The sequence below is a fragment of the Pseudarthrobacter sp. PvP090 genome, from assembly GCF_040547365.1.
Classification (GTDB): domain Bacteria; phylum Actinomycetota; class Actinomycetes; order Actinomycetales; family Micrococcaceae; genus Arthrobacter.
Genome location: NZ_JBEPPO010000013.1, coordinates 55,515 through 112,665, shown reverse-complemented (window position 1 = coordinate 112,665; position 57,151 = coordinate 55,515). Strand labels below are relative to the sequence as shown.

General features: G+C 67.8%; 50 protein-coding genes, 3 tRNA genes and 1 riboswitch (1 of these 54 running past the window's edge). Of the genes, 36 read left to right on the top strand and 17 right to left on the bottom strand.

The genetic code is table 11. The features are described 5' to 3' along the window. Positions 1–7 precede the first annotated feature (7 nt). The 3 genes from ABIC21_RS15800 to ABIC21_RS15790 all read left to right on the top strand — a co-directional run bounded on the left by ABIC21_RS15800 (position 8) and on the right by ABIC21_RS15790 (position 4,492). A complete protein-coding gene (locus ABIC21_RS15800) occupies positions 8–1,324 on the top strand; it encodes a bifunctional o-acetylhomoserine/o-acetylserine sulfhydrylase (RefSeq protein ID WP_354351324.1) in 1,317 nt (438 codons plus the stop codon). Positions 1,325–1,458: 134 nt separating this feature from the next. Next, a riboswitch (SAM riboswitch) is annotated at positions 1,459–1,574 on the top strand. A gap of 11 nt (positions 1,575–1,585) precedes the next feature. Next, complete coding sequence (gene metX, locus ABIC21_RS15795) at positions 1,586–2,806, top strand: homoserine O-acetyltransferase MetX (protein ID WP_354351323.1); 1,221 nt, start codon at positions 1,586–1,588, stop codon at positions 2,804–2,806. Between the two features lie 303 nt (positions 2,807–3,109). After that, on the top strand, positions 3,110–4,492 hold the full coding sequence (locus tag ABIC21_RS15790) for an MFS transporter (protein ID WP_354351322.1): 1,383 nt from the start codon (positions 3,110–3,112) through the stop codon (positions 4,490–4,492). 145 nt (positions 4,493–4,637) lie between these two features. Here ABIC21_RS15790 and ABIC21_RS15785 read toward each other — a convergent pair whose 3' ends face one another. Further along, positions 4,638–5,537 carry a LysR family transcriptional regulator gene (locus ABIC21_RS15785; protein ID WP_354351361.1) on the bottom strand — a complete coding sequence of 300 codons (900 nt, stop codon included), beginning with the start codon at positions 5,535–5,537 and terminating at the stop codon, positions 4,638–4,640. A 159-nt stretch (positions 5,538–5,696) separates the two neighbouring features. On the opposite strand from ABIC21_RS15785, the gene mmsB reads away from it, so the two are divergent. Further along, positions 5,697–6,599 (top strand): 3-hydroxyisobutyrate dehydrogenase, encoded by a 903-nt coding sequence (gene mmsB / locus ABIC21_RS15780; RefSeq protein WP_354351321.1) that lies wholly within the window; start codon positions 5,697–5,699, stop codon positions 6,597–6,599. A gap of 61 nt (positions 6,600–6,660) precedes the next feature. Next, positions 6,661–8,145: a CoA-acylating methylmalonate-semialdehyde dehydrogenase gene (locus ABIC21_RS15775; RefSeq protein WP_354351320.1), complete on the top strand. Its 1,485-nt coding sequence runs from the start codon at positions 6,661–6,663 to the stop codon at positions 8,143–8,145. Between the two features lie 111 nt (positions 8,146–8,256). Here the strand turns inward: ABIC21_RS15775 and ABIC21_RS15770 are convergent, their stop codons facing one another. Continuing rightward, positions 8,257–8,799 (bottom strand): hypothetical protein, encoded by a 543-nt coding sequence (locus tag ABIC21_RS15770; protein ID WP_354351319.1) that lies wholly within the window; start codon positions 8,797–8,799, stop codon positions 8,257–8,259. An 81-nt stretch (positions 8,800–8,880) separates the two neighbouring features. Continuing rightward, positions 8,881–9,756: an SGNH/GDSL hydrolase family protein gene (locus ABIC21_RS15765; RefSeq protein WP_354351318.1), complete on the bottom strand. Its 876-nt coding sequence runs from the start codon at positions 9,754–9,756 to the stop codon at positions 8,881–8,883. Positions 9,757–9,826: 70 nt separating this feature from the next. On the opposite strand from ABIC21_RS15765, the gene ABIC21_RS15760 reads away from it, so the two are divergent. Next, positions 9,827–10,477 (top strand): alpha/beta hydrolase, encoded by a 651-nt coding sequence (locus tag ABIC21_RS15760; RefSeq protein WP_354351317.1) that lies wholly within the window; start codon positions 9,827–9,829, stop codon positions 10,475–10,477. A gap of 45 nt (positions 10,478–10,522) precedes the next feature. Here the strand turns inward: ABIC21_RS15760 and ABIC21_RS15755 are convergent, their stop codons facing one another. Continuing rightward, positions 10,523–10,759 (bottom strand): RNA-binding S4 domain-containing protein, encoded by a 237-nt coding sequence (locus ABIC21_RS15755; RefSeq protein ID WP_354351316.1) that lies wholly within the window; start codon positions 10,757–10,759, stop codon positions 10,523–10,525. A gap of 33 nt (positions 10,760–10,792) precedes the next feature. Between ABIC21_RS15755 and ABIC21_RS15750 the strand changes: the two genes are divergently transcribed. The 3 genes from ABIC21_RS15750 to ABIC21_RS15740 all read left to right on the top strand — a co-directional run bounded on the left by ABIC21_RS15750 (position 10,793) and on the right by ABIC21_RS15740 (position 14,363). Beyond that, a complete protein-coding gene (locus tag ABIC21_RS15750) occupies positions 10,793–11,785 on the top strand; it encodes a DMT family transporter (RefSeq protein WP_354351315.1) in 993 nt (330 codons plus the stop codon). 185 nt (positions 11,786–11,970) lie between these two features. After that, complete coding sequence (locus tag ABIC21_RS15745; RefSeq protein ID WP_226758443.1) at positions 11,971–13,356, top strand: glycine--tRNA ligase; 1,386 nt, start codon at positions 11,971–11,973, stop codon at positions 13,354–13,356. 2 nt (positions 13,357–13,358) lie between these two features. Next, positions 13,359–14,363 carry a GNAT family N-acetyltransferase gene (locus tag ABIC21_RS15740; RefSeq protein ID WP_354351314.1) on the top strand — a complete coding sequence of 335 codons (1,005 nt, stop codon included), beginning with the start codon at positions 13,359–13,361 and terminating at the stop codon, positions 14,361–14,363. Positions 14,364–14,446: 83 nt separating this feature from the next. On the opposite strand, the gene ABIC21_RS15735 is transcribed toward ABIC21_RS15740, so the two are convergent. The 4 genes from ABIC21_RS15735 to ABIC21_RS15720 all read right to left on the bottom strand — a co-directional run bounded on the left by ABIC21_RS15735 (position 14,447) and on the right by ABIC21_RS15720 (position 18,446). Continuing rightward, positions 14,447–15,895, bottom strand: a complete 1,449-nt coding sequence (locus tag ABIC21_RS15735; protein WP_354351313.1) for a short-chain fatty acid transporter — start codon at positions 15,893–15,895, stop codon at positions 14,447–14,449. A gap of 73 nt (positions 15,896–15,968) precedes the next feature. Continuing rightward, positions 15,969–16,799 (bottom strand): lysophospholipid acyltransferase family protein, encoded by an 831-nt coding sequence (locus ABIC21_RS15730; RefSeq protein ID WP_354351312.1) that lies wholly within the window; start codon positions 16,797–16,799, stop codon positions 15,969–15,971. 1 nt (position 16,800) lies between these two features. After that, positions 16,801–17,616, bottom strand: a complete 816-nt coding sequence (locus ABIC21_RS15725) for a DUF1295 domain-containing protein (protein ID WP_502936013.1) — start codon at positions 17,614–17,616, stop codon at positions 16,801–16,803. Between the two features lie 74 nt (positions 17,617–17,690). Continuing rightward, positions 17,691–18,446 (bottom strand): alpha/beta hydrolase, encoded by a 756-nt coding sequence (locus tag ABIC21_RS15720; protein WP_354351311.1) that lies wholly within the window; start codon positions 18,444–18,446, stop codon positions 17,691–17,693. Positions 18,447–18,678: 232 nt separating this feature from the next. Between ABIC21_RS15720 and ABIC21_RS15715 the strand changes: the two genes are divergently transcribed. The 7 genes from ABIC21_RS15715 (at position 18,679) to ABIC21_RS15685 (ending at position 26,588) form a co-directional block, all read left to right on the top strand. Continuing rightward, positions 18,679–20,052, top strand: a complete 1,374-nt coding sequence (locus tag ABIC21_RS15715) for an FAD-binding oxidoreductase (RefSeq protein ID WP_354351310.1) — start codon at positions 18,679–18,681, stop codon at positions 20,050–20,052. A gap of 173 nt (positions 20,053–20,225) precedes the next feature. Beyond that, on the top strand, positions 20,226–21,641 hold the full coding sequence (locus tag ABIC21_RS15710; protein ID WP_354351309.1) for a YibE/F family protein: 1,416 nt from the start codon (positions 20,226–20,228) through the stop codon (positions 21,639–21,641). Positions 21,642–21,705: 64 nt separating this feature from the next. Further along, positions 21,706–22,887, top strand: coding sequence for a tRNA dihydrouridine synthase DusB (gene dusB / locus ABIC21_RS15705; RefSeq protein ID WP_354351308.1), 1,182 nt, complete (start codon positions 21,706–21,708; stop codon positions 22,885–22,887). After that, positions 22,880–24,169 (top strand): deoxyguanosinetriphosphate triphosphohydrolase, encoded by a 1,290-nt coding sequence (locus ABIC21_RS15700; RefSeq protein ID WP_354351307.1) that lies wholly within the window; start codon positions 22,880–22,882, stop codon positions 24,167–24,169. Before dusB ends, ABIC21_RS15700 begins: the two co-directional genes overlap by 8 nt. Before the next feature lie 73 nt (positions 24,170–24,242). After that, complete coding sequence (dnaG, locus tag ABIC21_RS15695; protein ID WP_354351306.1) at positions 24,243–26,192, top strand: DNA primase; 1,950 nt, start codon at positions 24,243–24,245, stop codon at positions 26,190–26,192. A 114-nt stretch (positions 26,193–26,306) separates the two neighbouring features. Next, positions 26,307–26,379, top strand: a tRNA-Asn gene (locus ABIC21_RS15690). Between the two features lie 136 nt (positions 26,380–26,515). Continuing rightward, positions 26,516–26,588: transfer RNA gene (locus ABIC21_RS15685), tRNA-Asn, on the top strand. 76 nt (positions 26,589–26,664) lie between these two features. On the opposite strand, the gene ABIC21_RS15680 is transcribed toward ABIC21_RS15685, so the two are convergent. Then, positions 26,665–27,072, bottom strand: coding sequence for a hypothetical protein (locus tag ABIC21_RS15680; RefSeq protein WP_354351305.1), 408 nt, complete (start codon positions 27,070–27,072; stop codon positions 26,665–26,667). A gap of 461 nt (positions 27,073–27,533) precedes the next feature. Beyond that, entirely contained in the window at positions 27,534–28,757 is a 1,224-nt protein-coding gene (locus ABIC21_RS15675) for a multidrug effflux MFS transporter (protein WP_354351304.1), read from the bottom strand. Positions 28,758–28,940: 183 nt separating this feature from the next. On the opposite strand from ABIC21_RS15675, the gene ABIC21_RS15670 reads away from it, so the two are divergent. The 6 genes from ABIC21_RS15670 (at position 28,941) to ABIC21_RS15645 (ending at position 34,286) form a co-directional block, all read left to right on the top strand. After that, complete coding sequence (locus ABIC21_RS15670; protein ID WP_354351303.1) at positions 28,941–29,834, top strand: phage holin family protein; 894 nt, start codon at positions 28,941–28,943, stop codon at positions 29,832–29,834. Between the two features lie 55 nt (positions 29,835–29,889). Then, positions 29,890–30,525 carry a CDP-alcohol phosphatidyltransferase family protein gene (locus ABIC21_RS15665; protein WP_354351302.1) on the top strand — a complete coding sequence of 212 codons (636 nt, stop codon included), beginning with the start codon at positions 29,890–29,892 and terminating at the stop codon, positions 30,523–30,525. After that, the gene (locus tag ABIC21_RS15660) at positions 30,525–31,454 is read left to right on the top strand and encodes a DMT family transporter (RefSeq protein WP_354351301.1); all 930 of its coding nucleotides are present in this window, start codon (positions 30,525–30,527) and stop codon (positions 31,452–31,454) included. The genes ABIC21_RS15665 and ABIC21_RS15660 overlap by 1 nt, the downstream gene beginning before the upstream one ends. 80 nt (positions 31,455–31,534) lie before the next feature. After that, on the top strand, positions 31,535–32,731 hold the full coding sequence (locus tag ABIC21_RS15655; RefSeq protein ID WP_354351300.1) for a glycosyltransferase: 1,197 nt from the start codon (positions 31,535–31,537) through the stop codon (positions 32,729–32,731). An 82-nt stretch (positions 32,732–32,813) separates the two neighbouring features. Then, positions 32,814–32,887, top strand: a tRNA-Ile gene (locus ABIC21_RS15650). Between the two features lie 208 nt (positions 32,888–33,095). After that, a complete protein-coding gene (locus tag ABIC21_RS15645) occupies positions 33,096–34,286 on the top strand; it encodes an acyl-CoA dehydrogenase family protein (protein WP_354351299.1) in 1,191 nt (396 codons plus the stop codon). Positions 34,287–34,383: 97 nt separating this feature from the next. On the opposite strand, the gene ABIC21_RS15640 is transcribed toward ABIC21_RS15645, so the two are convergent. Beyond that, a complete protein-coding gene (locus ABIC21_RS15640; RefSeq protein ID WP_354351298.1) occupies positions 34,384–34,980 on the bottom strand; it encodes a M23 family metallopeptidase in 597 nt (198 codons plus the stop codon). A gap of 518 nt (positions 34,981–35,498) precedes the next feature. On the opposite strand from ABIC21_RS15640, the gene rpsB reads away from it, so the two are divergent. The 6 genes from rpsB (at position 35,499) to ABIC21_RS15610 (ending at position 40,587) form a co-directional block, all read left to right on the top strand. Then, complete coding sequence (rpsB, locus tag ABIC21_RS15635) at positions 35,499–36,380, top strand: 30S ribosomal protein S2 (protein ID WP_056432628.1); 882 nt, start codon at positions 35,499–35,501, stop codon at positions 36,378–36,380. 151 nt (positions 36,381–36,531) lie between these two features. Then, a complete protein-coding gene (gene tsf / locus ABIC21_RS15630; RefSeq protein WP_354351297.1) occupies positions 36,532–37,368 on the top strand; it encodes a translation elongation factor Ts in 837 nt (278 codons plus the stop codon). 222 nt (positions 37,369–37,590) lie between these two features. After that, positions 37,591–38,328, top strand: coding sequence for a UMP kinase (gene pyrH, locus ABIC21_RS15625; protein WP_354351296.1), 738 nt, complete (start codon positions 37,591–37,593; stop codon positions 38,326–38,328). Positions 38,329–38,449: 121 nt separating this feature from the next. Next, positions 38,450–39,007, top strand: coding sequence for a ribosome recycling factor (gene frr / locus ABIC21_RS15620; protein ID WP_282380703.1), 558 nt, complete (start codon positions 38,450–38,452; stop codon positions 39,005–39,007). Continuing rightward, a complete protein-coding gene (locus ABIC21_RS15615) occupies positions 39,007–39,927 on the top strand; it encodes a phosphatidate cytidylyltransferase (protein ID WP_354351295.1) in 921 nt (306 codons plus the stop codon). The genes frr and ABIC21_RS15615 overlap by 1 nt, the downstream gene beginning before the upstream one ends. 81 nt (positions 39,928–40,008) lie before the next feature. After that, positions 40,009–40,587 carry a DivIVA domain-containing protein gene (locus tag ABIC21_RS15610; protein WP_354351294.1) on the top strand — a complete coding sequence of 193 codons (579 nt, stop codon included), beginning with the start codon at positions 40,009–40,011 and terminating at the stop codon, positions 40,585–40,587. A 6-nt stretch (positions 40,588–40,593) separates the two neighbouring features. Here ABIC21_RS15610 and ABIC21_RS15605 read toward each other — a convergent pair whose 3' ends face one another. Genes ABIC21_RS15605 through ABIC21_RS15590 form a run of 4 tightly spaced genes read right to left on the bottom strand, consistent with a single transcriptional unit; the run spans position 40,594 to position 44,414 of the window. After that, a complete protein-coding gene (locus ABIC21_RS15605) occupies positions 40,594–42,060 on the bottom strand; it encodes a sodium/solute symporter (protein WP_354351293.1) in 1,467 nt (488 codons plus the stop codon). A gap of 7 nt (positions 42,061–42,067) precedes the next feature. Next, complete coding sequence (locus tag ABIC21_RS15600; RefSeq protein WP_354351292.1) at positions 42,068–42,445, bottom strand: DUF485 domain-containing protein; 378 nt, start codon at positions 42,443–42,445, stop codon at positions 42,068–42,070. Further along, the gene (locus ABIC21_RS15595; protein WP_354351291.1) at positions 42,442–43,161 is read right to left on the bottom strand and encodes a LytR/AlgR family response regulator transcription factor; all 720 of its coding nucleotides are present in this window, start codon (positions 43,159–43,161) and stop codon (positions 42,442–42,444) included. The genes ABIC21_RS15600 and ABIC21_RS15595 overlap by 4 nt, the downstream gene beginning before the upstream one ends. A 35-nt stretch (positions 43,162–43,196) precedes the next feature. After that, the gene (locus tag ABIC21_RS15590) at positions 43,197–44,414 is read right to left on the bottom strand and encodes a sensor histidine kinase (protein ID WP_354351290.1); all 1,218 of its coding nucleotides are present in this window, start codon (positions 44,412–44,414) and stop codon (positions 43,197–43,199) included. Between the two features lie 229 nt (positions 44,415–44,643). Here ABIC21_RS15590 and ABIC21_RS15585 point away from each other — a divergent pair, with 229 nt between their 5' ends. Beyond that, positions 44,644–45,024 carry a DUF485 domain-containing protein gene (locus ABIC21_RS15585; RefSeq protein WP_354351289.1) on the top strand — a complete coding sequence of 127 codons (381 nt, stop codon included), beginning with the start codon at positions 44,644–44,646 and terminating at the stop codon, positions 45,022–45,024. Then, positions 45,021–46,637 carry a monocarboxylic acid transporter gene (locus ABIC21_RS15580; RefSeq protein WP_354351288.1) on the top strand — a complete coding sequence of 539 codons (1,617 nt, stop codon included), beginning with the start codon at positions 45,021–45,023 and terminating at the stop codon, positions 46,635–46,637. The genes ABIC21_RS15585 and ABIC21_RS15580 overlap by 4 nt, the downstream gene beginning before the upstream one ends. Before the next feature lie 96 nt (positions 46,638–46,733). On the opposite strand, the gene ABIC21_RS15575 is transcribed toward ABIC21_RS15580, so the two are convergent. Next, on the bottom strand, positions 46,734–47,207 hold the full coding sequence (locus tag ABIC21_RS15575; RefSeq protein WP_354351287.1) for an Lrp/AsnC family transcriptional regulator: 474 nt from the start codon (positions 47,205–47,207) through the stop codon (positions 46,734–46,736). Positions 47,208–47,402: 195 nt separating this feature from the next. On the opposite strand from ABIC21_RS15575, the gene pdhA reads away from it, so the two are divergent. The 3 genes from pdhA to ABIC21_RS15560 are packed head-to-tail and all read left to right on the top strand — an operon-like array spanning position 47,403 to position 51,003. Beyond that, on the top strand, positions 47,403–48,581 hold the full coding sequence (gene pdhA, locus ABIC21_RS15570) for a pyruvate dehydrogenase (acetyl-transferring) E1 component subunit alpha (protein WP_354351286.1): 1,179 nt from the start codon (positions 47,403–47,405) through the stop codon (positions 48,579–48,581). After that, entirely contained in the window at positions 48,581–49,591 is a 1,011-nt protein-coding gene (locus tag ABIC21_RS15565; RefSeq protein WP_354351285.1) for an alpha-ketoacid dehydrogenase subunit beta, read from the top strand. Before pdhA ends, ABIC21_RS15565 begins: the two co-directional genes overlap by 1 nt. Then, positions 49,588–51,003: a dihydrolipoamide acetyltransferase family protein gene (locus ABIC21_RS15560; protein ID WP_354351284.1), complete on the top strand. Its 1,416-nt coding sequence runs from the start codon at positions 49,588–49,590 to the stop codon at positions 51,001–51,003. Before ABIC21_RS15565 ends, ABIC21_RS15560 begins: the two co-directional genes overlap by 4 nt. Before the next feature lie 625 nt (positions 51,004–51,628). On the opposite strand, the gene ABIC21_RS15555 is transcribed toward ABIC21_RS15560, so the two are convergent. Beyond that, entirely contained in the window at positions 51,629–52,291 is a 663-nt protein-coding gene (locus ABIC21_RS15555; protein ID WP_354351359.1) for an SACE_7040 family transcriptional regulator, read from the bottom strand. 261 nt (positions 52,292–52,552) lie between these two features. Here ABIC21_RS15555 and ABIC21_RS15550 point away from each other — a divergent pair, with 261 nt between their 5' ends. The 3 genes in view from ABIC21_RS15550 to ABIC21_RS15540 are tightly spaced (at most 49 nt apart) and all read left to right on the top strand, a layout consistent with a single transcriptional unit that may run on beyond the window. Continuing rightward, on the top strand, positions 52,553–54,160 hold the full coding sequence (locus ABIC21_RS15550) for a carboxyl transferase domain-containing protein (protein WP_354351283.1): 1,608 nt from the start codon (positions 52,553–52,555) through the stop codon (positions 54,158–54,160). A gap of 7 nt (positions 54,161–54,167) precedes the next feature. Beyond that, complete coding sequence (locus ABIC21_RS15545) at positions 54,168–56,354, top strand: acetyl/propionyl/methylcrotonyl-CoA carboxylase subunit alpha (protein WP_354351282.1); 2,187 nt, start codon at positions 54,168–54,170, stop codon at positions 56,352–56,354. Positions 56,355–56,403: 49 nt separating this feature from the next. Then, positions 56,404–57,151, top strand: the 5' portion of a protein-coding gene (locus tag ABIC21_RS15540; RefSeq protein WP_354351281.1) for an acyl-CoA dehydrogenase family protein. It continues 416 nt past the right edge of the window; 748 of the gene's 1,164 nt are visible here — the first part of the coding sequence; it begins with the start codon at positions 56,404–56,406; its stop codon lies beyond the right edge, outside the window.

Below are 57,151 nucleotides of genomic sequence, written 5' to 3'. Positions count from 1 at the left end.
TGTCCCGATGTCCAGTGCCTGGTCCTTCGAAACCCGCCAGATCCACGCCGGCCAGGAGCCGGACAGCGCCACCGGCGCCCGGTCGCTGCCGATCTACCAGACGACGTCGTTCGTCTTCCCCAGCGCGGAAAGCGCCGCCAACCGCTTCGCCCTCGCCGAACTCGCCCCCATCTACACCCGGATCGGCAACCCCACCCAGGACGCCGTGGAACAGCGGGTGGCCAGCCTGGAAGGAGGACTCGCGGCCCTGCTGCTGAGCTCCGGGCAGGCCGCGGAGACCTTTGCGATCCTGAACGTCGCCGAGGCCGGCGACCATGTGGTGGCCAGCCCCAGCCTCTACGGCGGCACCTACAACCTGCTGGCGCACACCCTGAAAAAGTTCGGCATTTCCGTGACCTTCGTGCAGGACCCGGACAACCTGGCGCAGTGGCGCGACGCCGTGCAGCCCAACACCAAGCTGTTCTTCGGCGAAGTGGTCTCCAACCCGCGCCAGGACGTACTGGACATCGAGGGCATCTCGCGGGTGGCGCACGAGGCGGGGGTCCCGCTGATCGTGGACAACACGCTCTCCACGCCGTACCTCATCCGGCCGATCGAATGGGGAGCGGACATTGTGGTGCATTCCGCCACCAAGTACCTCGGCGGCCACGGGACCGCGATCGCGGGCGTGATCGTGGATTCCGGCAACTTCGACTTCGGCAAGGACCCGGAGCGCTTCCCCGGCTTCAACACCCCGGACCCCACCTACAACGGCCTGGTCTACGCCCGGGACCTCGGCAAGGACGGTGCCCTCGGCGCCAACCTCTCCTACATCCTCAAGGCGCGCGTCCAGTTGCTGCGCGACCTCGGCTCGGCGGTCTCCCCGTTCAACGCCTTCCTCATCGCCCAGGGCCTCGAGACCCTCAGCCTGCGCGTGGAGCGGCACGTCGCCAACGCCACCAGGGTGGCGGAATGGCTGGAGGCCAGGGACGACGTCGAATCGGTCGCCTACGCGGGGCTGCCGTCCAGCCCCTGGTACGAACGCGGACGCAAGTACGGCCCGAAGGGGACCGGCGCCGTCGTCGCCTTCAACATTGCCGGGGGAGCGGAGGCGGGCAAGCGCTTCGTCGACGCCCTCGAACTGCACTCGCACGTGGCCAACATCGGCGACGTGCGCTCGCTGGTCATCCACCCGGCGTCGACCACCCACAGCCAGCTGTCCCCGGAACAGCAGACCGTCGCCGGCGTGCACCCCGGCCTCGTCCGGCTCTCCGTGGGCCTGGAACACATCGACGACATCCTCGCCGACCTCGACGCCGGATTCCGCGCGGCCAAAACCGCCTGAGCGCCGCCCGCGCCCGGCGTCCCGGCCCTGTGGCCCGGGCGCCGGGCACCGGATCAGCGCCGGGAAGACGCGGCGAGTCATAAGTTCGTCACAATCTTCGCCACCGGGCCGCCCCATTTCGTAGACTCAGTGAAGGTCATGAGTGCCAGCGACAGCCCCGGCTTGCTGGCCGGCAACCCTCCTTTTGCGGCGGGGTGCCCCGGGTGAAGACCTGGCCTGCCGGTCAGCTGACGGCGGGCAAGCGCGAAGTTAGGTCCTCAGATGACAATTGCCGTCACCCGCCAGGGTGAACCTGTAAGCACGACCTCCCGCTCCCATGCCCCGGCCCCGGGGGACACGGCGCCAGGCTCTGTCCCCGACGGCGGCGTCCCGGACGGCGGCGTCCCCGACGGCGGCGTTCCTGACGGAACCGTCCGGTACCTCCGGATCGGCGACCTCGAGCTCGAATCCGGGGCCCGGCTGCCGGACGTCATCCTCGGCTACGAGACCTGGGGAACCCTCAACGCGGACCGCTCCAATGCCGTGCTGATCGAGCACGCGCTGACGGGGGACACCCACGTCACACGCGGCGCCAGCGAGGAACCGGGGTGGTGGGAGCAGCTCGCCGGCCCCGGCGCCCCGGTGGACACAGACACGTACTTCGTCGTCTCCATCAACATCCTCGGCGGCTGCTACGGCTCCACAGGACCCTCGACGCCGGCACCCGACGGAAAGCCCTGGGGCTCACGATTCCCCCTCGTCACGCTGCGCGACACGACCGAGGCCGAAGCCAGGCTCGCCGATGCCCTGGGCATCCGGAGCTGGTACGCCGTGCTCGGCGGTTCCCTCGGCGGGGCGCGCGCCCTGGAATGGGCCGTCAGCTACCCGGACCGGGTCCGGCGCTGCGCCGTGATTTCGGTCGGCACCAGCAGCACCGCCGAACAGATCGCTTTCGCCCAGGCGCAAACCCTCGCGATCCGGCAGGACCCCAACTTCAACGGCGGGGACTACTACGGAGGCCCGGAACCGGAGGCAGGCCTGGCCCTGGCCCGGCGGATCGCGCACATCACGTACCGCTCGGCCGCGGAGCTGGACGGACGCTTCGGCCGGAACGCCCAGGACTCCGAAGCACCGCTGGAAGCCGGATCCCTCGCCGGGCGCGGCCGCTACCAGGTGGAGAGCTACCTCGACCACCAGGGCAACAAACTCGTCCGCCGCTTCGACGCGAACAGTTACATCGCCATCACCGAGGCGCTCATGAGCCATGACATCAGCCGGGGCCGCGGCGCCCTCGCCGAGGCCCTGGCTCCGGCCACGGCGGAGTTCCTGGTGGCGGCCGTCGACTCGGACCGGCTGTACTTCCCGGCCCAGTCCCACGCGCTCGCCGCTGCCCTGCCTGGCGACGTTGCGGTGCACACCATCGAAGCGCCGATCGGGCACGACGGCTTCCTGACCGAGATCGGCCAGCTCAACAGCCAGCTCCGGCGGTACTTCTTCGGCTAGTCCACCCCGGGTCGTCTTCTGCTGTGCCGGCGCCGGTCCAGCAGAATGGCGTCCGGGCCGTGCTTCCTCTGCGGCACGTGAGCCGGTAGGCCGTGCCGACCTCCTGCGCGAATCCGTGGACGGAAGCACTGGGGAATAGGGCCCAACTGTGCAATTTTGCAGATGCGCTCTGCACTAATGGCCGTTGAGGCCACGGGCGCGAGCACCCATACTCGTTGAGAATGATGCCGCGTGTCACAAATCACGCCGCGTCCATTGCCCAGAGGTCCATAGGGTGTCGACGGAGACACCGAAGGAGTCGAAATGAGTACACAAAACGCCGCCGCCAGGCGCCCGGAAGAGGAAGACGTCAAGTCGTCCGGTTTGAAGAAGGTAGTTACGGCCTCCATGGCCGGCACCGTTGTCGAATGGTATGAGTTCTTCCTCTACGCCTCGGCCGCCACCCTGGTCTTCGGCAAGACCTTCTTCCCCAACTCCGGCACGGAACTGGACGGCATCATCGCAGCCTTCCTCACCTACGCCGTTGGTTTCGTCGCCCGCCCGATCGGCGGCATCGTCTTTGGCCACTTCGGCGACAAGTTCGGCCGCAAGCAGCTGCTCCAGCTCAGCATCATCCTGGTCGGTGTCTCCACCTTCCTGATGGGCTGCCTGCCCACGTTCCAGCAGATCGGCTACTGGGCTCCGGCCCTCCTGGTCTTCCTGCGCTTCGCCCAGGGCTTCGCCGTAGGCGGCGAATGGGGCGGCGCCGTCCTCCTCGTGGCCGAGCACAGCCCGAGCAAGTCCCGCGGTTTCTGGTCCGCGTGGCCTCAGTCAGCCGTTCCGCTGGGCAATCTGCTCGCCACCGGTGTGCTGTTCACCCTGTCCGCCACGCTGTCCTCCGCCGACTTCCTCAGCTGGGGCTGGCGCGTGGCCTTCTGGCTCTCCGCCGTGATCGTACTGGTGGGCTACTACATTCGGACCAAGGTCACTGACGCCCCCATCTTCCTGGAGGCCCAGAAGGAAGTCACCGTTGAGAAGAAGGGCTACGGCGTCGGCGAAGTGTTCCGCCGCTACCCCCGCGGCGTTTTCACCGCGATGGGCCTGCGGTTCGCGGAGAACATCCTCTACTACCTCGTGGTCACGTTCTCGATCACGTACCTGAAGGTGATTGTCCAGACGGACACCTCCCGCATCCTGCTGCTGCTGCTGGTGGCGCACTTCATCCACTTCGCCGTGATTCCGATGGTCGGCCGCATGTCCGACCACTTCGGCCGCAAACCGGTCTACATGGCCGGCGCCATCCTGGGCGGCACGTGGGGCTTCTTCGCCTTCCCGATGATGGACACCAAGAACGACCTCATCATCCTCGCGGCGATCACCATCGGTCTGCTGTTCCACTCGCTCATGTATGCCGGCCAGCCGGCCATCATGGCCGAAATGTTCCCCACCCGGATGCGCTACTCCGGCGTCTCGCTGGGCTACCAGGTCACCTCGATCGTGGCCGGTTCGATGGCCCCGATCATCGCCGTCGCCCTGCTGAGCCAGTTCAAGTCCTCCGTCCCGGTGGCCATCTACCTGCTCGGCGCCTGTGTGGTCACGATGGTGGCGGTGTTCTTCCTCAAGGAGACCCGCGGCGTCTCCCTGCACGACGTCGACGCCGCCGATGCCCAGGGCACCGCGGACCTCTTGGCTGCAAGCAAAAAGTAGCAGGCAAAAAGTAACCGCATAGAAGTTATGAGAACCAGCAACAGCCCGGTCCCCGCAGTGCGGGGGCCGGGCTGTTTGCTGTTGGCGCGGCCCAGCAGGCCAGGGCTTCTCAGCCTGCCAGGACGGCTCAGCCTGCCAGGACAGCTCAGCCTGCCAGGACCTCCTGGCGGTCGGCGATCTCGGTCCGGACCGCTGCGAGGACGGCCTGCACGGGGGCCGAGCGCAGCGATTCCGCGCGTGCCACCGCCCAGATCGGCAGCTGCCGCTGGAAGTCGTCCGGCAGCACCGGCAGGAAATCGGGGTCGCCGACCGCCAGGAAGTTGGGCAGCAGGCCGATCCCGGCGCCCCGCCGGACAGCCTCCAGCTGCGCGAAGATGCTGGTGGCCTGGAAACTGGAGCGAGGTACGGGAAGCTGCGTGGAGCGGTGGCCAAGTTCGGCCACCTGCAGCGCCGACTCCACATACGAGACAAAGCCGTGCTGCCGGACGTCGTCGAGCGTCACCGGCAGGCCGTGGTCGCGGGCGTACTGCGGGCTGGCGTACAGCCGGAGGAAGTAGTTGGACAGGAAGATGGTCTGCGCGTTGCTGACGTCCAGGTTGCCCACCACCACCTCCAGATCCACCCCGGACCGGTTCTGGCTGACCTTGCGGGTGGCGCTGAGCATCTCGACGTTGAGCAGCGGATGGCCCTGCTGCAGGCGGACCAGCGCCGGGGCGACGAATTCGGCGCCGAAGCCGTCGGGGGTGCTGATCCGGACCAGTCCGGAGAGCACGTCCTCGGACTGCGCGATCCGGTTCGTGAGCGCACCGAGGGTGCCCTCGATCGCCTCGGCGGCCGCCACCGCCTCCTGGCCCAGGTCCGTCAGCTCCCAGCCGTGCGGGCTCCGCTCCAGGGTGCGCCCGCCCAGCTGCTTGTCGAGCGCCAGGATCCGGCGGGAGATGGTGGTGTGCGTCGTGCCGAGGGTCTCCGCCACCGCATTGAACCGGCCCAGCCGGGCCACGGTCAGCAGGATCAGCAGGTCATCCGGACTCGGAAGCCGCCGCAGGTCCACAAGAACTCCTCTGGTTTCACGTATGTGCATCCATGCACATACCATCTGTAGTTTTTTCCCTTGATTGCACTGTAACAGGGTGTGATGCTGGACACGGAACATCCGGCGGCTGGCCGGATCACGCGCACCGCACAAAGCAAAGGAGCTTATGCCATGGCAGTAATCGCTTGGATCGGACTGGGGAACATGGGCGGGTCCATGTCGGTGAACCTGGCCAAGGCCGGCCACGACGTCCGCGGGTTCGACCTCAACGCCGAGGCCCTCGCCGCCGCCGTCGCCGGGGGCGTCAAGCCCGCCGGAAGCATCGCCGAAGCGGTAGACGGCGCCGACGTCGTCTTCTCAATGCTCCCCAAGGGCGAGCACGCCCGCGCTGTCTACCTCGGCGAGGACGGCGTCCTGGCCCACGCGGACACGCGCACGCTGCTGGTGGATTCCTCCACCATCGACATCGCCTCCGCCCAGGCCCTGCACGACGCCGCTGCTGCCGCCGGCTTCCGCTTCGTCGACGCCCCGGTCTCCGGCGGGATGAGCGGCGCGAAGGCCGCCACTCTGACCTTCATGATCGGCGGCGAGGACGGTGCCGTGGCCGAGGCCACGGAGTACATCAAGCCGATGGCGGCGAACATCATTCCCACCGGCGGCGCCACCACCGGGCAGGCCGCCAAGATCTGCAACAACCTCATGCTCTTCATCAACCTGGCCTCGACCGCGGAAGGCGCCGTGCTGGCGGACCGGCTCGGACTGGACAAGCAGGTCTTCTGGGACATCGCGTCCGTGTCCTCCGGCGACAGCTGGGCCCTGCGCACCTGGTACCCGGTCGCCGGCGTGGTCCCCACCGCGGCCTCCAACAACGACTTCGCCCCGACCTTCACCACCGAGCTGGCCAACAAGGACATCGGCCTGGCCATCAGCGCGGCCCGCGACACCGGCACCCCGCTGGAAATCGGCGAGCACGTCCAGCAGCTCTTCCAGCGCCTCATCGACTCCGGCAAGGCCGGCATGGACTGCTCCGCGATCGTCAAGCTGGTCGACGGCACCCTCGACACGGCCAAGTAGCCGCCCCGGCCAACAGCCGCTGTACCCCCGAACCTGCACCACACGAAAGAGACCCACCCCAATGGAACGCATTCCGCACTTCATCAACGGCGCCCTGATTTCCGACGCCGAGCGCTACGGCCCCGTCTTCAACCCGGCCACCGGCGAACAGGAGAAGGAGGTCGCCCTGGCCTCCGCCGCCCGCGTCGAGGAGGCCATCCAGGCCGCCCGTGCCGCCCTGCCCGGCTGGCGCGCCACCAGCCTGGCCAAGCGCACCAACATCTTCTTCAAGGTCCGCGAACTGCTGATGCAGCGCCGGCCCGAACTGGCTGCCCTGCTGACCAGCGAACACGGCAAGGTCCTCTCCGACGCCGAGGGTGAGATCACCCGCGGCCTGGAAAACATCGAATTCGCCACCGGGCTGTCCCACGCCCTCAAGGGTGAGCGTTCCGAGCAGGTGGCCGGCGGCGTCGACGTCCACTCGGTCCGCCAGCCGGTCGGTGTGGTCGCCTGCATCACGCCGTTCAACTTCCCGGCCATGGTGCCGCTGTGGATGATCGGCAGTGCCCTGGCCTGCGGCAACACCGTGCTGCTCAAGCCCAGCGAAAAGGACCCGTCCTCGGCCATCTTCATCGCGCAGGTCTTCGCCGAGGCCGGCCTGCCCGCCGGCGTCCTCAACGTCGTCCACGGCGACAAGGAGGCCGTGGACGTGCTGCTCGAACACCCGGACGTCAAGGCCATCAGCTTCGTCGGCTCGACGCCGATTGCCCAGTCCATCTACAAGCGCGCCGCCAACCACGGCAAACGTGTGCAGGCCCTGGGCGGCGCCAAGAACCACATGGTGGTCCTGCCGGACGCGGACCTGAACATGGCCGCCGACGCCGCCGTGTCCGCCGCCTACGGCTCCGCCGGCGAGCGCTGCATGGCCGTCAGCGTCCTGGTCGCCGTCGGGAACATCGCCGATGAGCTCGTCGGGGCCATCACCACCCGGATGGGCGCCCTGAAGATCGGCCCCGGGACCGACCCCGCGTCGCAGATGGGCCCGCTGATCACCGCCGAGCACCGCGACAAGGTCGCCTCCTATGTCGCCGGCGCGGCCCAGGAAGGCGCCACCGTGGTGGTCGACGGTCGGGAGCAGGAGTTCGATTCCAACGGCTTCTTCATCGGCGTCAGCCTCGTTGACCACGTCAAGCCCGGCATGAAGGTCTACGACGACGAGATCTTCGGCCCGGTCCTGTCCGTGGTCCGCGTCGAGACCTACGCCGACGCCGTCAAGCTCGTGAACGACAACGAGTTCGGCAACGGCGTGGCGATCTTCACCCGCGACGGCGGCGCCGCCCGGCAGTTCGAGTTCGACGTCGAGGCCGGCATGGTGGGCGTCAACGTGCCGATCCCGGTTCCGGTGGGAACCTTCTCCTTCGGCGGCTGGAAGAACTCGCTCTTCGGCGACACCCACATGTACGGCCCGGAGAGCATCCGCTTCTACACCCGCGGCAAGGTCGTCACCACCCGCTGGCCGGACCCGTCCACCTCGGTGATCGACCTCGGCTTCCCCCAGGTCGACTAAGCCAAGCGCCCGGCCCGTTCCGCCTTAAACAAAGCAACGCGGGGTCACTGAGCGCCCATCCGACTCCGGATCTTGGGCGCAGAGTGACCCCGCGTTGCTGTGTGGTGGGGGTCAGCCCTTCATGATCTCCGCGCGCTGGGCCATGTAATCGTCCATGCTGAGCTCGCCCTCGCTGTACCGCTGGTCCAGTTCCGCGAGCTTGCGCGCCCGGAAGCCCTGCGGGGCCGACGGCGGCGCGGGCACCGCGGGTCCCGACGGCTGCTGGGCCTCGGGCTGCTGCTGGTAGGGCTGGGGCTGGTTGCCGGGGTACCCGGGGCTGTCCTCATAGGGGACGGGGGACGGGTAGCCCTGCTGGCCCGGATACTGCTGGCCCGGATACGGCTGGCCCGGGTACGGCTGGTTTGCCGGCGGCGCGGGCTGCTGCGGAGCGCCGAGCTGGCCGAAGGCCCCGTAGTAGTCACGCTGGGTAAAACCGTCGCGCGGCTGCTTGTTCTGCGGGCCGGGGTAGTTCCCGGGGGCGTTGCCGGGGAACTGCCCGAACTGGTCCGGTCCGCCGGGCATGCCCTGGTTCTGGTTCCGGCCGCGCACCGACTTCTTGTAGTAGCGCATTGCCATCGGGATCAGGAATGACAAAACGATGATCCAAAAGAACATGTTGTTCACGGTACGGGCCTCTCAGGAAGTGTTCTTCCAGCTTAACGCCCACACCCGGGCCGTGGTGCCCGGGGCAAACCGTCAGGAGCGCACGGGCTCTTCGGCGCCGGGTGGCCCCTCGCCCGAGCCCAGCGGCATCCCTGGGCCGAAGACCGGCCCCGGGAGCGGCCGCTTGGCCGTGACGCCGTCGCCGGAGGAGCGGTTCCGGAGCCGGCGGACCACCCAGGGCACAAAGTATTCGCGCGCCCAGACCAGATCGCCGGAGCGCGCCTGCCGCCAGCTGCGCTGCGGCAGCGGCTTGGGGGAGAGCGGTTCCAGGGTGTGCACGACGTTGAGGGAATCCAGGACCATGGCCGCGATGGTGTGATGGCCCAGCGGCGAGAAGTGCAGGCGATCCGCATCCCACATTTGCGGATCATTTAGCTGCCGCAGCGACCACATGTCCGCAATGATGGCGTCGTGGCGGGCCGCGACGGTGCGGAGGTTCTCGTTGTAGATGGCCACTTTGCTGCGCACCCGGCCCAGCACGGACGAGCCGCTGTCGGGACCGTTGAAGAGGACCACCGTGGCGCCGGCCAGACTGAGGATCTGCACCACCGAGTCCAGCTTCTCGGCCAGGGCATCCGGATCCCCGCCGGGACGGATCAGGTCGTTTCCGCCGGCGGAGAGCGTCACGAGGTCGGGCCGGAGGGACAGGCAGTGGGCCAGCTGCTGGTCCACGATCTGCTGCAGGAGCCGGCCCCGGACGGCGAGGTTGGCGTAGGCAAAGTCCTCGTGGCCGCGGCTCAGCTCCTCCGCCACCCGGTCCGCCCAGCCCCGGTGGCCCCCCGGACTCGCCGGTTCGGGATCGCCGATGCCTTCGGTGAAGGAGTCGCCCATGGCGACATAGCGGGTCCAGGGGTGGGTCACGGCGTTGTCTGGAGAATTCTCCATGGCTTCGGTTTCGCTCACCTTCATATCGTGCACTCTTCCTGCAAAGCTACGCCACCGTAGGTTGTTACCTGCGGGTAACTGTAAGAATGGTGCCATGACTCAAGCCGCTGCCTTCCCCGCCCCCGTTGTCCTGTGGTCCAAGCCCGAGGAGGAGCGGGCCGGCAAACCGCTCCTGGTCCTGCTGCACGGCTACGGGGCCAACGAAGAGGACCTCCTGAGCCTGGCGGACCTGCTGCCGCAGGACTTTGCGGTGGCCTCGGTGCGCGCCCCGATGGTGTCCGGCGCAGGATTCACCTGGTTCCCGCTGACCGCGTCGATCGACTACTCCCTCGACGCGGTCAAGGATGCCGCCGCGTACGTGGAGGACTGGCTCGACTCGGTCCGGCCGAACCACCCGTCCGTGACCCTGCTGGGCTTTTCGATGGGCATGGCGCTGGCAACCACCTTGCTGCGGCGGCGGCCCGCGGACTATGCCGCCGTCGTCGGGCTGTCCGGTTTTGCCGTCGACGCCGGCAGTGACCCCAGCTTTTACGACGCCGAACTGGACGGGACGGTGCCGATGTTCTGGGGCCGCGACCAGCAGGATCCGGTGATCACGCCGGACAAAGTCGAGTTCACCATGGGCTGGGTGCGCAAGCACGTCAAGCTCACCAAGGTGCTGTACACCGGGATGTGGCACGGCATCAACCAGCAGGAAATCGGGCACGTGTCCGAATTCCTCACCCACGGGGTACTGAACAAGTAGCCGCACGACGCCGGGCGGCCGGCCGGCCGGCGACCGGCGCCGGAGTCAGGCCCCGGCGGGGGTGCTGATCCGCACGGTCCGGCCGTTCACCGTGACGGTGTCGCCGTGGTGGAGCTGGCGGCCGCGGCGCTCGTCGATCTCACCGTTGACCTTCACGAGCCCGCTCTTGATCAGTTCCGCGGCCTCCACCCCGTCCTCGACCAGGCTGGCCAGCTTCAGGAGCTGACCGAGCCGGATCATCTCGTCGCGGATGGGGATCTCTTCAATTTCCGGGTTGCTCATACAAGCAATGATGCCTGACATAAGGTGGCAGCAATGACGCACAAGCCCCGGCTTCCGTTCCTCGCCGGGTTGCCCCTCGCCGTGGCTGCGGGGCTGCTGATGCCCGTGCAGGGCCGGATCAACGGCGCGCTCGGGGTGGCGCTCGCGGACGGAATCGCCGCCGCGGTGGTGAGCTTCACCACCGGGCTGGTGCTGATGATCGCGGTGTCGGTGGCGCTGCCACGGGGCAGGGCCGGGCTGCGGGCGATCCTGCCGGCGGTCCGGGAGCGCAGGTTCCCGCCCTACTACGTCCTGGCCGGCTGCATCGGCGGTTTCTTCGTCTTCGCGCAGTCCTTCACGGTGGGCCTGCTGGGCGTGGCCCTGTTCACCGTCGCCACCGTGACCGGGCAGACCCTCAGCGGGCTGCTCGTGGACCGGATGGGAATCGGACCCGCCGGCAGGAGGTCCATCACCGGCATCCGGGTGATCGGCAGCATCCTGACCGTCGCCGCCGTCGCCTGGGCGGTATCGCCGCGCTTTTCCGGCGCCGGGCCAGGCCCGGCGGAGCTGCTGGTTCCGGTGCTCCTTCCCGTGCTTGCCGGGTTCCTGATGAGCTTCCAGCAGGCCATGAACGGCACCGCCGCCGTGCATTACGGCACGCCGATCGCAGCAACGCTGATGAATTTCGTCGCCGGGGCGGTCATGCTGTGGGCCGCCTGGCTGGTCAAGGTCGCCGTCGCCGGACCGGGGAACGCGCTGCCGGGGGAGTGGTGGTACTACCTGGGCGGGCCCATGGGCTGCGTCTTTATCGGCGTCGGAGCCTTGTTGGTCCGGAGCCTGGGCGTGCTGGTGACCGGACTCGGCATGATCGCGGGCCAGCTGCTGGGCTCGCTGGGGCTGGACCTGGCGTTCCCGGCGCCGGGCACCGTGGTGGCGCTGCCCACCGTGCTCGGGACCCTGCTGACCCTGGCCGCGATTGTGCTCGCCAGCCTGCCCTGGCCCAAGGGGGCCCTGGGGCGGGGGCGCCGGGAGCCAACAGGCCGGTAGGCTAGGAGGCGCAGCTTCCTGCACCGCCATCATGCAGCACCCCCTCCCGGGATGTGGGCTTGGGGCATGTGCATGTTCCGTGCCTAAAATTTGCGTTTTTGTAGTGCCCCGTCCGGCAACCAGCCGGGGTCCCGGGGCTGAGACCGCGGACCGCACCCAGCGGCCCTGTAGAAAGTGGAGTTCCCATGGCAGCAAAGTCCGTCCTCGACCAGATCATTTCCCTCGCCAAGCGACGGGGTTTCGTATTCCAGGCCGGTGAGATCTATGGTGGCTCGCGTTCTGCCTGGGACTACGGGCCCCTCGGTGCCGAGCTGAAGGAAAACATCAAGCGCCAGTGGTGGCAGTCCGTGGTCCGCGGCCGCGAAGACGTCGTCGGCCTGGATTCCTCCGTCATCCTGCCGCGCCAGGTCTGGGAAGCATCCGGCCACGTCGACGTGTTCTCCGACCCGCTGGTCGAGTGCCTCTCCTGCCACAAGCGCTACCGCGCCGACCACCTCGAGGAAGAATACGAGGAGAAGAAGGGCCGTCCCGCCGAGAACGGCCTCAAGGACATCGCCTGCGCCAACTGCGGCACCCGCGGCGAATGGACCGAACCCCAGGAATTCTCCGGCCTGCTCAAGACCTACCTCGGCCCGGTGGCCAGCGAGGAAGGCCTGCACTACCTGCGCCCCGAAACGGCCCAGGGCATCTTCGTGAACTTTTCCAACGTGCTCACCACCTCGCGCAAGAAGCCCCCGTTCGGGATCGGCCAGATCGGCAAGTCCTTCCGCAACGAGATCACCCCGGGCAACTTCATCTTCCGCACCCGCGAGTTCGAGCAGATGGAAATGGAATTCTTCGTCGAGCCCGGCACCGACGAGCAGTGGCACCAGTACTGGATGAAGGAGCGGATGTCCTGGTACACCGGCCTCGGCATCCGGGAAGACAACCTGCGCTTCTTCGAGCACCCGCTGGAAAAGCTCAGCCACTACTCCAAGGGCACCACCGACATCGAATACCGCTTCGGGTTCCACGGCTCCGAGTGGGGCGAGCTTGAGGGCATCGCCAACCGCACGGACTTTGACCTGTCCACGCACTCGAAGGCCTCCGGCCAGGACCTGAGCTACTTCAACCAGGCCACCAACGAGCGTTACACCCCGTACGTGATCGAACCGGCCGCCGGCCTCACCCGCTCCTTCATGGCGTTCATGATCGACGCGTACACCGAGGACGAGGCGCCCAACGCCAAGGGCGGCGTCGACATCCGCACCGTGCTCAAGCTCGATCCGCGCCTGGCCCCGGTCAAGGCAGCCGTGCTGCCGCTGAGCCGCAACGAGGACCTGTCCCCGAAGGCCAAGGACCTCGCCGCCCAGCTGCGCAAGAGCTGGAACATCGAGTTCGACGACGCCGGCGCCATCGGCCGCCGTTACCGCCGCCAGGACGAGATCGGCACCCCGTTCTGCATCACCGTGGACTTCGAGACCCTGGACGACCAGGCCGTCACGATCCGCGAACGCGACACCATGAGCCAGGAACGCGTCTCCCTGGACAAGGTGGAGGGCTACCTGGCCGCACGCCTGATCGGCGCCTGACCATGGCGATCGCATACCGCGAATGGCGCGACGGCGATGACCTGGCCCTGCTGGAAATCTGGGGCGGGCCCGAAACCGAGCAGGCCCGGCAGTTCCGCGGCACCCTGGCGCCCTCGGGCAACGCCCCCTGGCGCCGCTGCATCGTGGCCGAGGACGTCGTCGACGGCGTGGCCATCCCGGTCGCGGCCGGCGTGGTCCACGAGGCTTCGCTGCACCCGGAACGGCTCTGGGCCTACATCGAGGTCGACCGGCACCACCGCCGCACCGGCGTCGGCTCGACGCTGCTGACCATGCTCCGGCACGAAGCGGCGCAGTCGCCGTCGGGTGTCTCCCGGCTCCGGACCAAGGTGGAACCGGGCACGCCCGGGGCCGCCTTCGCCGAGGCGGCGGGGCTGGCCCCGATCCAGCGGTCCCGGCTCGTCGTCATCGACCCCGGTGCCCTCCGGCTGCCCGTCTTCGGCGACGGTTCCGAGGCCGCCGCCTCCGAGCAGGTCGAGGATCTTGCGACCGGTTCGGTGGAACTCAGTGATGTCGTGGGCCGGTACTACACGTCCGTGCACGGCTGGGACAGCCCCGGGGACCTCAGTATCGCCACGGTCCAGCGGCTGTTCCTCGACGAGCTCAGCGGGGCCCACGGTGCCATTGTGCTGCGGGCGCCGAAGGCCAGCGCCTTCGGCCAGGGCGTGCCGGCGAGCAGGAAGGGCCGGCTCGAGGCGTTCGCCATCAGCTATGCGGAGCTTGCCCCCGCAGACACGGCAGCAGGGGAGGGCGCTGCCCCGGCGGCCCAGCCCACCGATGTGTTCCTGGGCCACGATCCGAAGCTCTCCGCGGAGGAGGCCCAGGCCGCCGTCCGGGACCTGCTGGCCCTGATTGCGTTCCAGCACCCGGTGCTGCTGGAACTGGACGACTCGATGGAGGCGCTGCGCGCCGTCGTCAAGCCGCTGCTGGAAAGCGGCAAAGCCCGCCTCCAGGGCGCCGAGACCCTGGTGGTCTCCGACCCGGCGTAGGCCCCCTCAACCCAACTGACCCGCAGCTGTGGCCGTTATGAAGCGTAGAAACGGCCACAGCTGCGGGTCAGTTGCGTTTCAGGCTACTTGCCCGGCGGCATCACCGGCGGAACGAAGTCGAACGTCATCCCCAGCAGCCAGACGAGCAGCAGCACCACCGGCAGGTGGAAGACGAACTGCAGGAACGTGAAGCCGACCAGGTCGCGGGCCCGCAGCCTCAGCACCGCCAGCAGCGGCAGCATAAAGAACGGGTTGATCAGGTTCGGCAGGGCCTCGGCAATGTTGTAGATCTGCACGGTCCAGCCGAGGTTCATCTGCACATCGGTGGCGGACTGCATCACATACGGCGCCTCCACCAGCCACTTTCCGCCGCCGGAGGGGACCAGCAGGCCCAGCAGGGCCGTGTACAGCGCGATGACGACGGCGAAGCCGCCTCCGCTGCCGATCTGCGTGAAGAACTCCGCCAGGTGCGCGGAGATGGTCATCCCGCCGTGGCCGGTGGCCTTGGTCAGGATCGCGGCCATCGCGGCGTAGAGCGGGAACTGGACCAGGATGCCGGCCGTCGCCGGGACGGCCTTGGTGACGGCCTGCAGGAAGTTCCGCGGCGTGCCGTGCAGCACCAGGCCCAGGATGAGGAAGACCAGCAGGTAGCCGTTGAGGCTGCTCACCACGGTGAGGAAGGGCTTGGTCAGGAACTGCGAGACCAGCCAGCCGAGCGTCAGGATGCCGGCCAGAATAGGCAGGATCATGCTGTATTCGAGCCACTCGCCCGGGCGGGAGCGCGGCTCCGGTTCGCTCGGTTCGTCGTCAAGGTCGACGCCGAGGTCCTCCGCGGTGCGGATGGCGCCGCCCTCGGGTGCCGAGAAGTGCGCGATCACCGTGGTGAGTGCCATCAGGATGGCCAGGGTGAGCAGCGACTGCCAGGTGAAGATCGTGGTCCCGAAGTCGAGGATGCCGGTGATCTTCAGCAGGGCCGGCGGCAGCGAGGCCGCGGTGGCCTGCAGCTGCGCCGCTGAGGAGGACAAGCCGAGCGCCCAGACCGCGCCGAGGCCCATGAACGCCGCGGCGCCGAGCGCGCGGTAGTCGACGGTCAGGTCCTTGCGGCGGGCGATGGCGCGGGCCAGCAGGCCGCCGAAGATGAGGCTGAGGCCCCAGTTGAGGAAGGACACCGACATGGACATCAGGGCCACGAAGCTCACGGCGGTGCGGGCGGTCGCCGGGATGAGGGCCAGCCGGCTGATCAGCCTGGCCACGGGCGGGGACGTGGCCACAACGTAGCCGGTGAGCACCACCATGGCCATCTGCAGGGTGAACGCGGTCAGGTCCCAGAATCCGTTGCCGAAGGAATCGGCGATCGACTGGGGTGAGGCGCCGATGGCCAGCGCGGCCACCGCGATGATAATAACGCCGGCCAGGGCGAAGATGTAGGCGTCGGGGAACCATTTCTCGGTCCATGCCGCTATCCGTTGGGCTATGCGGGCGAGACCGCGTTCTTCGCCGATTCCGCTTTTCGTCAGGACTGTGTTTGCCACAGAGGAGTACCTCTCCATTGAGTGCGATTTTGTACCCGGCAGAGTTTAGTCAAGACGATCGCGGAAACCGGGCTTATCGGCGCCGGCGGCCGGCGCGCCGCGGACCCTCGGCCGCATCCAGGCGCTGCCGTTCCTCGTCGGTGGGTGCCCCGCCGCCGAGGTCCGCCGGCATCCACCACGCGCCCGGCGACGGCGCCAGGGGAAAGTCCGCGATGCAGGCATCGATCCCGGCCTGGAGGACCAGGCGGAGCTCTTCGGTGGCCTGCCCGGCGTCCCGGGCCGGGTCAACGGTCATCGGTTCGCCGACATGGATCCGGACCGGGGCCCGCCAGGCGCGGGCCGGGGAGAATCCGTGGCGGCGGGTCATCAGCCGGTGGGCACCCCAGACGGACACGGGGATGACGGGCACTCCGGCCTCGGCGGCCATCCGTACGGCCCCGGTTTTGCATTCACGCACCCGGAAACTGCGGCTGACGCCGGCCTCCGGCAGGATCGCGATGTACTCGCCCGCGCGGAGCCGGGCGACGGCGGCGTCATAGGCGTGGGTGCCGCTCTCGTACCCCACCGGGACGTGCCCGGCGGCGCTGACCGCAGGCCCGGCAAACCAGTGGTCGGCGGCCGCCTGGGTGACCAGGAAGCGCAGCTGTGCCCTGGTATGCCACCACAGCAGCAGCTCGGCGAACGCGAAGTCGAGGTAACCAAAATGGGTGATGGCAACGACGGCGCCCCGGCCCGGGACGACGCGGCGGGACGGGCCGCTCGGTGCTTCGCCGAGGTGCTCCGGTGCGGGGAGGTGCCCGCGTCCCGTGACGATGACCCGGATCCGGAACAGCCGGCGCAGCGCCAGCCCGGTGCGGACGATGACGCGGTAGAAACGGTCGCTGGGCCGGGGCCGCCACGGCATCCTAGCGGCCGCCGGGCTGGTGTCTACCCGGCTGGTGTCCGCCCGGCTGGTGCCCGCCGTTGCGGGGACGGCGGGGCGGCAGGGGCAGGAAGCCCGAGGTGGATTCCACGTATTCCTTGTAGCCGGGGCGGGCGGACATGGCCTTCTCGGTAAGCGGCTTGCCGGATTTCCCGGCGAGCAGCCAGATCATGAGGGCTGGCGAGAGGACCGTCAGCACGCCCGGCCAGGAATCCGCCGCGACGAGGAAGATCCCGATCCAGACGGCGGCGTCGCCGAAGTAGTTCGGGTGCCGGGTGTAGCGCCACAGTCCGGTGTTCAGCACGGTGCCGCGCCTGGCCGGATCGGCCTTGAACTGCGCCAGCTGCCAGTCCCCGACCGTCTCGAAGACGAAGCCGACCACCCAGAGCACCACGCCCAGCCACGCCAGCCAGCCGAGGCTTCCTGTGCTGAACATCCCCACCTGGACGGTGAGCGAAACAAAGAAGAGGATCACGCCCTGCGGCAGGTAGACCTTGCGCAGCGCGTAGACGTTGCGGGACCCGGGGGCGGAGGAGAGCATGTCCACGTACCGCGGATCCTCGTGGCCGCCGCGGGCCCGCAGGCCGATGTGGAGGGCGAGCCGGATGCCCCAGACCGCCACGAGCGCCAGCAGCAGCAGGCGGCGGCCGCCGTCGCCCTCTCCGGCCGAGAGGAACCAGGAGATGGCGGCCACGACGACGAACCCGAGGCCCCAGACGGTGTCGATGACGGAATGGCGGCTCTGGCGGACGGCGACGGCGAAGGTGCCGGCCAGCAGCACCACGAGGCCCAGAGCCACCCAGGGGAGGCTGGCCAGGAAAGCCCCCAACGGGAAAGCCCCCAACGGGAAAGCCCCGAGCGGGAAGTCCGGCATCACAGCACCACCGGGAGGCCGGCGGAGGCGGGCAGGAGGCTGCGGAACGCGTCGGCGCCGCCCCGGGGGTCGTGGCCTGAACGGGCGGCGAAGGTGTCGAGGATGAAGCCGTTGGCCAGCGAGTTCCACAGGCCCACCCGGCGGAACATAAAGTGCCCGGCACCCTTGAGCGCGACGTAGTCCACGGACTTGGCGACGCCGTCGGCCCGGCGGGCGTAGGCGAGCGAGTTCGCGGGGCTGGTCCAGCGGTCCATGGTGCCATGGACAATCAGGATCCGGCGGCCGGCCACGGGCTTCACCGGGGTCCGGGCATCGAGCCAGGGCGCCAGGGCGACGACGGCTTCCACCTGGGGGTGGTCCGCGACGCAGAGCGCGGTCAGGCCGCCCATTGAGTGGCCGAGGAGGTAAACGGGGACGCCGGGGTGCTCGCGGCTGATGTGGGAGAGCGCCCAGCGGGCGTCCTGGACGGGGGACATGTCCTTCCCGTTCCAGCCCCGGTACCGGTTCCGGAGTGTCCAGACCGCCAGCCCGTCGCGTGCGCCGCCGTTGTGAAGTGCCCGGGCGAAGGGCAGCATCCGGGCGGGACTCAGGTGCCTGCCGCGCACGGATTCGAAGCTTTTGGACCGCCCGCCGTGCAGGACCAGTGCGACTCCCCGGGTTTCCCCGCTGGCCGGGACAATGCTCAACACGGCCCTGGCGTCCGCCCCGGGACCCGCCGGCACAGATTCGCGGTCGTCGATCTTGCGTATGGCCACGCCACTCCTCCACATCTTGTCCGTCAATTCCAACCATAGGGCGCAGGGCCCACAGTGAACATTCGGAGCGGCGGGCCCGAAGGATGGGGTCCGCCCGGCGCCGGCCGGATCCCCTTGACGGGACGGGGCCGGAGGAGTAAGCCTGTGCTCGTAAACCTCCGGACGCCATGCCGGCTGGGAGCACAGACCACCGTCCGGGTCGGAAACCACGACGAAATCGACGGTACAGAAAATGAACGAAAGCAGCTTCGATAGCCTGCGCGGGCAGGTCCGCGGGCGGGTCATCACGTCTGGCGACGCGGACTACGACGAGGCGCGGGCGGTCCACAACGGCATGATCGACAAGAAGCCGGCGGCCGTGGTCCGGGTATCCCAGGTGGCGGATGTGATCGCCAGCGTCAACTTCGCCCGGGACAATTCCCTGGACCTCGCCATCCGAGGGGGAGGGCACAGCGCCCCGGGTTTCGGCACCTGGAATGACGCGCTGGTCATCGACTTCGTCAACACCAGGGGCGTCCGGGTCGATCCGGCGAGCCGGACGGCACGCTCCGAGGCGGGGGCCACCTGGGCCGATTTCAATCACGCCACCCACGCCTTCGGGCTGGCGACCACGGGCGGGATTGTGGGGACGACGGGAGTCGCCGGGCTCACCCTCGGCGGGGGCATTGGCTACCTGAGCCGCAAGTATGGGCTCAGCTGCGACAATCTCATCTCGGCCGACGTCGTCACAGCGGAGGGGAAGTTCCTGACGGCCAGTGAGAGCGAGAATGACGACCTTTTCTGGGCCCTGCGCGGCGGTGGCGGGAACTTCGGTGTCGTGACCTCGCTGGAATTCGGCCTGCATCCCGTGGACATGGTCCATGCCGGCATCATCGCCTACCCCCTGGAGCATGCTGAAACGGTGTCGAAGTTCTATCGGGAGCATTTGGCGTCTGCGCCCGAAGAGCTGGGAGCCTTCCTGGGATTCGCACTCGGACCCCCGGTGCCGTTCCTGCCCGAGGAGTGGCATGGCAAGCCGGTATGCGTGGTGGTGGGGATGTGGACCGGCGATCCCGCCGAGGGGGCCGCCCGCTGGCAGCCGTTCCTCGACGTCGCACCCGTGGCTGGCTCCATGGTGGGACCGATGCCCTACCCGGCCCTGAACCAGGCCTTCGACGCCCTGCAGCCCAAGGGCCTCCTGAGCTACTGGAAGGCTGACTTCCTGCCGGAGCTCACTGACAGTGCCATCGAGGAGCACATCCGCTACGGGGCAACGATTCCCACCGTGCAAACCGCAGTGCACCTCTACCCCATTGACGGAGCGGTGCAACGGGTGGGTCCGACGGAAACTGCTTTCGCCAACCGGACCGTGAAGTTCGCCCCGGTCATTGCCGCCTTCTGGCAGGATCCGACGGATAACGACGCGAACGTCGCCTGGGTGCGGGAATATGCGGCGGCGCTGCGGCCCCACTCTGCTCCCGGGGGCTACATCAACTTCATGGACGGCGACGACCAGGGCAGGGTCGCGGAGAACTACGGGCCGAACTACAAGCGCCTGCGGGAGGTCAAAGCCAAGTACGATCCGCAGAACCTCTTCCACGTGAACCAGAACATCACGCCGGCCTGACCGGACGCGGCCGGGTCCGGCGCCGGGGGACACCGGCGCCGGCCCCGGCGTCGTGCGCCCTAACGGCGTCCGCCGCCGGCCGCCGTGCGTCATAACGGCGCCCCGGCACGGCCGCCTCGTCAGGTCGGGACCGGGAAACGCCGTAAAGTCTTCGGCATGAGGTTGAACTGCTGATGGGCGCCGGACATTCACACACCCCGCAAGGACACGCGGATCCGACGCCCCAGGCGCTCGTTGCCCGGAAGAAGGCCAACCTCATCCTGGCCGCCATCCTGATCCCGCTGACGCTGCTGACCCTCGTGGCGATGGCGCTGCTGTGGCCCTCGGGCAGCAAAGAGGGGATCACGCTCGCCAGCCCCTACGCGGCCGCGCCGGGCGTCACGTTCGACACCGGCAAGATCCAGCGCGTGGTCACCGGCAGCTGCATGGACGCCCTCCCGCAGGGCCAGGACGGGACGGAAACGGCCCCGCAGCAGGGATCGGAATGCACTTTTGCGTTCACGGACCCGGACAGGGGCGGCAACCCCGTCAAAGTCGTCATCAACCCCGACGTCGCCAAATCCCACGGGGTGAAGGCCGGCGACAACATCCGCTACCTGAACCTCTCCAAGGCCCAGGGCGCCGAAGCCCAGGGCACGCCGGCCTATGTCTTCGTCGACTTTGTCCGGACCCTGCCGATCGTCTTCCTCGCGGTCCTCTACGCCGCCGTTGTCATCGCGGTGGCGCGCTGGCGCGGGCTGCGCGCGCTGATCGGGCTCGTCGGCGCCTACGGGGTACTGGTGTCGTTTATGCTTCCGGGGCTGGTGGAGGGCAAGCCCCCGCTCCTGCTGGCGCTGGTGGGATCCACGGTGATCATGATCGGGGTGCTCTACTTCGCCCACGGCTTCTCCGCCCGGACCTCGACGGCGCTGCTGGGCACCATGTTCGGCCTCGCGATCACCGCGCTGCTGGCGGCCTGGGCCACCGACGCCGCCAACCTCGCCGGCGTCGGCAGCCACGACTCCGCCACCCTCGCGAACATCTCGGGCAACATCTCCATCTCCGGCATCATCCTGTGCGGCCTCATCATCTCCGGCCTGGGCGTCCTCAACGACGTCACCATCACACAGTCTTCGGCCGTCTGGGAACTGTGGGAACTGGCCCCGGAAACCTCCGCCCGTCAGCTTTTCACCTCCGCCATGCGGATCGGCCGGGACCACATTGCCTCCACCGTGTACACCATCGCGTTCGCCTACGCCGGCGCGGCGCTGCCGGTGCTGATCCTGGTGATGCTCTACGAGCGGCCGCTCGGCGACGCCCTCACCAGCGCCGAGCTCTCCGAGGAAGTGATCCGCACCCTCGTCGGTTCCGTCGGGCTGGTCCTGGCCATCCCGGTCACCACGCTGATCGCGGTCCTCGTGGTGAAGGCGACCGGAATCAAGACCCGTGGCGGCGCGGACGACGCCGCCCCCTCGCCGGAGATCGGCGCCGGCCGACGGCCGGAGTTTGCCGCCGACCGCCGGCCGGAGGTCGCCGCCGGCGACCCCGACGAGGCCTTCGCAGATGCGCCGGCCGGGCGCCGCGGTCGGCGCGCTGCCGCACGGGATTGACCCCCGGTTTCCACATAGCAGGCGCGGATCCGGCCGATTTGCCCGGATTTGAGACAATGAACAGGTGACTGTTGTAGCAACCCCTCCCGCCCCCAAGCTGGAACTCCCGCCCCTGAAGCTGGGCCCCATTACGGTGGACACCCCCGTGATCCTGGCTCCCATGGCGGGCATCACCAACTCCGCGTTCCGCCGGCTGTGCCGTGAATACGGCGGCGGCCTGTACGTCGCGGAGATGGTCACCTCCCGCGCCCTCGTGGAGCGCACGCCGGAATCCCTGCGCATCATCGCGCACGACGACGACGAGAAGGTCCGGTCTGTCCAGCTCTACGGTGTGGATCCCGTCACCGTCGGCCAGGCCGTCCGGATGCTCGTCGAGGAGGACCGCGCGGACCACATCGACCTCAACTTTGGCTGCCCCGTGCCCAAGGTGACCCGGCGCGGCGGCGGTTCGGCCCTGCCCTGGAAGATCGATCTGTTCACCTCGATCGTGCAGACCGCGGTCAAGGAAGCCTCCCGGGGCAACGTCCCGCTGACCATCAAGATGCGCAAGGGCATTGACGAGGACCACCTGACCTACCTCGACGCCGGCCGGATCGCCCGCGATTCCGGCGTCGCCGCCGTCGCGCTCCACGGCCGCACCGCCGCGCAGTTCTACTCCGGCCAGGCCGACTGGTCCGCGATTGCCCGGCTGCGCGAGGCGCTGCCGGACATCCCCGTGCTCGGCAACGGCGACATCTGGTCCGCCGAGGACGCCATCCGCATGGTCCGCGAGACCGGCGTCGACGGTGTGGTGGTGGGCCGCGGCTGCCAGGGCCGCCCGTGGCTGTTCGGCGACCTCATGGCGGCCTTCGAGGGCAGCGACGAACGCCACAAACCGGCCCTGCGGCAGGTGGCGGAAGGCGTGTACCGCCACGCGCAGCTGATGGTCGAAACATTCGGCAACGATGAAGGCAAGGCGCTCCGGGAGATCCGCAAGCACATGGCCTGGTACTTCAAGGGCTACGTCGTCGGCAGTGAACTGCGGACCAAGCTGGCTATGGTGACCAGCCTCGAGGTCCTGCGCGACACGCTGGACCAGCTGGACCTCGATTCCCCGTACCCCGGCGTCGACGCCGAGGGCCCCCGCGGCCGCGCCGGGTCGCCCAAGAAGCCCGCCCTGCCCAAGGACTGGCTGCTGGACCGCAACATGGACGCCGATCAGTCGCGTGAGATCTGCCACGCGGAACTGGACGTGTCCGGTGGCTGAAACCAGGACCACCGCTCCTGTACTGGACGGCTATGTGGCCAGGGACTCCGCCCGCTGGGTCGAGGAACCGCCCAAGTCGACGTACCGCTCCGACTTTGAACGCGACCGGGCCCGGGTGCTGCACTCCTCGGCACTGCGCCGGCTCGGGGCCAAAACCCAGGTCGTGGCCCCTGACACCGACGACTTCGTCCGGACCCGCCTCACCCACAGCCTCGAAGTGGCCCAGGTGGGCCGCGAACTGGGCCGTGCCCTGGGCTGCGACCCCGACGTCGTGGACACCGCCTGCCTCAGCCACGACCTCGGCCACCCGCCGTTCGGCCATAACGGCGAATCGGCGCTCAACGAGGTCGCCCACGCGATCGGCGGCTTCGAAGGCAACGCCCAGACACTGCGCCTGCTGACCCGGCTGGAACCTAAGGTCCTCGCCACGGACGGTCGCCCGGCCGGGCTCAACCTCACCCGTGCCAGCCTCGACGCCGCGGCGAAGTACCCGTGGTCGGCTGCCAACGCTCCCGTCATCCACGGCGAGCGGACCAGCAAGTTCGGCGCCTATGAGGATGACCTGCCGATCTTCGACTGGATCCGCGAGGACGCCCCGGAACGCCGTTCCTGCCTCGAGGCGCAGGTCATGGACCTCGCCGACGATATCTCCTACTCGGTGCACGACGTCGAGGACGCGATCGTCGCCGGGCACTTCCAGCTGCGCTGGATGGACAATCCGGACCACCGTGCCCGGGTGGTCGGCTACGCCAAGCAGTGGTACCTGCCGCACAACGACCCTGCCGCGATTGACGCTGCCCTGGCCCGGCTCGAAGCCACGAGCGTCTGGGTGCGCGAGGCCGATGGCAGCCGCAAGTCGATGGCGGCGCTCAAAGACATGACCAGCCAGCTGATCGGCCGGTTCTGCCAGAGCGCGCTGGCATCCACGCGCGCCGTCTACGGCCCGGAAAACCTGACCCGCTACAACGCGGAGCTGATCGTTCCGGACGAGACCGTCATGGAAATCGCCGTGATGAAGGGCCTGGCCACCACGTTCGTGATGACCACCGAACACCGGCAGCCCATCTACGAACGCCAGCGCGAGGTCCTGCATGCCCTCGTGACGGCGCTGAGCGCCACCGGGGACCGCCACCTGGAGCCGATGTTCGCCGCCGACTGGCGCGACGCGGAGGACGACGGGGCGAGGCTGCGTGTCGTGATTGACCAGGTCGCGTCGTTGACCGACGGCTCCGCGCTGGCCATGTACGAGCGGCTCGTGGGCAGCCTGCCGTCACTGTGGTGACGGATCTGGTGACCTTGCGCGCAGTGCGTTGCTGCGCGCCATTACTGTCGAACCCGGCGACTAGGATGGCAATGTGGCCGGCCTGATCAAACGTGAAGACATCGACGAAGTACGCCAGCGCACGGACATCAAGGAAGTTGTCGACGGCTATGTGACGCTCAAGGGCGCGGGACTGGGCTCCTATAAAGGCCTCTGCCCCTTCCATGACGAGCGTTCGCCCTCGTTCACGGTCCGCCCCCAGGTGGGCAGGTACCACTGCTTCGGCTGCGGCGAGGACGGCGACGTCATCTCCTTTGTCCAGAAACTGGACCACACCTCGTTCCACGAAGCCGTGGAAAAACTGGCCGCCCGGATCGGCTTCGAGCTCCGCTACGAGGACGGCGGCTCCGGACCGAACCGCGAGGACGTTGGCCGGCGGCAGCGGCTGCTCGACGCCCACAAGGTCGCGGACGAATTCTTCCGCGCCCAGCTGCTGACCCCGGCCGCTGCCGAGGGCCGCAACTTCCTGCACGCCCGCGGCTTCGACCGCGCCGCGGCCGACCAGTTCGGCGTCGGCTACGCCCCGCAGGGCTGGGATTCGCTGCTTAAGCACCTCCGTGGCCGCGGCTACACGGACCCCGAGCTCAAACTGACGGGGATGTTCTCCGAGGGCGGGCGGGGGATCTACGACAGGTTCCGCGGCCGGCTGATCTGGCCCATCCGCGACATCGCCGGCGACACGATCGGCTTCGGCGCCCGCAAGCTCTACGAGGACGACCAGGGCCCCAAATACCTCAACACCCCCGAGACGGCGCTCTATAAGAAGTCGCAGGTGCTCTACGGGATCGACCTCGCCAAACGCAACATCGCCAAAGACCGGCAGCTCGTCGTGGTGGAGGGCTACACCGACGTGATGGCCTGCCACCTCGCCGGGATTCCGACCGCGGTCGCCACCTGCGGCACGGCCTTCGGCACCGAGCACATCAAGATTGCCCGCCGCCTGCTCTCCGACGACGGCAGCGGCGGCGAGGTCATCTTCACCTTCGACGGCGACGCCGCCGGCCAGAAGGCTGCCCTGCGGGCCTTCGAGGAGGACCAGCGGTTCGTGGCGCAGACCTACGTGGCTGTGGAGCCCAGCGGCGCGGATCCGTGCGAGCTGCGCCAGTCCAAGGGCGACGCCGCCGTCCGGGACCTGATCGCCACCCGCCGCCCCTTGTTCGAATTCGCCATCCGTGCCGCCCTGAAGCGGCACAACCTGGACACGGTCGAGGGCCGGATCGCCGCCCTGCGGGAATCCGCCCCGGTCGTCGCCCAGATCCGCGACGCCGGCATCCGTCCCGCCTACGCCCGGGAACTGTCCGGCTGGCTGGGCATGCCGGTCGAGGAAGTCAGCCGCGCCGTGGGCGCTGCCGCCAAGCGTGCCGCCCAGGCGCCGTCGGGCGGAGCCGGTTCGGGGCCGTATCAGGGGCAGGGCCGCGGCCAAGGCTCCGGGTACCCTACGGTGACCGGCGGGGGATCCGCCCCCGGGGTGGCGCCCCTGCCGGCGTCGCCCGTACTGCCGTCCTTCAACCGCCCCGACCCGCGCGACCCCGTGGCAGCGATGGAACGTCAGGCGCTGGAGGTTGCCCTCCAGCAGCCTGCGATGCTCGAAGGCGAGACCTGGCAGCGGTTCTCGGACGCAAGGTTCTCCACGCCCGCGTACCTGGCCATCCACGAGGCCATCCGGGCCACCGGCCTGGCCTCCGCGGGCGACCCTGTGCGCTGGGTGGAACAGCTGCTGCAGGAGGTGCCCGAGCCGCTCCGCCCGCTCGTGTCCGAGCTTGCCGTGGTCCCTCTGCCGGCCAGCACCGCCGACGGCGTACTGCGCTACTGCCGGGACATCCTGGCGCGCCTGTTCGAGCTGCAGATCACGCGGGTCAAGGCCGAAAAGATGGGGCAGCTGCAGCGGCTGGACGCGGCCGCCGACCCGGAGGACTTCCAGCGGCTCAACCGCGAGCTCATGCAGCTGGAGATGCAGCGGCGGTCCCTGCGCGCGGAGGCCTGATCCTCGGGCCAACCGTCGGGTCTGGTTGCCCTGCCGTGTTGGCCCGTTGTGTTGTCCCGCCGGGCCCAATTTCACTTCCCGGCAGGGAGTTTGCTAGGCTTATATCCGCTTCATTCCTCCTTAGCTCAATTGGCAGAGCATTCGACTGTTAATCGAAGGGTTGCTGGTTCAAGTCCAGCAGGAGGAGCGCGCAGTCCCCGTCCCGGGTCACCGGGGCGGGGACTTTTTTATACCCGGAGGGGGTATTGGCGGGCTACGGCGGGGAAGGCGGCCGGCCGATTTCCTAAGCGGCAAAACCTTTGCTAATGTCATACCTGCTTCATTCCTCCTTAGCTCAATTGGCAGAGCATTCGACTGTTAATCGAAGGGTTGCTGGTTCAAGTCCAGCAGGAGGAGCGGACAGGTCCCGCAGCCGGTGAATATCCGACTGCGGGACCTTTTTTGTGCCCTCTTACGGCGGTCTCTTGTGTGCTCAGACGAAGTACATCTCCACCTGCAGGAACCTCTCCGCCTCCGCCACGGCGGCACGGAAGGCCTCGAGTTCGGTGGGGGACGTGCGGGGTTCGCGGGGATGCCACTCGTGCGGGGCGGAGTGCACCTGGGTGAAGCCGCCGCCGGGCGGGGCGTAGAAAATGCCGAAGCGCTGCACGGGCCACTCGGGGGACGTCTCGGGGGCGACCAGGAGCGCCGAGTCGAAAGCCGGGTTGTACCACTGGGCGATCGGGCGCCGGCGGTCCTCGGTGAACAGGCCGGCCGCGAAGAGTGCCGCCGACTGCTGGCTGGTCTGGCTGCACAGGCGATCCCACCACAGGGGCAGGATTCCGGTGTCGCACCGCTGCCACGTGGCCGGTAACGGCGGAGGATCCTGCCAGTGGGGCACATCTATAACTTTATCGCCCGCGGTGGAGCGGCAACAGGGCTGGCGGACAACTGCGCGGGCCCGCCCGAGGGGGACATGCCCATTCCTGCGGGGACCTGCCGGAGGGGACATGCCCTGCGGTGGGGCTGGCGCGTGGACATAGTGCCCATATGCCCATCCCTGCCCGCGAAGAATGGGCATGTCCTCCCGGGTGCGCGCACGCCGCCCCGGGCACAGCAGGGGACATGCCCTGCGGTGGGGCTGGCGCGTGGACATATTGCCCTTATGCCCATTCCTGCCCGCGAAGAATGGGCATGTCCTCCCGGGTGCGCGCACGCCGCCCCGGGCACAGCGGGGGGACATGCCCTGCGGTGGGGCTGGCGCGTGGACATAGTGCCCATATGCCCATTCCTGCGCGCGAAGACTGGGCATGTCCCGAGGGGTGGTGGGGTCGCGCGGGGTGGTGGGTCGCGCGGAGGCGGCTACTGGATGGGCGGGACCGTGCTGGGCCTGACGACCAGCCAGAGGGCGGCCGCGGCCAGGAAAATACACGCAGCCTGGACGGCGCCCATCGGGGTGGATGACGTGACGCCGAGCCAGCCCACGACGGGCGAGATGAGGCCGGCCATCAGGAAGGTGGCGGCACCGAGCAGGGACGCTGCGGTGCCGGCCTGCGCGCCGTGCTTGGCCAGCGCCAGCACCTGCACACAGGGGAACGTGAACCCGGCGCCGAGAATGTAGAACCACAGCGGCACCATGACCCCCCACAGCCCGAAGCCCAGCTGGTCGAAGAGCACGATCAACAAAGCCATCAGGAACATCCACGCCGTGGAGCAGGCCAGGATCCACTGCGGCGGGACCTTCCGGATGAGCCTCGAGCTGGTCTGCACGCCCGCGACAATGCCCAGGGAATTCACACCGAAGAGCAGGCCGTACTGCTGCGGGCTGAAGCCGTAGACGTCCTGGAAGAGGAACGGCGACGCGGACAGGTACGTGAACAGCCCCGCGAAGTTCATTCCGCCCACCAGCAACAGGCCTACAAAGATCCGGTCCCGGAACAGGACACCGTAGCGCTGTCGGGCGGTCATGCCGGTTTTTCCGCGCAGTTCCCGGGGCAGCGTCTCCCGGACGACGAACACTGCTGCGATGAGGACACACATGCCGTACCCGGCCAGGAAGAAGAAGATCCCCGGCCACGGCATGAACAGCAGCAGCTGCGAGCCGATCACGGGAGCGAGGATCGGCGCCAGGCCGTTCACCAGGGCCATCCGGGAGAACATCCGCACCATGGCGAAACCGCTGAACAGGTCCCGCACCATCGCCATGGCCACCACGCCGCCGCCTGCGGCGCCGATGCCCATCAGCACCCGGAAGAAGCCCAGCGTCGTGATGTCGGTCGACAGGGCCGCCCCCAGGGAGGCCGCAATGTGCACCGCCGTCGCTAGGATCAGTGGCATCCGCCGGCCGAACTTGTCGCTCAGCGGGCCCACCACCAGCTGGCCCAGCGCAAAGCCGAGCGTGGTACCGGTCAGCGTCAGCTGCACGGCCGCCTCCGACACGGCCAGGCTCTCTTCCAGGGCCGGGAAAGCCGGAAGGTACAGGTCCACGGTGAAGGGTCCCAGAGCGGTCAGGGCGCCGAGCATCAGAATGTAGAGGAGCTTGCGGCGGCGGCTCAGGGAATCGCCGGGATTGGTGGGTGTAGTCACAGAGGTCAATCCTAGGGCGCAGGACAGCCGACCACGTGTGCAGCGCAGGGCGCGCCACAGCCCGCGCCCGCGCGGCGGCCGGGGGCCTGAATGGTAGTTTTGACACCGGGGTGTGCGTGAAGCTGCGCAGACCGGCAAGCCCGCGGAAGCGGAATCACAGACGTAACCAGTTAGGCGGGACCGATGAGCGGACGTCACAGCGGCGGGACAAACGGGGGGCTGCGCATTTCCTCGCTGCCCAGGACCTTGAAGCTGATCTTCAAACTGGCTCCGCGGCAGCTCAACGACGAGATTGCCCTCGCCAAGGTCGAGCTCAAGCGTAAGGGCATCCAGGTCGGTGTTGCCTCCGCCTTTCTCGCCGTCGCGCTGGTCTTCGTCGCTTTCCTGGTCACCGGCCTCATCGTCGCCGCCATCATGGGGCTCGCGACAATCATGCCCGCCTGGCTCGCAGCCCTGCTGGTCTGCGGCGTCTTCCTGATCATCGCCCTGATCGCCGGTCTGGTCGGGGTCGGCAAGTTCAAGAAGGCCCTGCCGCTGGTCCCCGAAGACACCATCCGGGGCCTGAAGTACGACCTCGGCATCGCCAAGGAGGGTTCCGCGTTCGATCCTGCCGTGCTGGACCCGGATTCCGCGCAGTACAAGGCAGCCAAGGCCGCCAAGGAAGAGGCCGCAGCCAAGGCCAAGGCCGAAAAGGAAGCCAAGAAGGCCGCCGAGGCTGACTTCGGTCCGCCGCCCACCGAAGCCGAACTGCGACGCCGGCTGGACCAGCGCCGCGCCCACCTGACCGGCGTACGCGACGAACTCAACGAGGAACTCGACGTCAAGAACCAGGCTCAGGCCCTCCTGGCCGTGGCCCAGGCGAAACTGCAGGACGGCAAGGAACAGCTCAGCGGCACAGTCGCCGGGCTTCGGTCCGCGGCCGCCCGCCGGGCGCAGCGGCCCGGGACGTCCGCCGGTGCCGGGACTGACGGCGCAGGCGTGGCGGGCCGGCTGGGCCAGCGGTGGAAGCCGCTCGTCGCCCTCACCGCCTCAGCCGCAGCCCTCGTATTCCTGCTGCGCAAACTGATCAAGGGCTAGGCAGCCCGCTGAACTGCAACGCCCGATCGTTGCCGGCCATGGAAAGGGGAACAGCATGAAGTTCATCGGCGCTGGTTCCCGGCCCGGTCAGCCCCAGATCCACCACGACCGGCTTTTCACCATCCCCAACGTGTTGACCGTGGTGCGGTTCCTCGGCGTGCCGCTCTTCATCTGGCTGGTGCTCGGGGTGCAGGAATACGGCTATGCCGCCCTCGTCCTGGCGATCATGGGCAGCACGGACTGGGTGGACGGCTACGTCGCCCGCCGGTACGACCAGATGTCCAACCTCGGGCGCGTCATGGATCCCATCGCGGACCGGCTGTCGCTGATCGCGGTTGCCGTGACGCTGGTCATCGCCGGTGTCGTCGAGTGGTGGTACCTCGCAGCGCTGCTGATCCCGGACGCCATCCTGCTCGCACTGTCGCTCTACTACTTCCACGGCCACCCCGACCTCCCCGTGAGCCGGATCGGCAAGATCCGGACAGCACTCCTGCTGGTCGGCACTCCGCTGCTCGTTCTCTCGAAGCTCCCTGTCCCGGGCGCCGAGGTCTACCTCATCGCCGCCTGGATCTTCCTGGGGCTGGGGCTCATGGGGCATTGGATCGCCGGCTACAACTATTTCTGGGCCATCATCCGCAAGGGCAAAAAGCTCAAGACCCTCGGGCCCGACGTCGACGGCGGCACCCGCTGATGGTGTGGTTCGCTGTCCTGCTTGCTGTGCTGGGAGCGTTTTGCCTGGCGTTCGGCGCCCAGCGCCAGGGCAGTGCTGTCAAGGCGGACACCGGGGGACTGGCACTCAGCAACCACGGCATGCTTCGCCTGATCCGCAACCCGCGCTGGGTGTTCGGACTGCTGCTGCTGTGTGTGGGCATGGCGTTGAACTCGGTCGCCCTGGTGATGGCGCCACTGACGGTGGTGCAGCCGATCGGGGCGATTGCCCTGGTCATCACCACCATCGTCAACGCCAAGGACCAGGGGCTGAGCATCAACCGGGCCACCGTGGTTGCCATCTCCGCATGCGTTACGGGTTCGGCCCTGTTCGTGATCCTGGCAGTCACCGTCACCCAGGAAACCCACCAGGTCAGCTCCTCCGACGAGTTGACCGTGGTGCTGCTGCTGGCCCTGGTTGTCGGATTGTTCGGGACGCTCGCCCTGGTGTTCAGGCAAAGGATGAGCGCCTTCGTCTACATCCTGGGGGCTGGCATCCTGTTCGGCTTCGTGGCCGTCCTGACCCGCATCATCGGCAAGCACCTGCTGGATCCGAACGGGCTGGGCGTGCTGAATGTGCCGTGGTATTCGGTGGTCGCCATTGCCGCCGCGGGCGTCCTTGGCTCGTGGTTCGTTCAGAACGCCTACTCGGGCGGCCCGCCGGACCTCGTGATCGCCGGGCTGACCGTTATCGACCCGATCGTCGGCATCGGGATCGGCATCACGATCCTCGGCGAGCTGCGCCCGGATGTCCACGCCGTGACGGCCATAGCGATGGGGGCTGCCGGTTTGCTTGCTATCGTGGGAGTGATTGCCTTGTCCAGGCACCATCCCGAGGTCACCAAGCGCAAGAAGGACGCGCGGAAGGCCGCGGGGCGGGTGCCGCAGGACGTCAACAGACCTCAGCAGTAGGCCCGGCACGCCTGCGCCGGCGGCCAGCCGGCCACCACAAGTCCCAGCTGCCCGCACCGTGACCACCAGGAGCTCTCCCCGTGACCATGCCCGACAACCAGCATCCGCTGACCATCCTGATTGCCGCGGACACGTACCCGCCCCACGTCAATGGCGCGGCCATGTTCGGCTACCGCCTGGCTAGAGGCATGAAAGCCCGCGGACACGATGTCCACGTCCTGGCCTGCCGGCCGGACAAGGGCAAGAGCTACACCGAGTTCAGCGACGAAGGCACGGTCCACCGGATCCGCTCACACTCAGTTCCCACGCACGAATACTTCCGGATCACCTTCCCCTGGGAAATCAAGAAGGAAATCAGTCTGCTGTTCGACCGGATCCAGCCCGACGTCGTGCACATCCAGAGCCACTACATGATCGGCGAGCACGTGCTCTACGAGGCCGTCAAGCGCGGCATCCGGATCGTGGCGACCAACCACTTCATGCCTGAGAACCTGAACCCGTTCCTGCCGTTCCCGCAGTGGTTCAAGGACATCGTGGGACGCATTTCCTGGAAGGACATGGGCAAGGTCATGGGCCAGGCCGACGTCGTCACCACCCCAACGCCGCTGGCGGCCAAGGCGATGCACCAGCACGCCTTCCTCCGCAAGGTCCTGCCGCTGTCCAACGGGATCGACTCCGCGGCCTACGAACTCAAGCCCGGTGAGGAGTTGGAGCGCCACCCGAGCCCCACGGTGCTGTTCGTTGGCCGGCTCGCTGAGGAAAAGCACATCGATGTCCTGATCGACGCTGTCGCCAAGACGCCCCGGGAGCTGGACGTCCACCTCGAGATCGTTGGCGGCGGCGAAGTCCGCCCCGCCCTGGAGGACCAGGTTGCCCGGCTTGGGCTGCAGGACCGGGTCACGTTCCTCGGCCTGGCCAGCGACGCCGATCTCCGCAAGGCCTACCTGGCGGCGGACCTGTTCTGCATGCCCGGAACGGCCGAACTGCAGTCGCTCGTGACACTGGAAGCGATGTCGGCTTCCACTCCCGTGCTGCTGGCTGACGCCATGGCGCTCCCGCATCTGGTGCACGACGGCGAAAACGGCTACCTGTTCACGCCCAACGACAGCGACGACCTCGCAGCCAAGATGGTCCGCGTGCTGTCGCTGCCCGCCGATGAGCTGGCGGCGATGGGCAAGGCGAGCCGGGGCCTGGTGGAGAGCCACAGCCTCGAGCGCACCCTGCAGGCCTTCGAGGATCTGTACCGCGGCGCCAGCTACGACGACTTCGTCGTCTGACCCGGGGCACTACTATTGTTAGAGTGATTTTCGCCCGGAACCCTCCGGCCCCGCGCGGGGCCGGAACGACTTCCGGGTGCAAGGGGCTATAGCTCAGCTGGTTAGAGCGCGGGACTCATAATCCTAAGGTCCTCGGTTCAAGTCCGAGTAGCCCTACCTTTCCGCGGGACCCTGACTGGGAACCGCCTCCACGGGAGCCGTGGCCGACGTTGTACGCCGGCCCGGCTCCTTTCTTTTGCCCTTCCCTATGTCCTCCGTCACTTGCGGCGCCTCCCCGGATTACGGTAAGTTACTCGCGAGTAACATTCTGCCGGCGCAACGCCCGCGTTCTCCTGGTCGCTGCTGATCCCCGTGAAGGAACACCATGTCCAAAGCTGACATCGACATCAACAACCTCCCGTACGCCGATGGCGACTTCTTTGCGTTCGAGCAGCTGCTCAGCGGCAAGGAGCAGGACCGGCTCGCGGAGGTCCGCGAATTCCTGGCCCGCGAGGTCAAGCCGATCGCCGTTGATTGCTGGAACCGCGCCGAGTTCCCGATGGACCTGATCCCGAAGCTTGCCGAGATAGACCTGGTCAGCCCGGTCCGGAGGCAGGGCTATTCCAACCTCTTCGCGGGCATCCTGCACGCTGAGGCAACCCGGGCCGACACCTCCATAGCCACCTTCATCGGCGTCCATGACGGACTCTTCACGGGGTCCATTGAGGCGCTGGCGTCGCAGGAGCAGCAGGAAGCGTGGCTGCCGGACATCTACTCGCTCAAGAAAATCGGCGCCTTCGGCCTGACCGAACCCCTGGGCGGGTCCGACGTTGCCGGCGGCACCCGCACCACAGCCCGCAAGGAGGGGGACAGATGGATCCTGAACGGGGCAAAGCGATGGATCGGCAACGCCACGTTCTCCGACTGGGTGGTCATCTACGCCCGCGACCTCGCCGACAACCAGGTCAAGGGCTTCCTCGTAGACACCAAGACCGAGGGCTACAGCGCCACCAAGATCGAGAACAAGATCTCGCTGCGCACCGTGCAGAACGCCGACATCGTCCTCGACAACGTCGTGGTGCCCGAGTTCTTCAAGCTTGCGAACGCCAACAGCTTCCGCGACACCAACAAGGTCCTCAAAGTCACCCGCCTGGCCGTTGCCTGGCAGGCGGTCGGCCAGCAGCTTGCAGCGTTCGACGTGGCCCGCCGCTACGCCGTGGAGCGCAGCCAGTTCGGACGCCCGATTGCCTCCTTCCAGCTCGTGCAGCACCAGCTCGTGCAGATCCTTGGCAATGCCGTCAGCTCGATGGGCATGATGGTCCGGCTTTCCCAGCTGGAGGACCTGGGCCAAGCCAAGGATGAGCAGTCCGCGCTGGCCAAGGCGTTCACCACGGCCCGCATGCGCGAAAGTGTTGCCCTGGGCCGCAGCATCCTCGGCGGCAACGGGATTGTCACGGACTATGAGATGGCCAAGGTCTTCTCGGATGCCGAGGCGATCTATTCCTACGAGGGAACCCACGAGATCAACACCCTCGTCACCGGCCGGGCGATCACGGGCATCTCCGCGATCGTCTAGGAACGGCCCCACTGCGCACGGCGGCCCCAAGACGCTTGGCGCCCGGTGGCCGGCACAACAGCCCGCGGCCCTTCGTCCTGATCCGCCCTCCGCGCCCCTACCCGGGTGCGGGATCCAGGGGAGGAAGCAGGACGGAGGGCCGCAGGTCCGTCACAAAGGCCAGGGGATTGAGGTATTCCTCGCCGCGGCGAACGCCCCAGTGGACGCAGGGCGCCAGCGTGCAATGACCGGGCTGGATCCACCCCAGGACGTCCCCCTCCGCAACGGCGGCGCCCGGCTCGAGGTCGCTGCGGACCGCCTCGAAGCTGCTCCGCAACCCGTTGCCGTGGTCGATGGTGATGACCGGGCGGTCCACCACAACACCGGCAAAGTTCACGGTGCCGGACGCCGGGGAGGTGACCGGGGCGCCGTCATACGATGCCCGCAGATCCACACCGCGGTGTCCGCTCAGCCACGGCCGGGCCGGTGGATCAAAGGCGCGCAGGACAGCCGGCCGGGGACTCAGCGGCCAGCTCCAGCCGGCGTCCACGGTGCCGTCGCCGGCGGTGGGACCGGTCGGGGGACCTGTCGCGGAACCTGTCGTGGGGCCTGCCGCGGGACCGGGAACCACTCCCGGCCCGGCGGACGCCGTGACGGGGGATAGCACCAGAAGCAGTCCGCCAAGCAGGGCGGCGACATACGCCGGGGTTCTCATGAATCAAGCCTGCTGTTGCCGCCGGATCGACGAAAGCACCCCTTCGGCGTATGTGGAAAAGCGCCACTGCCAGGCTGGGGTGGCGGCTCTTCAAGGTCTCCAGCGCGGGCGAGACGAGGACCCCGCATTGGACCCCCGCCAGCCCACCTCCAGCCCCCGGAAACCGTCCAATCCGGCACCGCCCCTGTAGTACACTTGGTGGAGCAGTTTGCTGTGCCCTCACGCTTGATCACTGTCTTTGTGTGAGCAAGGTAATTGTCTAAGCCGGCACGCCTCATTCAGGGGTGCGGGGGAGCAGCGGCTGACTACGCGTATCCAGCCCTCCACATTCGAAGCTTCAACTCTTCAGGGTGCGGAGGACTGTGCTTCTTTCGGTCCGGACCTGTGGTCCGGTGGAGAAGCGCAGTGGATGCCAGGAGCACCGCCCGCCTGGGTGTTGCTATTCAACCGTCAACTATTGGCAGGGTAAGACAGCCCATGGGCTGTCTCATGAATGACCTGCCGGAAGGAGCGCCGGCATGCCCGTCGTAACTATGCGCCAGCTGCTTGACAGCGGCGTCCACTTTGGACACCAGACCCGCCGTTGGAACCCGAAGATGAAGCGTTTCATCTTCACGGAGCGCAACGGCATCTACATCATTGACCTGCAGCAGTCACTGTCCTACATCGACCGTGCCTACGAGTTCGTGAAGGCCACCGTTGCACACGGCGGCACCGTTCTCTTCGTCGGCACCAAGAAGCAGGCGCAGGAATCCATCGCCGAGCAGGCCACCCGCGTTGGCCAGCCGTACGTCAACCAGCGTTGGCTCGGCGGTATGCTGACCAACTTCCAGACGGTCTCCAAGCGCATCCAGCGCATGAAGGAACTCGAAGAGATCGACTTCGACGACGTCGCCGGTTCCGCTTACACCAAGAAGGAACTGCTGCTCCTTCGCCGCGAACTCACGAAGCTGGAAACCAACCTCGGTGGTATCCGCAACCTGACCAAGGCGCCTTCCGCCCTGTGGATCGTTGACACCAAGAAGGAACACCTTGCTGTCGACGAAGCCAAGAAGCTGAACATCCCGGTTGTTGCCATCCTGGACACCAACTGCGATCCGGACGAAGTCGACTTCCCGATCCCGGGTAACGACGACGCCATCCGCTCCGTCAACCTGCTGACCCGCGTTGTTGCTGACGCCGTTGCTGAGGGCCTCATCGCCCGCAACCAGCGCGCCACCGGCACCACGGAAGCTCCGGAAGAGCCGCTGGCCGAGTGGGAGCGCGAGCTCCTCGAAGGCAGCAAGACCGAAGAGGCTGCTGCCGCTCCGGCCGCAGAAGCCGCTCCGGCTGCTGAAGAAGCACCCGCCGCTGCCGAGGAAGCTCCGGCTGCCGACGACGCCGCCGGCGAAGCCAAGTAGTCAGACAGACTGCTTTCTCAGCTGACAAATAAATCCGGATCTCCCCGCACGCTCTGCGCGTCAGGGGAACTGACAGGATGGCCGCTCACCGTGTGAGCTGCCGTCCTGTCAGTCCGTACACCACATAAAATTTCTAGACAGAGGGGTTCACATGGCGAACTACACTGCCGCTGATATCAAGGCTCTGCGCGAGCGCACGGGCGCCGGCATGATGGATGTCAAGAAGGCTCTTGACGAGGCCAACGGTGACGCCGAGAAGGCCATCGAAATCATCCGCATCAAGGGCCTCAAGGGCGCTACCAAGCGCGAGGGCCGCTCCACCGCGGAAGGCCTGGTTGCTGCCAAGGTCGCCGGTGGCGTTGGCGTAATGATCGAAGTCAACTGCGAGACCGACTTCGTTGCGAAGGCTGACAAGTTCATCCAGCTCGCCGACAAGGTCCTGGCCGTCGCCGTCGAGTCCGGCGCTGCCGACCTCGAGACCCTGCTCGCCACCGAGGTCGACGGCAAGCCGCTGTCCGAGGTCGTCGTCGAAGAGGGCGCCGTTCTGGGCGAGAAGGTTGTTGTCCGCCGCATCGCCCGCCTCGAAGCCGCCACAGTCGACGCTTACCTGCACAAGACCTCCAAGGACCTCCCGGCCCAGGTCGGCGTCCTGTTCGCTGTTGACGGCGAAGGCGAAGCAGCTGCCACCGCCGCCCACGACGTCGCCGTGCACATCGCTGCGATGTCACCGAACTACCTCTCCCGCGAGGACGTTCCGGCCGAGCTCGTCGAATCCGAGCGCCGCATCGCCGAGGAAACTGCCAAGGCTGAAGGCAAGCCCGAAGCAGCAATGACCAAGATTGTGGAAGGCCGTGTCACTGGCTTCTACAAGGGCGAGGTTCTCCTCGACCAGGCATTCGCCAAGGATGCCAAGAAGTCTGTCGCGCAGGTCCTCGAAGAGGCCGGCGTCAAGGGCACCGCATTCGCGCGTTTCCGCGTCGGTTCCTAGCCAGACACCAGTCGGACACTTAGTCGGACACTTAGTCAGACACTAGTCAGACACGCTGAGGGGGTGGTCACTGCGGTGGCCGCCCCTTTTGCATGCACGCAGGGTATGCCTGCAGGCCATTAACCCGGGAGCCCATCCCGGGCAGCCCGGGGTCCGGGCGGAATGACGCCTTTGGTCCCCGGCACGATACCCTTTTTCAGAGTTCACCAACGGGAAGGCACCATGGAAACCGTCACTACTTCAGCCCAGCCAAAGAAGAGCCGGCGCCGAGTCCTGTTGAAGCTGTCGGGCGAGGTCTTCGGCGGCGGGAAGCTCGGCGTTGATCCTGACACCGTCCGCGGCGTCGCCAAGCAGATCGCCGCGGCAGTCCCCGACGTCGAGGTTGCGATCGTCGTCGGCGGCGGCAACTTCTTCCGCGGCGCCGAACTGTCCCAGAGCGGCATGGACCGTTCCCGCGCCGACTACATGGGCATGCTCGGCACGGTCATGAACTGCCTGGCCCTCCAGGACTTCTTGGAACAGGCAGGCGTCGAAACCCGAGTCCAGAGCGCCATCACCATGGGCCAGGTCGCCGAAGCGTACATCCCGCGCCGCGCCATCCGCCACATGGAAAAGGGCCGTGTTGTCATCTTCGGCGCAGGCGCCGGCCTGCCGTACTTCTCCACCGACACCGTGGCCGCCCAGCGTGCCATGGAGGTCCACGCCGACGTCGTGCTGATGGCCAAGAGCGGCGTCGACGGCGTCTACACGGCGGACCCGAAGAAGGACCCCAAGGCCGAGAAGCTGCACCGCCTCAGCTACGACGACGCCCTGCGCCGCGACATCCGTGTGATGGACCAGACCGCCATGACCATGTGCAAGGACAACAACCTCACGATGGTCGTGTTCGGCATGGAAGGCGAAGGCAACGTCACCCGCGCCATTCTGGGCGAGGACCTGGGCACCGTCGTCACCCCCTAGCAACGGCTAGGATGTTTTCAGGACAGTTCCGCTCCCCGGATCCGGGGCAGGCCGACGGAACACAACCAAGACCGTGCAGCATCCCGCCAGCGGCGGGTGCACCAATTTCTGAGGAGAGACCGTGATCGAAGAAACCTTGCTCGAAGCCGGGGAAAAGATGGACAAGGCGGTTGAAGTAGCCAAGGAAGACTTCGCCTCGATCCGGACCGGCCGCGCCACCCCGGGCCTTTACAATAAGGTCCTCGTGGACTACTACGGTTCCCCGACGCCGCTGCAGCAGCTTGCCTCCTTCGCCGTGCCGGACGCCCGCACCATCCTCATCACGCCCTTCGACAAGACCGCCCTGCGCGACATCGAACGCGCGCTGAGTGACTCCGAGGTCGGCGCCAACCCGTCGAACGACGGCAACGTCATCCGGATCACCATCCCGGACCTCACGCAGGAGCGCCGCAAGGAATACGTCAAGATCGTCAAGTCCAAGGGCGAGGACGCCAAGGTGTCCATCCGCAACATCCGCCGCAAGGCCAAGGAAACCCTGGACAAGCTGGTCAAGGATGGCGAGGCCGGCGAGGACGAGGGCAGCCGCGGCGAAAAGGAACTGGATGCCATGACCAAGGCTCACGTCGACGGGATCGACGAGCTGCTCAAGCGCAAGGAAGCCGAGCTGCTCGAGGTCTGATGGCGCAGGAACAGGGGGACCCCGGAGCGCACGTCCGGGTGGGGGGGAAGCAGCGGAGTAACCCGACGCCCAAGGCCGGCAGGAATCTTCCCGCCGCTACCGCGGTGGGAGTTGGCATGCTCGTGTGTGTCCTCGGCGGACTGCTGTTGCTTCCGTTGGGGTTCGTGCTCATTGTGACCGCCTTCGCGGTCTTCGGAGTCTGGGAAGTTTTCCGGGCACTGGAAACCACCGGCACCAGGCTGCCGATTGTTCCGGTGATGACCGGCACCGTTGCGATGCCGGCAGCAGCCTACTTCGGCGGACCCGAAAGCCTCCTGTTCGCGATTCTGCTGAGCAGCGTCGCGACGCTGATCTGGCGGTCCCTGGAAGGCGCCGCCGGTTCCGCGCGCAGCATCTTCGCCGGTGTCTTCACCCTGGCCTGGATCCCGTTCCTGATCAGTTTCGCCGTGCTGCCGCTGCACACCTTTGTTGGGGAGACGCCGGTGGGGTTGTGGCCCGGCGGCGTTGTTCCCGCCGGGGCGTGGCAGATCGCCACCCTCCTGCTCCTCGTGGTCGCCAACGACACCTTCGGCTACCTCGTCGGGGCCTCGCTCGGCAAACACCCGATGGCGCCGAAAATCAGTCCCAAAAAGAGCTGGGAAGGCTTCGCCGGATCCATTGCCGGCGCCACGGCAGTCGGCGTGCTCGCCGCCGTTTTCCTGCTGGACAAGCCCTGGTGGGTCGGCGTCGCGCTGGCCGTGGGCATGGTGGCTGCGGCCACGGCCGGGGACCTCTCCGAATCCATGGTGAAGCGCGAACTCGGGATCAAGGACATGAGCAGCATCCTGCCCGGGCACGGCGGCGTCATGGACCGGCTGGACTCAATCGTCTTTGCGTGCCCGGTGGCATTTATCCTCTATTCCGTCTTTGCCGGCGTGTGAGGAACCGCCAGCTCCACTCTCCGGCCCCTAGAATGGTGCCGGGCAAACCAGCCGAACGGCATTGAAGGAAACAACAGTACAGTGGACATTCAACGGCAGATTCCTGCTTCCTTTGACCGCGTGCAGCGGAACCAGTATGGCTATAACGCCAAGCAGGTCGACCAGTTCATGCAGCGTGCGCGGGTTTCATTTGAGGCCCCCCAGTCCGCCGCCCGGCCGGTCAAAAGCGCCGACGTCAGGGCGGTCGCCTTCGATCCCGTCAAGGGCGGCTACGCAGCCGCCGGCGTGGACGCGGCCCTGGACCGGCTGGAAGACGCCCTGGCCCTGCGGGAACGGGATGAACTCGTGGCCGCGCGCGGCGAGGAAGCCTGGCTCCGCGAGATCGGCCGGCTCGCCGGGCTGCTACGCGGGCGACTGCACCGCCCCGACGGGGAGCGCTTCCGGCGGCCCGCCAAGGCCAAGGCCCGCAGCTACAACACCATGGACGTTGATGACCTCTGCCACGACCTGATCGGATACCTCGAAGAGGACAAACCGCTGAGCGTGGACAATGTCCGCCGCGCCGTCTTCCGTCCCGCCGTCGGCAAGGACGGATACGAGGAAAACCAGGTGGACGCCTTCCTGGACCGGGTCGTCGAACTCATGGCCGCCATCGACTGAGCGTCCTCAGCGCTCGGTGACCAGCGGCCGCTCCGGAGTGTGCAGCCGCGTCATGAGCCGGGTAATGCCCCGCGGCACCCGCTTCCTGGTGGCGCGCGACACCAGGACCATCACGGCAAACGCGGCCGGCACCGTCCAGGCGGCGGGCTGCGCCAGCCACGGCGCGGTTCCGCCGGCACCCAGCACGGCCCCTGCCACCATGGCGCCGCCGCACAGCATGGCCCCGGTGGCCATGCCGGCGATCGCCCCGGCGTCGGTCAGTCCGCGCCACCAGATGCCCAGCAGGAGCACCGGGCAGAGCGTGGACGCGGTGAACGCAAACACCATCCCGACACTGCCTGCCAGCGCGAGGGAACCCGTCATGGACGCCAGGCCCAGCGGGACCACCGCCGAGATCACGGCCGCCCGGCGGAAGCCCTTCACGCTGCCGCCGAAGAGGTCCTGGCTGATCACCCCGGCGAGCGAGACCACCAGCCCGGAGGTCGTGGACAGGAACGCGGCTAACGCCCCGGCCAACACCAGTGCGGACAGCAGGTCTCCCGCCACCCCGCCCACCAGCTCTCCCGGGAGCAGCAGCACCAGCGCATCGGCCTGCCCGCTTTGCGCCAGTTCGGGGGCGAACATCCGGCCGATCAGCCCGTACGCCGTCGGGAACAGGTAGAAGACCGACAACAGGCCCAGCACGATCAGGGTGGTGCGGCGGGCCGACTGCCCGTCCGGGTTCGTGTAGAAGCGCACCAGCACGTGCGGGAGCCCCAGGGTCCCGAACAGCAGCGCCACCAGCAGGGAGATGTTCTGGTACATCCCCGCCGGAGCCGCGCCCGTCGGATTCACCGACGCTTCCGCGACGGGCGGAGTTCCGGAGTCCGCCAGCGCGAAGACGATAAAGAAGATCGGCACCGCCAGCGCGGTCAGTTTCAGCCAGTACTGGAACGCCTGGACAAAGGTAATGGAGCGCATCCCGCCCGCCACCACCGTGACGCAGACGACCGCGACAACGGCCACCATCCCCACCCACGCCGGCAGCCCGGTGGTGATCCGGATCGCCAGCGCCGCGCCGTGGAGTTGCGGGACGATATAGAGCCAGCCGATGATCACGACGACGACGCTCGTGACGCTGCGGACCACGCGGGAGTCGAGCCGGGCCTCGGTGAAGTCGGGAATCGTGTAGGCGCCGGAGCGGCGGAGCGGCGCGGCGACGAAGAGCAGCAGCATGAGGTAGCCGGCGGTGTACCCCACCGGAAACCACAGCGCGTCCGTGCCGGAGAGCAGGATCAGCCCGGCGACGCCGAGGAAGCTCGCCGCCGAGAGGTATTCACCGCCGATCGCGGAGGCGTTCCACCAGGGCCGGACCGTCCGTGACGCCACATAGAAATCCCCGGTGGTGCGCGAGATCCGCAGCCCGTAAAAACCGATGGCGGCCGTGGCCAGCGAGACGGCGGCGAACGCCGCGATGCCGACGGCCGGGTTCACGGCCGCCTCACTTGTCCCCGACGAGATCCCGGTAGCGGGCCTCGTTCCGGGCCGCGGTCCGGATGTACAGCCAGGCGCTGAGCCCGATCACCGGATAGATCCCGGCGCCCAGCAGCACCCAGTCGAAGGGCAGGCCTACAATCGTTGATTCCGCGAGCCCGGGGACCAGTCCCAGCATGAGGGGGAACGCGGCCAGGATCAGCAGGAACCCCGCGGCCACCACCACGGCAAGCCGCAGCTGCGAGCGGATCAGCGAGCGGACAAACACCTGGCCGACGTCGGATTCCTCGGCGGCGTCGCGCGAATCGGCGGCGGACCGTACGGCAGGCAGCGCGCCGATTCCCGGCACAATGGTGCGCGGGGCGGTGACGCGGACGCGGGTCATGCCTGCGGCCGGATCCGGGTCGTCTCGAGCTTCTCCCGCACCGAGGGCAGGTGCCGCCGGCTGATGGGCAGTTCGGCCCCCGCCACGGTGACGCTGGGCCGGGCGGCGGCAAGCTTCATATGGCTGACGTGGTTCAGCGCGATGAGGTAGGACCGGTGGATCCGCAGGAACCCTGCTTCGGCCCACTGCTGTTCCAGATCGGCCAGCGGGACCCGGATGAGGTAGCTGGCGTCCGCGGTGTGCAGTCTGGCGTAGTCGCCCTGGGCCTGGACGTAGGTGACGTCCTCGCGGCGGATCATCTTCGTGGTGCCGCCGAGGTCCACGGTGATCATTTCCGGCCGCGGGGCGCCGTCCTTGAGCAGCTCGCTGATCCGGCCGATCGACTTCGCCAGCCGCTCGGCGCGGACCGGTTTCAGCAGATAGTCCACGGCGGCCAGGTCGAAGGCTTCCAGGGCGCAGTCCTCATCAGCGGTGACGAACACGACCGCGGGCGGCTTGCTGCTGCGCGCGATGACGCGGGCGATGTCCAGGCCGGAGAGGGCGGGCATGTGGATGTCGAGGAATACGGCGTCGACCTCCTCGGCCTCGAGGGCCCGCAGGGCCTCGGCCCCGGAGGAGGCGCGGTGGATGGTGCCGATCCGGTCATCCCGGCCGAGCAGGAAGGCCAGTTCCTCCACGGCGGGCAGCTCGTCGTCGGCGACGAGGACGTTAATCATGGTCCAAGACTAACGCCGGAGGCGTTAGGCCCCTATCAGGCATCGTGGCGGGGCTGCGACTTGGGGACGCGCATCGTGATCAGGGTGCCTTCGCCGGGCGCCGTCTCGATCACCAGGCCGTGGTCGTCGCCGTAGACCTGCCGCAGCCGGGCATCAACGTTGCGCAGCCCGACATGCTCGCCGTCGCTGTGCCCGGCGAGGACAGCCCGCAGCTGTTCCGGATCCATGCCCACGCCGTCGTCCTCGATGGTCACCTCGGCGAAGGCACCGGAATCGTTGGCAGTGATGGAGATGTGGCCGGGGCCCTCCTTGGCCTCGAGGCCGTGCCGGACGGCGTTCTCCACCAGCGGCTGCAGGCTCAGGAAGGGGATCACGGTACTGAGCACCTCGGGGGCGATCCGCAGGCTGACCTGCACGCGGTCGCCGAAGCGGGCCCGCTCCAGCAGCAGGTAGCGGTCGATGCAGCGCAGCTCCTCGGCGAGGGTGGTGAAGTCCCCGTGCCGGCGGAAGGAATAGCGGGTGAAGTCGGCGAACTCGACCACCAGCTCCCGGGCCCGGACCGGATCAGTGTTGATGAAGGACGCGATCGCGTTCAGGGAGTTGTAGATGAAGTGCGGGCTGATCTGGGCCCGGAGCGCACGCACCTCGGCCTCCATCAGCAGCGTGCGGGAGGCGTCGAGTTCGGCCAGTTCCACCTGTGTAGCCACCCAGTCGGCCACCTCGCTGGTGGCCCGGACCAGCCCGGCGCCGGCCGCCGGGGCGAAGGCCGCCACGACGCCCACCACACGGGTGCCGGCCCTGATCGGGGCGATCACCGCGGCGCGTTCCACGTCCGTGCGGGTCGCCACCGCGCCCCGGCCCTGGGCGAGTTCCTGCACCTCGCCGGCCGGGATCACCGCGGTATGGCCTCCGTCGAGAACCCCCGCCGCGAGCTCCATCAGCAGCGGCTCGAGCTCCTCCCCGGCGCCGTCCCAGGCCAGCACGCCGTTCGTGTCCGTGATCGCGAGCGCGTCGCAGCCCAGCAGGCTGCGCAGCTGCCGGCTGGCTTTGGCGGCGCCGGCAGGATTCAGGCCCGTCCGCAGGTGCTGGCCGGCGCGCGACGCCGCGTGCAGCGTCTTGTAGGTGGCCCGTTCCGCGTCGGTGCCAAGCTCCCGGAAGGAGCGGAGCACCTTGAGTCCAACGGCGACGACGACGGCGATGGACGCCGCGATCACGGCGATGGCGGCGGCGATGAACAGGGGGGAGTCGGGCATGGGCCCAGCGTATCGCGGCACCCGCCGGGCAGGGGGCGAAAGGGCACCGGACCGTGCTGGAGGCACCGTTGACCGCAGCATCCCGACCGCTGAGCGACGCAGGGTCCGGCGGTTCTGGAATGTTGCCCGCATCACGCGAGACAGTGATTGCAGTCACATTGGCCGGAGGGCTGTTTGGAGCAGGCCGAGGCAGCCGGTGTGGACTCACATGTCTCAACGAGGAGGAACGATGGGTCACGAAGCCCAAGAAACGGACGCCACGGCGGCCGTGGACTTCAAGGAAGTCCAGTCGACGCCGCGGTTCCAGGAACTGCGCAAGCGTCACCGCAGCTTTGTCTTTCCGATGGCCATTGCATTCCTGCTCTGGTACTTCGCTTATGTCCTCCTGGCCGACTACGCGGTGGAGTTCATGTCCACCAAGGTCTGGGGCAACATCAACGTCGGCCTGATCATGGGTCTGGCTCAGTTCGTGACCACGTTCGCTATCACCGGCTGGTACGTCAGCTACTCGAACCGGAAGCTTGACCCGATCGCAGCGGAAATCCGCCACGAAATCGAGGGCCACGAATTCGACAAGCATGGCAACCAGATCAGCGGGGTAAAGAAATGACGTTTATGGTCCCCGCAGTCAACGTTGCGGATCTCAAGGAAACCACGCTGCTGAACATGGGCATTTTCGCCCTGTTCGTGGCGGTCACGATGATCATCGTGATCAAGGCAAGCCGCAACAACAAGACGGCCGCCGACTACTACGCCGCCGGCCGGTCCTTCACCGGACCGCAGAACGGCACCGCCATCGCGGGCGACTACCTCTCGGCGGCGTCGTTCCTGGGCATCACCGGCGCCATCGCCATCAACGGCTACGACGGCTTTATGTACTCCATCGGCTTCCTGGTCGCCTGGCTCGTCGCCCTGCTGCTCGTGGCCGAACTGCTCCGCAACACCGGCAAGTTCACCATGGCCGATGTCCTCTCCTTCCGGCTCAAGCAGCGCCCCGTGCGCATCGCGGCGGCCATCTCCACCCTCGTGGTCTGCTTCTTCTACCTCCTGGCCCAGATGGCCGGAGCCGGCACCCTGATCTCCCTGCTACTTGGCATCAGCGACTGGGGCGGACAGGCGCTGGTCATTATCGTCGTCGGCGCCCTGATGATCATGTATGTACTGATCGGCGGCATGAAGGGCACCACCTGGGTCCAGATCATCAAGGCCGTGCTCCTGATTGCCGGCGCTGCAGTGATGACCCTTTGGGTCCTCGCCATCTACGGCTTCAACCTCTCCTCCCTGCTGGGCGGCGCGGTCGAAGCCTCAGGCAACCCGAACCTCCTGAATCCGGGCCTGCAGTACGGCAAGACTGAAACCTCCAAGATCGACTTCCTGTCCCTGGGCCTGGCCCTCGTGCTTGGCACCGCGGCCCTACCCCACGTGCTGATGCGCTTCTACACGGTTCCGACCGCCAAGGAAGCCCGCAAGTCCGTGGTCTGGTCCATCTGGCTGATCGGCCTGTTCTACCTGTTCACCCTCGTCCTGGGCTTCGGTGCTGCGGCGCTGGTTGGCGCTGAAACGATCAAGGCAGCCCCGGGCGGCGTCAACTCCGCCGCACCGCTGCTGGCGTTCCACCTCGGCGGCCCGCTGCTGCTCGGTTTCATCTCGGCGGTGGCCTTCGCCACCATCCTGGCCGTCGTCGCAGGCCTGACGATCACCGCGGCGGCATCGTTCGCCCACGACATCTATGCCAGTGTCATTGCCAAGGGCAAGGCCGACGCCGCCACCGAGGTCAAGGTGGCGCGGCGCACCGTGGTCGTCATCGGCCTGCTGGCCATTATCGGCGGCATCTTCGCCAACGGACAGAACGTGGCGTTCCTGGTGGCGCTTGCCTTCGCGGTGGCGGCCTCGGCCAACCTGCCCACCATCGTGTACTCGCTGTACTGGCGCAAGTTCACCACCCAGGGCGCCATCTGGAGCATGTACGGCGGGCTCGGCTCCGCGATCATCCTGATCGCGCTGTCCCCGGTGGTCTCGGGTGCCAAGACGTCCATGATCCCGGGCGCCAACTTCGCGATCTTCCCGCTCAGCAACCCCGGCATCGTGTCCATCCCGCTCGCGTTCTTCCTGGGCTGGCTCGGTTCGGTGCTGGACAAGAGGCTGGAAGACACCACCAAGCAGGCCGAAATGGAAGTCCGCTCCCTCACGGGTGTGGGCGCCGAAAAGGCCACCGACCACTAAGCACCAGCCGCCGGTGATCCACACCGGCCGGCCAACGGCAGGAGCCCCCGTGCAAACGCACGGGGGCTCCTGCCGTTCCGGCGTCCGCCGGAACCCTCAGCCCCCGGCGGAACCGCGTTCCAGCAGCGGCTGGATCCGGAACGGGATCAGCTCACCCATGGCCAGGGCGGTGTCCGTCCGGTCCACGCCGTCGCAGGCAAGGATCTTGCCGTTGATCCGGAACAGATCCTCGGCGTCGAGCGCCACCACCCGGAGCAGCAGGTCCGCCGAACCGGTCAGGCCGTAGCCCTCCAGGATCTCCGGAATGGCGGCCAGCTCCTGCGCCAGCGTGCCAAGCTTCTGCTGCTGGACATGCACCGAGATGAAAGCCATCAGCGGGTAGCCCAGCGACACCGGATTGATGCGGCGCTCAAAGGTCAGGAAGACGTGCTTTTTCTCCAGCTGCGCCATCCGGGCCTGCACGGTATTCCGTGACAACCCCAGCTTCTGGGCCAGTGCCACCACGGTCCGGCGGGGGTCACGGGCCATGGCCGAAAGAAGGCGGGTGTCGGTGCCATCCAAGGGTTGCATAATGCGCAAGATTAGCACGGTGTCAAGGCGCCGGACAGTGCAGAATGCTCAATCTATTCGCAGGTGGTTGTACCCAATGGGCATTGTGAGTAGGGTCACAGATATCCGGGGCAACGGCGCCCGGGCGGCCGGCGCGCACCGGGATCACGAGTCCCGCGGGCACCGGTCAGACGACGTCAGAAGGTGCGTACTACTGTGTTTACCGACGACGCGGGCAAGGGCGGCATTTCCGCCGGGGGCCCCGGGAACAGTGCAGAATCAAACAGGCGGACGGGCGGGGACCTCGTCCAGCTCATCACCCCCGGGGGTGAACGCGTAAGCCATCCCGAGTTCGATCCCTGGGTCCAGGACGTCAGCGACGACCAGCTCGGTGCGCTCTACGAAGACATGGTGGTCATCCGGCGGATCGACGCCGAGGCCACCGCCCTGCAGCGCCAGGGTGAACTCGCCCTCTGGCCGCCGCTGCTGGGCCAGGAGGCCTCCCAGATCGGATCGGCCCGGGCCCTGCGTGACGACGACTTCGTCTTCCCCAGCTACCGCGACAACGGTGTCGCCTATGTCCGCGGAGTGAACCCCGAGGACATCGTCAAAGCCTGGCGGGGCAATGCCCTGGCCGGCTGGGACCCATACACGGTCAACGTCGCGACCCAGCAGATCATCATCGGCGCCCAGACCCTGCACGCCACCGGCTATGCCATGGGAATCCAGAACGACGGCGCCGACTCGGTCGCCGTGGCCTACTTCGGTGACGGCGCCACGAGTGAGGGCGACGTCAACGAGGCCCTGGTGTTCGCCGCCAGCTTCCAGTCCCCGGTGGTCTTCTTCTGCCAGAACAACCACTGGGCCATCTCCGAGCCCGTCCGGCTGCAGTCCCACATCCAGATCGCGGACCGCGCGGCAGGCTTCGGCATCCCCAGCATGCGGGTGGACGGCAACGACGTCCTGGCCGTGATGGCGGCAACCCGCATCGCCATCGACCGCGCACGCCATGGCGGCGGCCCCACCTTCATCGAGTCCGTCACCTACCGGATGGGCCCGCACACCACGGCGGATGATCCCACCCGCTACCGCGACGCGAACGAACTCGAGGACTGGGCCGCCAAGGACCCGATCGCCCGGCTGAAGTCGCTGCTGGAGCGCAAGGGACTGCTCACCGGCGAGCTCGAAACCGCCGTCGCCGCCAAAGCGGACGCCGTCGCCAAAGCGCTGCGGGCCGGCACCATCAACATGCCCGAGCCGCAGCCGATGGACATCTTCAAGCACGTCTACAGCACGCCGCATTCCCCGCTGGACCGCCAGCAGGACCACTATTCCCGTTACCTGGCTTCCTTCGGCGATCCCGCGGAAGCCGCTTCTGAAGAAGGTGCACGCTGATGACGCAGATGACCTTTGCCCGAGCCATCAATTCGGGCCTGCGCAAGTCCCTCGAAAACGATCCCAAGGTGATCCTCATGGGTGAGGACATCGGCGCCCTCGGCGGTGTCTTCCGCGTCACCGACGGCCTGCAGAAGGACTTCGGCAAGCACCGCGTCGTGGACACCCCGCTGGCCGAGTCCGGCATCATGGGCACCGCCGTCGGCCTGGCCTACCGCGGGTACCGCCCGGTGGTGGAGATCCAGTTCGACGGGTTCATCTACCCGGCGTTCGACCAGATCGTCAGCCAGGTCGCCAAGATGCACTACCGCACGCAAGGCGCGGTCAAGATGCCCATCACCATCCGCGTGCCCTTCGGCGGCGGCATCGGATCCCCGGAGCACCACTCCGAGTCCCCGGAGGCCTACTTCACCCACACCTCGGGCCTGCGCGTCATCAGCGTCTCCAACCCCCAGGACGCCCACACCATGATCCAGCAGGCCATCGCCTCCGATGATCCGGTGCTCTACTTCGAACCCAAGCGCCGCTACCACGACAAGGGCGAGGTGGACGAGACCCTGGACCTCAGCGCCGCTTTGTCGATGGAGAAGGCCCGCGTCGTCACCGAAGGCAAGGACGTGACGCTCGTGGCCTACGGCCCGCTCGTCAAGACGGCCAGGGACGCCGCGCTCGCCGCCGCCGACGAGGGCGTGTCGATCGAGGTCATCGACCTGCGCTCGCTCGCCCCGCTGGACTTCGCGACCCTGGAGGCCTCGGTCCGGAAGACCGGCCGGCTGGTCATTACGCATGAAGCCTCCCAGACCGGCGGCATCGGCGCCGAAGTGGCCGCCAGCATCACCGAACGCTGTTTCTACCACCTCGAGGCTGCCCCGGTCCGGGTCACCGGCTTCGACGTCCCGTACCCGTACTCAAAGCTTGAAATGCACCACCTCCCGGGTCTGGACCGGATCCTGGACGGCGTCGACCGCGCCCTGGGCCGCCCCAACTCCCTGAGCGGGCTGGAAGGATGAGCGCCACCATGATCAAGGAATTCAGGCTGCCGGACCTTGGCGAAGGTCTGACTGAATCGGAAATCGTCGCCTGGAAGGTCGCGGTGGGTGACACCGTCACGCTCAACCAGATCATCGCCGAAGTCGAAACGGCCAAGGCCGTCGTCGAGCTTCCCTCGCCGTTCGCCGGCGTGGTCGCGGCCCTGCACGAACAGCCCGGCACCGTGGTGGAGGTCGGCAAGCCGATCGTCTCCTTCGAGGTGGAGGGCGACGACGGCGGTCCCGCCGGCGGTTCCGGAGCCGCTGGTGCCGGTGCAGACTCGCCCGCCAAGCGCGAACCGAACCTCGTCGGCTACGGCGCCGTCCTCGAGAATTCCGGCCGCCCGGCCCGCCGCGCCCGCAGCTTCGCCGCCCCCGCGGCCGCGCCGGTGGCTGAGCGCGTCGACGCCGCCCCGGTGGTTCCGGTTGCCGAGCCTGTGGCCGCTCCGGTCGTTCCGGCGGCAGGGCGTGTTGAGGCGCTGCCTGCGTCCGAATCCGCGGAACGCCCGCGGTCCACGCCGCCGGTGCGCAAGCTCGCCAAAGATCTCGGCGTCGACCTCGCTTTGGTCACCGGCACCGGGGAATTCGGGCTCATCACCCGGGACGACGTCCGCAACTTCGTCGGCGGGGGAGACCTGCCGGTCGCGCCCCGGGACCTGGCCGGTGTGTCCGCGCAGGCTCCGGCGCAGGGGGAGCGGGAAACCCGGACACCGATCAAGGGCGTGCGCAAGTTCACCGCGGCCGCGATGGTCTCCAGTGCGTTCACCGCACCGCATGTCACGGAGTTCCTGACGATTGACGTGACCCCGACCATGGAGCTGCTGGCGAAGCTCAAGGCCAGCCGCGCGTTTGCCGGCTACAAGCTCACGCCGCTGACCCTGGTGTCCAAGGCCGTGCTGATCGCGCTGAAGAACCACCCCACGCTCAACACCCGCTGGGACGAAGCCAGGCAGGAGATCGTCCAGTACAACTACGTCAACCTGGGCATCGCGGCCGCCACGCCGCGCGGCCTGACCGTGCCGAACATCAAGGACGCCGACCGGAAGTCCCTGCTGGAGCTCTCCACAGCGCTGACCGAACTGACGGACACGGCGCGCGCAGGCAAGACTGCTCCGGCGGACCTGTCCGGGGGCACCATCTCCATCACCAACATCGGTGTCTTTGGCATCGATGCCGGCACGCCCATCCTCAACCCGGGCGAGGCCGCCATCCTGGCCCTCGGTGCCGTGCGGAAGATGCCCTGGGAGTACCAGGATGAGGTGGCGCTGCGCCAGGTCATGACGCTGAGCCTGTCCTTCGACCACCGCCTGGTCGACGGCGAACAGGGCTCACGGTTCCTGCAGGACCTCGGCGCCATGCTGTCCGATCCGGGCATGGCCCTCGCCATGGTCTAGCGGCCAAAACCCAAACCTGCCGGCTGCACCCCCTCGGGGGAGCGGCCGGCAGCTTTTTTGCGGCCTGTTTGTGGCCTGTCTCCTGCGCGGGGTCGCTCCACGCGGGGGTTCTTCCCCGCGGGTTTGCCGTCCGGGGGCACTTCGAGGCCAATATTCGACGTCGGCGGCCTGGTTGTCGGCGTGTCCGTGCCAAAGTGCCCCCGGAGCGCAGGCGGACCCAGGTACAAGCTGCCGTTGGGTGATGCGGGGGCGGCCGGCAGATGCCGCGTGCGTTGGTTAGTGAGCAGGGGCTCTTTTGTGCGCGGGAGGTGCGGGGGTTGTCTCTGTGCGGGGCTTCTTCCCCGCGGGGCTCTTTTGTGCGTGGGTATCCCCGGGCGCGGTTGTTCCATGCGCGGTTCTTCCACCTGGGTTTGCCGTCCGGGGGCACTTCGAGGCCAATATTCGACGTCGGCGGCCTGGTTGTCAGCGTGTCCGCGCCAATGCGCCCCCGGAGCGCGGACGCGGACTGGGTGGCCTGCGTGGACGCGGACTGGGTGGACTGCGCGGACGCGGACTGGGTGGACTGCGCGGACGCGGACTGCGTGGACGCGCGGGATGAGGCTGGGTGCCCGCGCGGGGGAGCCTGCTAGCCGGGCGGTGCGGGGACGGCCGGGGCCATCAGGGCCGCCAGGGCCATGCTCTGCAGCAGGGGCCGGGCCCGCTTGACCGCAATCCGCCGACCGTGGCTGCGCACCGAGTGCGGGGTGGAGTTGATCAGGCCGAAGGTGGCGTGGGCCCGCATCCGGAGTTCGGCATCATCGGTTCCGGGGAGCAGCCCGGCCAGGACCTCGACCCAGAGCTCCACATAGTTCCGCTGCAGCGTGCGGACCTCGGCCTGGTCCTCGTCGGCGAGGTTGCTGAAGTCCTGGTCCTGCACGCGGATGACGTCGGGGTTGCTGAGCGCGAAGTCGACGTGGAACTCCACCAGCCGGTGCAGGGCCACGCCGGCGCCGTCGGAAGCGGCGACCACGCGCCGGCCGCCGTCGAGCAGCTCCTGGCTGACGCTCAGCAGCAGCGCCCCCAGGACGGCCTGCTTGCCGGCGAAATGCCGGTAGACCGCCGGTCCGCTCACGCCGGCGGCCGCGCCGAGGTCCTCCAGCGAGACACGGTTGAACCCGTCGACGGCGAACAGGGCGGCCGCCGAGGACAGCAGCGCCCGGCGGCGGTTCTCCTTGGCCTGGCCGCGCAGGGTCGTGGGAGGCCGGGTCGTGGGAGACAGTGTTGTTGGCGGCAGGGTCGCTGGCTCCATGGTCACAGAGGCCACGGCCGCAGAGCTCACAGCCGCAGGAGCCAGCGGCGCGGGAGGCTGCGTGCCGGTCGGGTTCGTCTCGCTGGGTTCGGTCACCGGCACATCCTTCATTTCAAATATCCAGCCGCTCTTCGTGACGCCGTGGTGGACATCACAGTTAATAGAGACTAACCTAAATCTCAGTTATGCGGTACTAACCGAAGTGGCTGGAGCGGGCGCAGTATAGGTCCCCAGCATGAAGGCCGAGAACGGAAGCAGTCAATGGAGACAATCGCCAGCCAGGTGGACGCCACGAGCGCCGCCTTTGCCGCGAACCGCGAGGCCCAGCTGGGGCTGGCCCGCGAGCTGAAGGAACGCCTTGCCACGGCTGCGCTGGGAGGACCGGAGAAGTCCCGGGAACGCCATGTGTCCCGCGGCAAACTCCTGCCGCGCGAACGCATCGACCAGTTGCTGGATGACGGCAGCCCGTTCCTCGAAATCGCGCCGCTCGCCGCGAACGGCATGTACAACGACGACTCGCCCGGCGCCGGTGTTATTGCCGGGATCGGCCTGGTCCACGGCCGCCAGGTCCTGGTCATCTCCAACGACGCCACCGTCAAGGGCGGCACCTATTACCCGATGACGGTGAAGAAGCACCTCCGGGCACAGGAAATAGCGCTGGAGAACCGGCTGCCCTGCATCTACCTCGTGGACTCGGGCGGGGCGTTCCTGCCCAAACAGGACGAGGTCTTCCCGGACAAGGAACACTTCGGCCGGATCTTCTTCAACCAGGCCAAGATGTCCGCGGCCCGGATCCCGCAGATCGCCTCCGTGATGGGATCGTGCACCGCCGGCGGCGCTTACGTCCCCGCGATGAGCGACGAGACCGTCATCGTCCGCAACCAGGGCACCATCTTCCTGGGCGGACCGCCGCTCGTGAAGGCCGCGATCGGCGAGATCGTCACGGCCGAGGAACTCGGCGGCGGCGACGTCCACGCGAAGATCTCCGGCGTCACCGACCACCTGGCCGAGAACGATGAGCATGCCCTCCAGATCGTTCGCGACATCGTCTCGACCCTGCCGCGGCCCGCGGCCCCCGCCTGGGAGATCGACACCGCCGTCGAACCCCTCGCGGATCCGGAGGAGCTGTACGGCGCCGTCCCCACCGACGTCAACGCCCAGTACGACGTCCGCGAGGTCATCGCCCGGCTGGTGGACGGCAGCCGCTTCCACGAATTCAAGAAGAACTACGGCACCACCCTCGTCACGGGGTTCGCGAAGCTGCACGGCCACCCCGTGGGCATCGTCGCGAACAACGGCGTGCTCTTCAGCGAATCCTCGCTCAAGGGAGCCCACTTCATCGAGCTCTGCGACCAGCGCGGCATCCCGCTGATCTTCCTGCAGAACCTCTCCGGCTTTATGGTCGGCAAGGACTACGAGCAGGGCGGCATCGCCAAGAACGGCGCCAAGATGGTCACCGCCGTCGCCACCGCCCGGGTGCCCAAACTGACCGTGGTGATCGGCGGGTCCTTCGGCGCCGGCAACTACTCCATGTGCGGGCGGGCCTACTCGCCGCGTTTCCTGTGGATGTGGCCGGCCAGCCGGATCTCGGTGATGGGCGGCAACCAGGCGTCCAGCGTCCTCGCTACGGTGAAGCGGGACCAGTACGAGGCCCGCGGCGAGGACTGGTCCGCCGCGGACGAGGATGCGTTCAAGGCCCCGATCAAGCAGCAGTACGAGGACCAGGGCAGCCCCTACTACTCCACCGCCCGCCTCTGGGACGACGGCGTGATCGACCCCGCGGACACCCGCACCGTCCTGGGACTGGCGCTCGACGTCGTCTCCCGCACCCCGCTGCCGGAGACCTCCTTCGGCCTTTTCCGGATGTGAGCCAGCCATGACTCTTTCTTCGACTACTCCTCTTTCAACACCCACGAAGCCGCTCTTCGGCACCGTGCTCGTCGCCAACCGCGGCGAGATCGCCTGCCGCGTCATCCGCACGCTGCGCGCGCTGGGCATCCGCTCGGTCGCCGTCTATTCCGACGCCGACGCCGGGGCCCGGCACGTGCGCGAGGCCGACGTCGCCGTGCGGATCGGCCCCGCCGCAGCGTCCGAGAGCTACCTCAAGATCGAGGCCATCATCCAGGCCTGCCGCGACACCGGCGCCGAAGCCGTGCACCCGGGCTACGGCTTCCTGAGCGAGAACGTGGACTTCGCCCGCTCCCTGGAAAAGGCTGAGATCACGTTCATCGGCCCCGGCGTCGAGTCCCTCAACGTCATGGGCGACAAGATCCGCTCCAAGAACCACGTCACCGGCTACGGCGTCCCCGTGGTCCCGGGCATCGCCGAACCCGGCATGACGGACGCGAAGCTGATCGAGGCCGCGGCCGGCGTCGGGTTCCCGCTGCTGATCAAGCCCTCCGCCGGCGGCGGCGGTAAGGGCATGCACATCGTCGAGCGCCCCGAAGACCTGGCTGACACCCTGGTGACCGCTCGCCGGGTCGCGGCCAGTGCCTTCGGCGACGACACGCTCTTCCTGGAACGCCTCGTCCTGACACCGCGGCACATCGAGGTCCAGGTCCTCGCGGACAACCACGGCAACGTCATCCACCTTGGCGAGCGCGAGTGCTCGCTGCAGCGCCGGCACCAGAAGGTCATTGAGGAAGCCCCCTCCCCGCTGCTGGAATCCCTGCCCGACGGCGCGGCCATCCGGGCCCGACTCGGCGAGGCCGCCTGCAACGCCGCCCGCAGTGTGAACTACAGCGGCGCCGGCACCGTGGAATTCCTCGTCTCCGACAACGCCCCGGACGAGTTCTTCTTTATGGAGATGAACACCCGCCTGCAGGTCGAACACCCCGTCACCGAGATGGTCACCGGCGTCGACCTGGTCGAATGGCAGGTGCGCATCGCCGCCGGCGAGGAACTCACCGTCCGCCAGGACGACGTCGTGCTCACCGGGCACTCGGTGGAGGCACGCGTCTACGCCGAGGTCCCGGAGAAGAACTTCCTGCCGTCCACCGGACGGGTCTGGCTGCTGGACGAAGTGCCCGACGATGCCGCCGGCAACGTCCGGGTGGACTCGGCCCTGCTGGAGGGCCTGGAGATCTCCTCCAGCTACGACCCGATGATCTCCAAGGTCATCGCCTGGGGCCAGGACCGCACCGCCGCCCTGGACACCCTCGACATGGCCCTCGCCGGGTACAGCGCGCTGGGCATCAACACGAACGTCGAATACCTGCTCCTGCTGATCAACGACGACGACGTCCGCGCCGGCCGGCTCGACACGGGCCTGATCGAGCGCAAGATGCCGGAGTTCACCTTCCGCAGGGCGGGCGAATTCGAGGTGGTTGCCGCTGCCCTGTACGTCGCTGCCATGCAGGAGCCTGAGGCGCAGGGCGCCGGGACCAGCCCGTGGGACCTCCGCGACGGGTGGAGGCTTGGCGGCCGCGCCCCGCGGCGGATCAGCCTGGGAACGCCCGACGGCGGTGTCGCCACGGTGGAGGTGTCCGGCTCTGTGGGGCAGGGCTCGGCGATGGTCAGCGTCGACGGCGGACCGCAGCACCAGGCATCACTTCGTTTCCCCAAACGCCACCACGCAGAGGTGATTCTCGACGGCGAAGCCCGGGTGTACTCGCTCGCACCGGTATCCACGGGACCCGTCCGCACGGACCGGGACAACATGGTTCCCACGGAACTCTTCCTCGGCAACGGCGGCTGGTCCTGCCGGCTCGAGGTGCTTAGCCGTGAGAGCCGGCTGGCCAGGGTCCTCGCGGCGATTGAACGCGAGGAAGGCGCCGCGGACCCCGCCGTGCGCTCGCCGATGCCCGGGACCGTGGTGTCCGTCTCCGTCTCCAACGGCGACATCGTGGCGGCCGGCCAGGTGCTGCTCGCCGTGGAGGCCATGAAGATGGAACACCAGCTCGTGGCGCCCCTCGACGGAACGGTGCACATCAGCATCGCCTCCGGCGACCTCGTGAAGGCAGACCAGGTCCTCGCCACCATCCACCCCGTTCACCCGGCGGCACCCTCCAAGGCCGAGGACACCATCGAGGAAGCCGTCATCGCCATGGGCGCGGCGGAGTAACCACCCCACTTTCAACACCACGTTCAACACCACAGACAAAGGAGTCACCATGCCGGATTTTGAACTCAGCGAGGATTACCAGGACCTCAGCAACACCGTCCGCGAATTCGCCGACGAAGTGGTGGCCCCGGTCTCCGCCAAGCACGACGAGGAGCACAGCTTCCCCTACGAGGTCGTCTCGCAAATGGCGGACATGGGCCTGTTCGGCCTGCCGTTCCCGGAGGAGTTCGGCGGCATGGGCGGCGACTACTTCGCCCTGGCGCTCGCCCTGGAACAGCTCGGCCGGGTGGACCAGTCCGTCGCCATCACCCTGGAGGCCGGCGTCTCCCTCGGCGCCATGCCGATCCACCGTTTCGGCAACGCCGCCCAGAAGGAGGAGTGGCTGCCGCTGCTGGCCTCCGGCAAGGCGCTCGCCGGCTTCGGTCTGACCGAGCCGGAAGCCGGCTCGGACGCCGGCGGCACCAAGACCACCGCCAAGCTCGGCGGCGGGGAGTGGGTCATCAACGGCAATAAGGAATTCATCACCAACTCCGGCACCGACATCACCAGGCTCGTCACCGTCACCGCGGTGACCGGCCAGCAGGAGCGCCCGGACGGCAGCGTCAAGAAGGAAATCTCCACCATCCTGGTGCCCACCAACACGCCGGGCTTCAAAGCTGAGAAGGCCTACAACAAGGTCGGCTGGAACGCCTCGGACACCCACCCGCTGACCCTCGACAACGTCCACGTCCCCGAGGAAAACCTGCTCGGCACCCAGGGCCGCGGCTACGCCAACTTCCTCTCCATCCTCGACGAGG

Bases quoted from the DNA above. Each gene is read 5' to 3' on its own strand.
- ABIC21_RS15800 (WP_354351324.1), top strand. From the start codon at position 8: ATGTCCAGTGCCTGGTCCTTCGAAACCCGCCAGATCCACGCCGGCCAG.
- metX (WP_354351323.1), top strand. From the start codon at position 1,586: ATGACAATTGCCGTCACCCGCCAGGGTGAACCTGTAAGCACGACCTCC.
- ABIC21_RS15790 (WP_354351322.1), top strand. From the start codon at position 3,110: ATGAGTACACAAAACGCCGCCGCCAGGCGCCCGGAAGAGGAAGACGTC.
- mmsB (WP_354351321.1), top strand. From the start codon at position 5,697: ATGGCAGTAATCGCTTGGATCGGACTGGGGAACATGGGCGGGTCCATG.
- ABIC21_RS15775 (WP_354351320.1), top strand. From the start codon at position 6,661: ATGGAACGCATTCCGCACTTCATCAACGGCGCCCTGATTTCCGACGCC.
- ABIC21_RS15770 (WP_354351319.1), bottom strand. From the start codon at position 8,799: ATGTTCTTTTGGATCATCGTTTTGTCATTCCTGATCCCGATGGCAATG.
- ABIC21_RS15765 (WP_354351318.1), bottom strand. From the start codon at position 9,756: ATGAAGGTGAGCGAAACCGAAGCCATGGAGAATTCTCCAGACAACGCC.
- ABIC21_RS15760 (WP_354351317.1), top strand. From the start codon at position 9,827: ATGACTCAAGCCGCTGCCTTCCCCGCCCCCGTTGTCCTGTGGTCCAAG.
- ABIC21_RS15755 (WP_354351316.1), bottom strand. From the start codon at position 10,759: ATGAGCAACCCGGAAATTGAAGAGATCCCCATCCGCGACGAGATGATC.
- ABIC21_RS15750 (WP_354351315.1), top strand. From the start codon at position 10,793: ATGACGCACAAGCCCCGGCTTCCGTTCCTCGCCGGGTTGCCCCTCGCC.
- ABIC21_RS15745 (WP_226758443.1), top strand. From the start codon at position 11,971: ATGGCAGCAAAGTCCGTCCTCGACCAGATCATTTCCCTCGCCAAGCGA.
- ABIC21_RS15740 (WP_354351314.1), top strand. From the start codon at position 13,359: ATGGCGATCGCATACCGCGAATGGCGCGACGGCGATGACCTGGCCCTG.
- ABIC21_RS15730 (WP_354351312.1), bottom strand. From the start codon at position 16,799: ATGCCGTGGCGGCCCCGGCCCAGCGACCGTTTCTACCGCGTCATCGTC.
- ABIC21_RS15715 (WP_354351310.1), top strand. From the start codon at position 18,679: ATGAACGAAAGCAGCTTCGATAGCCTGCGCGGGCAGGTCCGCGGGCGG.
- ABIC21_RS15710 (WP_354351309.1), top strand. From the start codon at position 20,226: ATGGGCGCCGGACATTCACACACCCCGCAAGGACACGCGGATCCGACG.
- ABIC21_RS15670 (WP_354351303.1), top strand. From the start codon at position 28,941: ATGAGCGGACGTCACAGCGGCGGGACAAACGGGGGGCTGCGCATTTCC.
- ABIC21_RS15665 (WP_354351302.1), top strand. From the start codon at position 29,890: ATGAAGTTCATCGGCGCTGGTTCCCGGCCCGGTCAGCCCCAGATCCAC.
- ABIC21_RS15660 (WP_354351301.1), top strand. From the start codon at position 30,525: ATGGTGTGGTTCGCTGTCCTGCTTGCTGTGCTGGGAGCGTTTTGCCTG.
- ABIC21_RS15645 (WP_354351299.1), top strand. From the start codon at position 33,096: ATGTCCAAAGCTGACATCGACATCAACAACCTCCCGTACGCCGATGGC.
- ABIC21_RS15640 (WP_354351298.1), bottom strand. From the start codon at position 34,980: ATGAGAACCCCGGCGTATGTCGCCGCCCTGCTTGGCGGACTGCTTCTG.
- rpsB (WP_056432628.1), top strand. From the start codon at position 35,499: ATGCCCGTCGTAACTATGCGCCAGCTGCTTGACAGCGGCGTCCACTTT.
- tsf (WP_354351297.1), top strand. From the start codon at position 36,532: ATGGCGAACTACACTGCCGCTGATATCAAGGCTCTGCGCGAGCGCACG.
- pyrH (WP_354351296.1), top strand. From the start codon at position 37,591: ATGGAAACCGTCACTACTTCAGCCCAGCCAAAGAAGAGCCGGCGCCGA.
- ABIC21_RS15615 (WP_354351295.1), top strand. From the start codon at position 39,007: ATGGCGCAGGAACAGGGGGACCCCGGAGCGCACGTCCGGGTGGGGGGG.
- ABIC21_RS15600 (WP_354351292.1), bottom strand. From the start codon at position 42,445: ATGACCCGCGTCCGCGTCACCGCCCCGCGCACCATTGTGCCGGGAATC.
- ABIC21_RS15595 (WP_354351291.1), bottom strand. From the start codon at position 43,161: ATGATTAACGTCCTCGTCGCCGACGACGAGCTGCCCGCCGTGGAGGAA.
- ABIC21_RS15590 (WP_354351290.1), bottom strand. From the start codon at position 44,414: ATGCCCGACTCCCCCCTGTTCATCGCCGCCGCCATCGCCGTGATCGCG.
- ABIC21_RS15585 (WP_354351289.1), top strand. From the start codon at position 44,644: ATGGGTCACGAAGCCCAAGAAACGGACGCCACGGCGGCCGTGGACTTC.
- ABIC21_RS15580 (WP_354351288.1), top strand. From the start codon at position 45,021: ATGACGTTTATGGTCCCCGCAGTCAACGTTGCGGATCTCAAGGAAACC.
- ABIC21_RS15575 (WP_354351287.1), bottom strand. From the start codon at position 47,207: ATGCAACCCTTGGATGGCACCGACACCCGCCTTCTTTCGGCCATGGCC.
- ABIC21_RS15565 (WP_354351285.1), top strand. From the start codon at position 48,581: ATGACGCAGATGACCTTTGCCCGAGCCATCAATTCGGGCCTGCGCAAG.
- ABIC21_RS15560 (WP_354351284.1), top strand. From the start codon at position 49,588: ATGAGCGCCACCATGATCAAGGAATTCAGGCTGCCGGACCTTGGCGAA.
- ABIC21_RS15555 (WP_354351359.1), bottom strand. From the start codon at position 52,291: ATGGAGCCAGCGACCCTGCCGCCAACAACACTGTCTCCCACGACCCGG.
- ABIC21_RS15550 (WP_354351283.1), top strand. From the start codon at position 52,553: ATGGAGACAATCGCCAGCCAGGTGGACGCCACGAGCGCCGCCTTTGCC.
- ABIC21_RS15545 (WP_354351282.1), top strand. From the start codon at position 54,168: ATGACTCTTTCTTCGACTACTCCTCTTTCAACACCCACGAAGCCGCTC.